Origin of the sequence: Massilia sp. X63 (assembly GCF_041023745.1) — a bacterium.
Classification (GTDB): Bacteria; Pseudomonadota; Gammaproteobacteria; order Burkholderiales; family Burkholderiaceae_D; genus Telluria.
In genome coordinates this window covers 283,207-325,223 of record NZ_JBFTEF010000006.1, presented here as the reverse complement: position 1 = coordinate 325,223, position 42,017 = coordinate 283,207, and the positions used below count along the sequence as shown (strand labels likewise).

The window sequence follows — 42,017 nt, the reverse complement described above, 5'->3', positions numbered from 1 at the left end:
CTTTCGCTGGCGCCACCGCTTTCTGCACCTGGCCAAGGCAGACCGGCCGGCCCAGCTGGCCGGCATCGCCGAGGCCGACGAGATGTTTTTCCTGGAATCGCAGAAGGGTTCGCGCCAGCTGGACCGGACGCCGCGGAAACGCGGTGGCGTCGCCAGGCGGCGCGGCATCAACAGCGAACACGTCTGCGTGCTGGTGGCGCGCGACCGTGCCGGCGGCACCCATGACTTCGTGACCGGCCGCGGCGCGGTCACCGCAGCCCAGTTGCACCAGCACCTGTTTCCCGTGCTCGACCCGGACGTCCTCCTGGTGACCGACGGGCACCCGGCCTACCGTAGCTTTGCACGGTCAGCCGGCATCACGCATGAAGCCGTCAACCTGCGGGCGGGCGAACGCGTCCGCGGCGCGTTGCACGTGCAAAACGTGAATGCCTATCACCGGCGCTTCCGGCAATGGCTGGCGCGCTTCAACGGCGTTGCCTCATGCTACTTGCCCAACTATCTCGGCTGGCAATGGGCAATCGACGGGCAACGCATTGACTCGGCCGAAGGGATGCTGCGGATAGCGCTGCGCGGCACATCCCACAACGAACGGTGACAGCGCCTACTTTTTCTCGTGCCCGGCGATCAGCTCCGTCACCTTCCCCGCCACCTCGTTCGGCACCGCCATCGACAGCTGGTAGTGCACGATCTCGAAGCCCTTGGCCGTCTTGCGGATCACGCCGCTGGCCATGCAGGGGCCCATGTTCGGGGTGTCGAGCAGTTCGTCGAACCAGATCAGCGAGCCGTCGCCGGAAGCGTATACGTTGCGGCGCGTGGCCTTGAAGCTCCAGGCCGACTTGCGATCAAAGTATTTCTTGGACCACGCCTTGAACGCGTCGCGCTGCCACAACTCGCTGCGGTCGGTGCCGATGTAGACGCCGTCCGGCGCGATCTTGTCGAAATAGGCCATGCGCGCATTGGCCGCGTCGTCGTGCCACTCGTCAACGAAGGCATTGACCTGCTTCGTCAGGACCGGGTCGGTGGCGGCCTGGGCGGTGCAGCACAGGCTCAGGAAAAGAACGGCGGCGGCAAACAATCGTTTCATGGTCTCTTTCTGTAGGGTATTTGTTGAATGTCACGGAGCGGTCAGACGCGCCCACGATAATCCAAAGTTGAGCGATTGCCAACGCCGTTCCGGGTCTGCCCCTGTTCCTATAGTGCGCGTTTAACGGATTTTTAACATTTTGCGTGTACTGTCTGGCTGACCCATCCCATTTCTTCCCCGCGGGGTTCGAGCCTGACCATGCCTATGCGTCCTCCTCCCGATGCCGTCTCGATCCAGGAACTGCTGGTGCTGGAAGCCGTCGCGCGCCGCCTGGCCAGGAAGTATCCGCCCGACTGGCTCGAGCGCCAGGGCCGCCCGCTGTATCTTGCCACGCTGGCCGCGTCCTTCCTGGCCGCGGTGCTGGCCGGGCTGGCCTGGGGTCCGTGGTGGGGCTTCCTGATTCCCTTGTGCGTGCCCACCTGCGTGCTGGTCGTCCTGCCGCGCCTGCTGTTCGGGCGCATCGCGGGGCGGCCGCGCTGGGCCCATCCGCTGGCCAGCCTGGACCGGCAGGACATCGACCTGGTCCAGCGATTTATTGCCCCTATGAAATATCGCTCCACCATCAGCGGCGACGACATCTTCCGGATCTGGTGCCGCGCCCGCCACGTCGTGGAATACCGCCATGGCTGACCGCGCCGCCGTCGTGCACTAGAATAGGCGGATGCGCATCCTTATCGTCGAAGACCATCCGGACATCCTCGCCAATCTCTACGGTTTCCTGGAGCCAAAGGGCCACCAGCTCGATTCCGCCCGCAACGGCTATGGCGGCCTGGCGCTGGCCTCCGAGCACGATTACGACGTGATCGTCCTCGACGTCATGCTGCCGGGCCTGAACGGGCTGGAGCTGTGCCAGAAGCTGCGCACCGAACTCGGCAAGTCGACTCCGGTGATGATGCTGACCGCGCGCGACAGCCTGCCCGACAAGGTGGCCGGTTTCGACAGCGGCGCCGACGACTACCTGGTCAAGCCCTTCTCGCTGGTGGAGCTCGAAGTGCGCCTGAAGGCGCTGGTGCGCCGCTCGGCCGCGGCCCATGCGGTGCACGCGACCATGCGCTTCGGCGAACTGAGCTATGACCCGGACATGCAGGAAGCCACGCGCGCCGGCGTACCGGTGCAGCTCACCCGGACCGGCTACACCCTGCTGCGCTGCCTGCTGGCCAGCGCCCCGCGCATCGTCACGCGCGAGACCCTGGAGCAGGCAGTGTGGGGCGACGACCGCCCCGACAGCGACGCCCTGCGCACCCACATCCATGCGCTGCGCCAGGCCATCGACAAGCCCTTCCCGACGCCGATGCTGCACACCGTGGCCGGGGTCGGCTACAAGCTGGTGCAGCCGGATCCATCGCCGAATTCGCCATCGAACCCGCAGCGCGATGCGTCCCGCTGATTCGCTCAAGCGCCGCATCGTCGTCGCCTTCGTCCTGTTCGGCCTGGGCGCCTCGATGTTCTTCGCCTTTATCGCCGCCATCGCGGTGGAAGGCATCGAGGTGCAGTTGGTCGACAAGCGCCTGGAGGCCGCGGTGGCCTGGGCCGCGCCGCGCCAGGCCGCCGGCCTGGACGTCGACATGCCGGCCGGACTGCGCTTCCAGCGCAACGAAGCCATTCCCGCACCGCTGCGGGGGCTGGCGGACGGGGTGCACAAGGTCGACGTCGGCGCCGTCCGCCTGCACGTGCTGGCCGGGCACGACGCGCGCGGCAACTGGGTGCTGGTCGACCACGAAAGCGACTACGACAAGATCGAGCTGGTGGTGTACTCAATGTTCGCGGCGGTCTTCGTCGGCTTCCTGCTGCTGGCCACCCTGCTCGGCGGCTTCCTGGGCACGCGCGTGGTCGCCCCGATCCGCGAACTGGCGCAGGCGGTCCGCGACGACAGCGCGCCGCCCGCCCTCACCGCGCGCAAGGACGAACTGGGCGTGCTGGCGCGCGCGCTCGAAGCGCATACCGCCGAACTGCGCGCCTTCCTCGACCGCGAACGCTACTTCACCGGCGACGTCAGCCACGAGCTGCGCAGCCCGCTCACCGTGATCATGGGCGCCGCCGAGATCCTGATGCAAGAAAGCGCCTCGCCCGCCGTGCGCGGGCCGGCCGAACGGATCTACCGCGCCGCGCGCGAAGCCGCCGAATGCGTCACCGTGCTGCTGCTGCTGGCGCGCGCGCCCGATCTCGGCGCGCTGGCGCCGGTGCAGGTCGGCCAGATCGCGCGGGACGAAGTCGAGAAATACCGCACCCTGGTGGCCGGCAAGCCGGTCACCCTGCGTTTCGTCGACGGTCCGGCGCTGGCGGCGCGGGTACCGCGCGAACTGTGCGCGGCCGCCATCGGCAACCTGGTGCGCAACGCCTGCCAGTACACCGACCGGGGCGAGGTCGTGGTGCGCATGCTGCCGGGCCAGGTGCTCATCGAGGACACCGGCCCGGGCCTGCCGCCCGCGGTGCTGGCCACGCTCGGCAACGGCGGCGGGATCCCGTCGAGCGGCTCGGGCGGCACCGGGCTCGGACTCGCCCTGGCGCGCCGCATCTGCGATTTCGTGGGCGCCGGCTTTGCCTACGACGCGCGTCCCGGCGGCGGCAGCCGCTTCACGCTGAGTTTTCCGGCTGCCTAGACGCGCACCGATATTGCATGGCATTCACGGGGATTTAACGGCCTGCTGACGAGCTGTTGACGCACTTATCCTTATCCTTGGCGGTATCGTAGCCATTCCGGCTGCGCGCCATGAAACGATATAACGTGCACAAGGTCTTCCACCGGCGTATCAACGCCAACCTGCTGGTCTTCTCCGTCGCGCTGCTGCTGGCCACCGTCGCCAACATCAATTTCTGGTCCGCCCTCGTGCATGCCGTCGGGGGCTTCTCCCTGGCGCGGCTGCCGCTGCTGGCGGGCAGCCTGCTGATCGTGGTGCTGCTGTTCCATGCGCTCCTGATCCCGTTCAGCTTCCGCTTCGTCGCCAAGCCCGCGCTGATTGCGTGCCTGGTAGTGGCGTCCGCCTCGACCTGGTTCATCAACGAATACGGCATCGTGATCGACAAGGCCATGATCCAGAACGTGTTCGAGACCGACCTGCGCGAAGCCTCGGAACTGCTGAACTGGCGCCTGGTGCTGTTCGTCGCGTTGACCGCCGGCCTGCCCTCGCTGCTGATCGCGCGGATGCAGATCCGCTTCCCGTCGGGCCTGCGCGGCCTGGGGCAGCGCGCCGGCATCTTCGCCGGCGCACTGGCCCTGGCGGCCCTGCTGCTGGTGCTGCTGTTCAAGACCCTGGCGCCGGCCGTGCGCGAGCACCGCGAACTGCGCTACCTGCTCACGCCCACCAACGTGGTGCAGGCGCTCAACGGCTATTTGCGCAACCGCTGGAGCACGCCCGTGGCGCTGCAGCAGATCGGCCGCGACGCCGTCAAGGGCCCCCGCTGGGCGGGCGCGGCGCGCCGCACGGTGACCGTGATCGTGGTCGGCGAGACCGCCCGCGCGGCCAACTTCTCGCTCGACGGCTATGCACGCCCGACCAATCCGCGGCTGGCGCGCGAGGAAGGCCTGATCAACTTCGCCCGGGTCCAGTCCTGCGGCACCGCCACCGCGGTGTCGGTGCCCTGCGTGTTCTCGGTGCTCCCGCGCGAGCAATACGACGACAGCATGGCCAAGCACCAGGAAGGCCTGCTCGACGTGCTGTCGCACGCCGGTTTCCGCGTGCTCTGGCGCGACAACAATTCCGGCTGCAAGGGGGTGTGCGACCGCGTCGAATTCGTCGACATGGCGGCTCCATCCCCCGGCAAGCCTCACTGCGCCGGCGACGAGTGCTACGACGAGGGCCTGCTGGAGGGCCTGCCCGATCTGATCCGGCAGCCGGGCAAGGACCTGGTCATCGTGCTGCACCAGAAAGGCAGCCACGGGCCGGAATACGCCAAGCGCTATCCGGCCGGTTTCGGCCGCTTCGGCCCGGTATGCCGGAGCAGTGAATTCTCGGCCTGCAGCCGCGAATCGATCGTCGCCGCCTACGACAACACCATTCTCTACACCGACCACTTCCTGGCGCAGACCATCGACCTGCTGCGCCAGGCCGCGCGCGATGCCGACGTGGACACCTCGATGCTGTATTTTTCCGACCACGGCGAATCGCTCGGCGAAGGCAATATGTACCTGCACGGCGCGCCCTGGATGTTCGCGCCGGACGAGCAGACCCACGTGCCGATGATGCTGTGGATGTCGGACGGCTTCAGCCAGCGCTTCCGGATCGACCGCGCCTGCCTGCAGGCGCGCCGCGACCAGCCGCTCTCGCACGACAACGTGTTTCACTCGGTGCTCGGCATGCTGAACGTCGAAACCGCCGTCCTGAACCCCAAACTGGACCTGTTCCATGCCTGCGTTCGCAACTGACCCTGCAATTGAGCCGGCAAGGGACGCCGCAACCGATGCCGCCGGCGGCGCGGAGCATCCGGATAGGCTGCTGGGCAGCCGCGGCGCAATCTTCCTCGGTATCCTGCTTGCCCTGGCGGCGCTGGCAATTTTCGCCCTGGGACGCTACACCGACGCCGACCTGGCGCTGGCGGACGCGCTGTACGACCGCGCGGCCGGCGCCTTTCCGTGGCGCGAGGCCTGGCTGACGGCGGTCTTCAGCCACCGCATCGCCAAGACGATCCTGACGGTGGCCGCTGTCCTCCTGATCGCGGCCGCGGTCGGCGATGCGATCTGGCCGCAACCGGTGTTCGACCGCCGCTTTGCACGGCTGCGGCTGCGCGTGATCGCCTGGTCCGCCTTGCTGGTGCCGGTGGTGACCAGCCTGTTGAAGCAGTCGAGCGACGCCTACTGCCCCTGGGACCTGGCGCGCTACGGCGGCAGCGCACCCTATGTGCGCCTGTTCGAGGCCTTGCCCGCGGGCGTCCTGCCCGGTCACTGCCTGCCGGCGGGGCATGCGTCGAGCGGGCTGTGGCTGGTGGCGCTGGTGTTGTTGTGGCTGCCGGGACCGCCACGCAGGGCATGGCGTGCCCTGGCCCTGGCGCTGACGCCGGGGCTGGCACTGGGATGGATGCAGCAGATGCGCGGTGCGCACTTCCTGACGCACACGCTGTGGTCGGCCTGGATCGCCTGCGCCATCGTGCTGCTGCTGGTCGTGCTGCTGCAGGCCAGGGAGGCACGCGGCGCGCGCAGGCGCATGCTCAACGGTGATACTTGCCGTCGTGCTCAGGCTGGTATTCGATGGCGCGCACGCTGAGCTGGAACAGGGCGCCGTCGGGGCGTTCCCAGCTGATGGTGTCGCCCACCTTCAGGCCCAGCAGCGCGGTGCCGACCGGCGTCAGGATCGACAGCTGGTTCGGGTCGCCGGTCATGTCTTTCGGATAAGTCAGCGTCATGGTCACTTCCTGGTCGGAACCGTCGAGCGTGAAGCGCACGCGCGAATTCATGGTGACGACGTCGGGCGGCATCTCCCACGGTTCGGCCAGCGTGGCCCGGCCCAGTTCATCGAGCAGGGCGTCGCGCGCGCTTGCCTGTGCGGACGGCAAGGCGTCCAGCATGCGGTCGAGACGGTCCATGTCCAGCCATGAGACGAGGATGGTCGGTTTCATTCTTACTCCTGATTGTGTGCCCGCAGCATTGGCGGGCGGGGATCATGGCGGCAGCCGGGGGCGGCCGCGGTGTGGGATCGGGTAGGCTCGGGAGGAGGTAAAAAGGCGTGCAGCGGTCCTCACCGAGCCCGGACGAGCCAGGCGAGGTTGCGGGACGACTGCTGCACCGCTCGGGAGACGGCGGCGCAATCACGCTCGACGGACGCGGCAAAGCCCCTGCCTTGCTGGCAGGCGGCGGTGCGCGGCGATGTGAAGCGTGGTGGGTTCATGGATTCGGCAAGAGGTCAGGGCCCAGTATAGCCCTTGTGGAGAATCCGTCAATGCCGCGTGCGTCGATCCAGGCCAAAGCAGGCCGCGAACGGCACCAGGAAAGGATACAGGCCCCAGACGGCGCGGCCGTCGACGCGTACGCACAGCGCCGCGTACAGCGGTGGCAGGGCCATCAGCGCCAGCAGGCTGGCGAAGGGCCGCAGCGCGCGCGGCGCCGCGCGCCAGCCGAGCACGGCCAGCGGCACGACCAGCACGGCGCTGCCGGCGATCGTGGCCAGCGAGCGCAGGTCCTGCAGCGCGTGCAGCAGTTGCGCCAGGCCGGGCGTCCAGGCGTAGCCCGGCAGGCCGGTGATGAGCCACCAGCGCACCGCCACGATCCACGCGCCGGCCGCGCCCAGCACGGCCAGCCCGGGCACGAAGCCGATGCGCCGCATCGCCACCAGCCACACCAGCAGCAGGATGTTCTCTTCGCGCACGGCAGTGCCGGCCAGTCCGGCCGCCGCGGCCAGCCACGGCTGGCCCGACAGCACGGCCAGCACGAAAGCCGCCCGGGCGCAGACCGAGCCCGGATCGACCAGCAGGTAGGGCGCGTACCAGAACGTGGGCAGCGAGAGGATCATCAACAGGCCTGCCGCGATCGCGCGGCGCCGGCCGAGTCCCGCGCGCAGCACGGCAGCCGACATCAGGCAGGCGGCCAGCGTGACCAGCACCCAGTTGAGCATGGCGAAGCCGTTGCGCAGGTCGCCGGGAATGCTCGACGCCAGCACCGGCACCAGCAGCCGGTACGGAAAAGGCGCGACCAGGCTGCTCGCCGGGATCTCGCCGCGCAGGTAGCGTGCGGTGTCGTAATAGGCCTGCGAATCCGAGACGGTGCCGCCCCAGCGCCACATCATGATCAGGAAGGCCAGCAGCGCGAACGCTGCGGCAAGGCGGGGCCAGTCGATACGCTGCGGGGCGGCGGGAAGGATGGGCGAGGGACTGGCTGGGAGCATGCGCTACGAACAGGTGACGGAACGGCGTGATGATAGCCGCGGCCGGCGCCGGCGTCCATCCAGGGCGAATGAATCGCGGACGGCCGGCGACGCCGGCCGTCCGGCCGCATCATACCGACAGCGGCATCTTCGTGATCAGCTTGTCGAGGGTGATCGGATACTCGCGCACCCGCACGCCGGTCGCGTTGTACACGGCATTCGCGATCGCCGCCGCCACCCCGCAGATGCCCAGCTCGGCGATGCCCTTGGCCTTCATGGGCGAGGACATCGGATCGGTTTCGTCCAGGAAGATGACCTCCTGGTGGGGGATGTCCGCGTGCACCGGCACCTCGTAGCCCGCCAGGTCGTGGTTGACGAAGTAGCCGAGCCGCTTGTCGACGGCCAGTTCTTCCATCAGCGCCGCCCCTGCCCCCATGGTCATCGCGCCGATCACCTGGCTGCGCGCCGTCTTCGGGTTCAGGATGCGCCCGGCCGCGCACACCGCCAGCATGCGCCGGATCCGCACCTCGCAGGTCACCGCGTCGACGCCGACCTCCACGAAGTGCGCCCCGAAGGTCGATTGCTGGAAGCGCTTGTTGATGTCGCCGTACTCGATCAGGTCTTCCGCCACCAGCTCGCGCTCGCCGACCGCCTCGCCAAGGGGCAGGCTGCGCTCGCCCGCGCGCACCAGCCCGTCGGCGAAGATCGCGCGCTCCGGCGCGAAGCCGGCCTGGCGCGCCACCGCCTCGCGCAGCTTCATGCAGGCGGCATACACGCCCGCCGTCGAGTTGTTGCCGCCCCACTGGCCGCCCGAGCCGCACGAGGCCGGAAAACTCGAATCGCCCAGCCGCACACGCACCCGTTCCAGGGGCACGCCCATCATCTCGCTGGCGGTCTGCGCGATGATGGTGTAGCTGCCGGTGCCGATGTCGGTCATGTCGGTTTCCACCGTCAGGATGCCGCGCCGGTCCAGGCGCACGCGCGCCGCCGACTTGGTCAAGAGGTTGTCGCGGAAGGCCGAGGCCATGCCCATGCCGACCAGCCAGCGCCCCTCGCGTACCGATCCGGGCTTGCCCGATCTGCGCTCCCAGCCGAAGCGCTCGGCCCCGGTCTGCAGGCACTGGATGAACTGGCGCCTGGAAAACGGCGGATGCGGGTTGTGCTGGTTCTTTTCTTCCGGTTTCTTCGACTGCGGGTCGGTAGAGCCGGGCTTTTCGGGATTGTCCGGCACCACCTGGGTGTCGTTCAGGATGCGGAAGCGCACCGGGTCCATGCCGAGCTGCTCGGCCATCTCGTCCATCGCGATCTCGAGCGCCGCCATGCCCGGCGCCTCGCCCGGCGCGCGCATCGCGTTCGATTCCGGCAGGTCCATCGCGGCCACCCGGTTGGCGGTCATGCGGTGCTCGCCGGCGTACAGCGAGCGGGTCTGGGTGGCGGCGTTCTCCGGCGAGCCCTCGGGCAGGTTGCCGGACCAGGCTTCGTGGGCGATCGCCGTGATCTTGCCTTCGCGCGTGGCGCCGATCCGGATGCGCTGCAGGGTGGCCGAGCGGTGCGTGGTGTTGTTGGGGATCAGCGCGCGCTGCAGGCTCACCCGCACCGGCCGGCGCGCCGCCCTTGCCCCCAGCGCCGCCAGCACGGCGTCGGCGCGCACGAACAGCTTGGAGCCGAAGCCGCCGCCGATGTAGGGCGACAGCACGCGCACCTTGTCCTTCGGCAGGCCCAGGGTCTTGGCGATGTCGCCGCGGCTCCAGTTGATCATCTGGTTCGAGGTCCACACGGTCAGCTGGTCGCCGTCCCAGGCTGCGATGCTGGCATGCGGCTCCATCATCGAATGCGATTCGTGGGCGGTGGCGTATTCGGCGTCGAGCTTGACCGGACTCGAGGCAAACGCGCCGGTGAAGTTGCCGACCTTCGATTCGGCCGCCTCCTTCTTGGGTGCGACGGCCTTGTTCTGCACCGCGCGCAGGTCGTATTTGCCCTTCTCGCGCTCGTACTTGATGCGTACCAGCGCAGCCGCATCGCGCGCCTGCTCGAAGGTCTCGGCCACCACCAGCGCCACCGCCTGGTGGTAGTGCTCGATGCGCGGGCCGCCCAGCAGCATGGCGGTATTGAAGTTGCCCTTGGCGAGCTTGCCCGCGTTCTGGGCGGTGACGATGGCGATCACGCCCGGCGCGGCCTTGGCGGCCGCCAGGTCCATCGAGACGATGCGCCCGTTGGGAATGGCGGCGCCGATCACGTAGCCGTGCGCCTGGTTCGGCACCACGTCGTGGCGGTCCATCGCGTAAGGCGCCGTCCCGGTGGTCTTGAGCGGACCGTCGATGCGGTCGATCGGCTGGCCCACGACCTTGAGCTGGTCGATCGGATTGGTGCTGGCTGGTTCGTTGAATTTCATGGCATGCCCTTCTGCTTATGCTGTGGCGCCGGACGCTTTGGCGTCGGCGATGGCGGCGGCCAGCGTGCGCTCGACGAGCGGCAGCTTGAATGCATTGTCCTCGGTGCTGCGGGCGCCCTGCAGCAGGGCCCCGGCGACGGCCTGCGCCCCGCGCGGGAACGCGGCTTCCGCCGACTCGACGCGCCATGGCTTGTGGGCCACGCCGCCCAGCGCCACGCGGCCGCTGCCGTCGGGCTGGAGGATGGTGGCCACCGACACGATCGCGAAGGCGTAGGAGGCGCGGTCGCGCACCTTGCGGTAGGCCTGCACCCCGCCGGCGGGCGGCGGCAGCGTCACCGCGGTGATCAGCTCGCCGGCCTTGAGGTTGTGCTCGATGTGCGGGGTATTGCCCGGCAGGCGGTGGAAGTCGGCGATCGGGATCACGCGCGTGGCGCCGCCCGGCGCCACCGTCTCGACCCGGGCGTCGAGCACGCGCATGGCCACCGCCATGTCGCTCGGGTGGGTCGCGATGCAGGCGTCGCTCTGGCCGACGATCGCGTGCAGGCGGGTGAAGCCGCCGATGGCGCTGCAGCCGCTGCCCGGCTTGCGCTTGTTGCAGGGCACGTTGGTATCGTAGAAGTAGGGACAGCGGGTGCGCTGCAGCAGGTTGCCGGCGGTGCTGGCCTGGTTGCGCAGCTGGCCCGAGGCGCCGGCCACCAGCGCGCGCGTCAGCACGCCGTAGTCGCGCCGCACGCGCAGGTCGGCGGCCAGGTCGCTATTCCTCACCAGCGCGCCGATGCGCAGGCCGCCGTCGGCGGTCGGCTCGATGCGGTCGAGCGCCAGGTCGTTGACGTCGATGAGGTGGGACGGCGTTTCGATCTGCAGCTTCATCAGGTCCAGCAGGTTGGTGCCGCCCGCGACGAAGCGCGCGTTCGGGTGGCGCGCCGCGGCGTCGGCGGCTTCCTGCGGGGTCCTGGCCCGTTCGTAGGTAAAGGCTTTCATCGCTTGGCTCCCGCGACGCCGGCGACCGCGGCCACCTCGGCGATCGCCTCCTGGATGTTCGAGTAGGCGCCGCAGCGGCACAGGTTGCCGCTCATGCGCTCGCGGAATTCCATCTCGCTGGCCGGCGCCGGCGCGTTCAGGTCGGCGGTGACGTGGCTCGGGCTGCCGGCGCGCAGCTCTTCCAGCATGCCCACCGCCGAACAGATCTGCCCCGGGGTGCAGAAGCCGCACTGGTAGCCGTCGTGCTTGATGAAGGCGCGCTGCAGCGGGTGCAGGTTGGTCGGCGTGCCGAGGCCTTCGATGGTGGTGATCTCGTGGCCTTCCTGCATCACGGCCAGCGTCAGGCAGGAGGTGCTGCGGCGGCCGTCGACCAGCACCGTGCAGGCGCCGCACTGGCCCTGGTCGCAGCCCTTCTTGCTGCCGGTGAGCTGCAGGCGGTCGCGCAACGCGTCGAGCAGCGTGGTGCGCGGGTCGACCATCAGCTGGTGCTCGACGCCGTTGACCTTCAGGCGGATGCTCATGGTGGTGGGCGTGCCGGCGGCGGACGAAGCCGGCTGGGCGGCCGGGGCGGCGGTGGCGGGCATCGCCACCTGCGAGGCCACGGCGACGCCGCCGACGGCGACGGTGGACGCCTTGAGCAGCTGCCGCCGGTGTGGATCGAAGTCGGGCATCGTGGTTCCTTTCGTGGACATTGGCAATGGTGGGACGGCGGCGCAGGCCTCGGGGGAAGACCGATCTCCGATTTGACGAAAACGCGCATTCCGGACCGCAGCCAAGAACATAGCGCTTTTTACATTTTAGGGGCGTGCAGTTCGCTTGCGCGCCTGGAGTGCGATTGTAGGCGCGAGGACAGGCCGTTTTACCTGCCAAAAATGCAAGGGCTTATGAATGCCGTTCATGAATACTGGCCACTATCCAGTAACAGCGCTACTGAATGGGCGTGCCCGCAGCCATTCGCCCCGCATAATCCGCGCGGGCTTAATGATCCGATAAGTATGCGGGGAATGGTTCAGGTACAGTCGGCCGCTCATTCATTCCGGCGTCGAACGATGAAAAACTGGCTCCTGCGCATTGTCGTCCCCCTGGCGGTCTGCCATCCGTTCGCCGTGCATGCCGATGCGCCGGCGGCGGCCAAGGGGGGCCGGCAAGATCCGTTCGCGCCGCCGCAAGACCAGGCGGCCGCGCCCGCATCGGGTGCACGGCCGAGCGACGAGGCGATCCGGGCAGCGGTCCGGGCCGTCCTGCAAGAGATGCCGGAGAGCCCTCTGCCCGCGACCGGCAGCGCCCTGAGCGGCGGCGCCTACCGCGAGTTCGAGCGCAAGTTCTCGGAGGCGGAGAAGCCGCACTGCATGGGCCCGAACGCTCTCAAGCACCAGCCGCACAGCATCACCACCAAGAACTGGAATGTTGGTGTGAGCGGCCTGTTCGCCCTGCCCTTCTGGGGCGCGGCCATCATGCGCGGCAAGTGCAGCTGGAGCCGCTGAGCCTTCTTACAGGAGCACGATCCCGAAGCGCCTGACCGCCAGCGCGAACAGCCCGAAGCACAGCACGGTGATCAGGACGGACGCGCCCATGGTCCACCAGAAGCCGAGCCGCGGCAGCAGCCACGGGAAGGCCAGGAACATGGGCAGGGTCGGCACCACGTACCAGAAGGTGTACCAGGCGTGATTGGCGATCCTGGCCTGCGGCTGCTGTTCGACGTACAGCCAGACCAGGGTCAGGATCGTGATCATCGGCAGCGCCGCAATGAAACCGCCGAACCGGTCGCTGCGCTTGGCCGCTTCGGAGACCAGCACGACGACCGCCGCGGTCAACAGGTATTTGGTGATGATCCACTTCATCGATGCTCCTTGTGTTGTCTGGCCGGGAAACGCACGCTGTCGCGCTGCGACGCCAGAATACAGGTGGCGGCGCTGCAATGGCGCCGCCACCTGCCGGTCGAATCAATAGCTTTCCTTGCCCTGCTGCGCCAGCAGGCGCTCCAGCGGGCGCCGTCCCACGGTCCAGAAGATCAGGGGTGTCAGCAGCGAATCGAGCAGCGTGGAGCTGATCAGGCCACCGAAGATCACCACCGCGACCGGATGCAGGATTTCCTTGCCCGGCGCATCGGCCGCCAGCAGCAGCGGCGTGAGCGCGAAGGCGGCGACCAGCGCCGTCATCAACACCGGCGTCAGGCGCTCGATCGAGCCGCGCACGATCATCGGCCAGCCGAAGGTCTCGCCCTCGAACTTGCACAGGTTGATGTAGTGGCTGATCTTGAGAATGCCGTTGCGGGTCGCGATGCCGGCCAACGTGATGAAGCCGACCATCGAGGCCACCGACAGCGACACCCCGGCGATCCACATCGCGATGACGCTGCCGACCAGCGCGAACGGGATGTTCCCCATGATGACCAGGGCCAGGGTCGAGGACCGGTAGCGCGAATACAGCACCAGGAAGATCATCGCCAGCGAGGCCAGCGACAGGCCCAGGATCAGCCGCTGCGACTGCTCCTGCGCCTGGAACTGGCCTTCCACGCTGACGAAGTAGCCGCCCGGCAGCGGGGTCGCGGCGACGGTCTTGCGCACGTCGGCAATGATGCGCGACATGTTGGAGCCGTCCGTGTTGGCATACACGACGATGCGGCGGCGCCCGTTCTCGCGGCCCACCTGGTTGGGGCCGTCGCCCTCTTCCACGGTGGCGATGCGCGAGAGCGGAACCGGGCCGGCGGGGCTGGCCAGCATCACCTTGCCCAGGTCCTGCGGCGAACGCTCGGCGTCGGGCAGGCGCAGCACCAGGTCGAAGCGGCGCGCGCCGTCGATCACCTGGGTCACGCGCGTGCCTTCCGACAGGGACTGCAACGCCTGCAGGACGTCGCCCGCGGCCAGGCCGTGCTGTGCCGCCTTGCGGTAGTCGACCCGTACCTTCACCTGCGGGATCAGGACCTGGCGCTCGACCGACAGGTCGACCAGGCCCGGGACCCCGTCCAGGCGCCCGCGCAGGCCCTCGGCCAGGCCGCGCAGCGTGTCGATGTCGTCGCCGTAGATCTTGAGGGCGATCTGGGCGCGCACGCCGGACAGCAGGTGGTCGAGCCGGTGCGAGATCGGCTGGCCGATCGCCACCGAGCCCGGGATGCTCGCCAGCTGCTGGCGGATGCTGGCCATCACCTCCTCGCGGCTGCGTCCGGACGGTTTCAGGTCCACCTCGATCTCGGACGAGTGCACGCCCTCGGCATGCTCGTCCAGCTCGGCGCGGCCGGTGCGGCGCCCGACCTTGGTCACTTCCGGCACCTGCGCGATCAGGGTCTCGGCCAGCGCCCCCATGCGATTGGCCTCGAGCAGCGAGGTGCCCGGCGTGAAGCTCAGGCTCATCACCAGCGAGCCTTCGTTAAAGGCCGGCAGGAAAGCGCGCGGCAGGAAGGGCACCGAGGCCGCCGCCGCCCCCACCACCAGCAACGCACCGGCGAACAGGCGCCGCATGCGCGGGAAGGACCAGGCCAGCGCCCGCGTGTCCCAGGCCTTCAGGCGGCGCACGATCGGGCTGTCGCCGTGCTGCAGGCGCTTCATCCCGGGCAGCAGGTAATAGGCCAGCACCGGGGTCACCGTCATCGACACCAGCATCGAGGCCAGGATCGAGGCGATGTAGGCGATGCCGAGCGGCGCGAACAGGCGCCCCTCGATGCCCGGCAGCGCGAACAGCGGCACGAACACCAGCACCACGATCACGGTGGCGTACACGATCCCGGAGCGCACCTCGACCGAGGCCTGCCAGATGGTTTGCAGCACGGTCTGCCCGGCCTGGTCGCGTTGCTTCAGGCGGCGCAGGATGTTCTCCACGTCCACCACCGCATCGTCGACCAGCTCGCCGATCGCGATCGCCAGGCCGCCGAGCGTCATGACGTTGATCGACTGGCCCAGCAGGTGGAAGGCGAGCGCCGTCACCGCCAGCGACAGCGGGATCGCCACCAGCGAGATCAGGGTGGTGCGGGCGCTGAGCAGGAAGGCGAACAGCACCACCGCCACCAGGATGGCGCCGTCGCGCAGCGCTTCCACCACGTTGCCCACGCCGGCCTCGATGAAGTTCGCCTGGCGGAACAGCACGGTCGGGGCCGAGATCCCGGCCGGCAGGCCCTGCTTCAGTTCCGCCAGCGCGGCCTCGACGTCGCGCGTCAGCCGCACCGTGTCGGCGGACGGCTGCTTCTGCACGCTGACGATCACCGCCGGCTTGCCGTCCAGGCCGGCGTCGCCGCGCTTGAAGGCGGGCGCATAGGCCACGCCCGCCACCTGCTCGAGCAGCACCGGCATGCCGTTGCGGTAGGCCACCGCCAGGCCCTTGACGTCGTCCAGACGCGTCGTTCGGCCCAGGTTGCGGATCAGGTATTCGCGGTTGTTCAGGTCGATGAAGCCGCCGCTGGTGTTGCCTGCAAAGCCGCGCAGCGCACCCGTCAGCTGTTCCAAGGACACGCCGAACTGCGCCATCCGCGCGGTGTCGGGCTGGACCCGCAGCTGGCGCACCTCGCCGCCGATCGGGATCACCTGCGACACGCCGGGAATCGACAGCAGGCGCGGACGCAGCACGAAGTCGGCATACTCGCGCGCCCGCATCGGATCGGTCCGGGCCACGTCGATCGGCAGCGCGATCAGCATGATCTCGCCCATGATCGAGGACACCGGCCCCATCATCGGCGCGATATTCCCGGGCAGCTGTTCCTTGACCAGCGCGATGCGCTCGGCCACCTGCTGGCGGTTGCGGTAGACGTCGGTGCCCCAGTCGAATTCGGCGTACACGATCGACAAGCCCACGCCCGAGACCGAGCGCACCCGGGTCACGCCCGGCATGCCGTTGAGCGCGGTCTCGAGCGGGAAGGACACCAGTTGCTCCACTTCCTCGGGCGCCATGCCGCCGGCTTCGGCCAGCACGGTGACCACCGGCTTGTTCAGGTCGGGGAACACGTCCACCGGGGTGCGCCATGCGGTGACGGCGCCGTAAACCATCAGCAGCAGCGCTGCCGCCAGCACGAACAGGCGGTTGTGCAGGCTGAATCGAACGATGAAATTGAACATGGTCGCCTTACCGGATCTGGTTGATCAGGGAGGTGCCGCTGACCACCACCCGGTTGTCCGGGGCCAGTCCCTTGGTCACGACCACGGTCCGCGCATCGAGCGCGGTCGCCTCGACCGGCAGCGCGATGAAGCGCAGCGCGCCCGACTTGATCCACACCACCGTTTCGTTGGCCTGGTTGCGCGCCAGCGCCGACGCCGGCAGGGCGATGCCCTTGACCCTGGCGTCGAGCTTTGCCAGCACCGTCACCGGCTGCCCCACCGCCAGGTCGAGCGCCTTGCCGCGGGCACGGAAGTTCAGCGGCAGCGCGCCGTCGCGCAGGCTGCGCCCGGCCCCGAGCAGGGTCAGTTCGGCGTCCGGCAGTTCGGCCAGCGAGGCGCTGCCGATCCGGCGCGCCAGCGAGGCGTCGGTGGCCAGCGCTTCGACCAGCATCTGGCCCGGGTCGACGATCTCGAACAGGACTTCGCGCGGCTCCACCATCTGGCCGTTCAGCACCGCCGCACTGGCGACGACGCCGCTGGCCGGCGCCACGATGGCGTCCAGGCCGCCGATCGACTTCGCCACCGCGCGCTCGCGGCCGGCGCTGGCGGCCAGCTCGGCCCGCGCCGCCTCCACTTCCTTGGCCGGCACCACGCCCTCCAGCGATTCGAGGCGCCTGACCCGCTTGGCCAGCAGTTCGCGCTGCGCGCGCAGCCCGGCCAGTTCGGCCGCCTGGTTGCCGCGTTCGACGGCGCTGCCGAGCGGCCGCAGGCGCGCCAGCACCTGCCCCCTCACGACGCGCTGGCCGGCGACCGGCAGGCCGTTCGGGCCGGGCAACACCTGTCCCGCGAACGGCGCCTGCACCCGGCCGCCCGCATTCGGGTCGATCGCGGCGCGACCGTTCAGCGCCACCGTGCGGGCGAATTCGCCCTCCTTCACCATCAGGGTGCGCAGGCCCATGCGGCGCTGGGCCAGCTTCGGTACGTTGACGCTGCCGTCCGGCAGGCGCGCCAGGCCGCTGACCGTGGTCGCGGTCTTCTCGTCCAGGTGTTCGCCGTTGGGGCCGTGGGCGCCCGGTGAAGCGGACAGCGAGGCGCTCAGGAACGCGGCCGCCAGGCCGGCAAGGAGTCGGTAGTTGATCAGCATGTTCAGGTCTCCTTGCGTTGACGCAGGCGCCGTACCAGCAGTGCGGCAGCCACGAGGACGAGCGCCGCGGCGGCGGCCAGCCACCAGCGCCGGCCGGCCGGGTGTTCGTCATCTTGGTGATGGTCTTCTTCAGCGACCTGCAGGCTTCCCTCGAGCCGGCTGCGCTCCTGGCCGGCGGCCAGGGTGAACAGCAAGGCATGCGTGCCCGGCTGCGAAATGGCGGCCAGCAGCGTCGGATCGTCGACAGCGTAGTCGCCCATGTCGGCGTGGAAGGTCGCCTTGGCCTTCAGGTTCTTGTACTGGACTTCGAGCTCGCCGCCCAGCACCGGCTCGTTGGTCTCGTAGCGGTCGATCATGATCGACAGTTCGCCGCCGGACAACTGGCCGACCAGCTCGAAGGCTTCGTTGAAGGTCTCGATGCGCGGCACGCCGGCGGCGGCGCCGTGCGCAGCCGGGGCGTCGAGGTGTTCGCCATTCGGGCCGTGCGCGCCGGGGCCGGCCAGTGCCGGGCCGGCGCTCAGCAGCGCGGCCAGCAGCAGGATCAGGATGTTCATGGAAGGATTCCTAAAGCTTGATTGAGTTGGGCGTGGGCCAGTCCGAGCATGGCGCGCTGGCGCGCCACGGCAACGTCGGCCTCGTGGGTCAGGGCGCGCGAACGCAGCAGCTCGGCCAGGCCGCGCTCGCCCTGGCGGAAGGCCTTGTCGTACAGGGCGGTGTGTTCGTGCAGGGCCGCGGCGCGGCTGGTGGCCGCTTCCAGGGCGCTGCGCGCGTTGGCCAGGCGTTCGTGCGCTAGCGCGAGGTCGGCCCCGGCCTGGGCCCGGGCCTCGGCCGCCTCGGCAGCCGCGCCGGCGATCGCGGTCTGCGCCTGCGCCTCGAGCGCGCGGTTGCGCGCCGCGCCGCCGAAGGGCACCTGCAGCGACAGGCCGATGCTGCGCACCGGCTCGCGCCAGGTGCGTTCCTCTTCGCGCCGCACCGACAAGCCGACGGTGGGCGGCGCCGCACGGCTGGCCTCGGCCAGGCGCAGTGCCGCGCGGGCGCGCTGCTCCGTGGCCTGCGCGGCCAGCAGGCGCGCGTTGGCGGGCGCGGCGCCGTCCTGCAGCGCTTCCGGTTCCAGCGGCGGCAGCGCTTCCAGCCCGGTGAGGACGCGGTAGCGGGCCAGCGCTTCAACGGCGGCGGTGCGCGCTTCCAGCACCTCGATGCGGGCCGCCTGCACTTCCTGCTGCGCCAGCAGGCCGTCGCTGCGCGCCAGGTCGCCGGCCTTGACGCGGCGCTGGACCTCGTCGGCGAAGCCTTCCAGGTGGTGCAGGTGGTCCTGCTTTTCGTCGAGCTTCACCTGGGCGGCGGCGGCTTCCCAGATGCGGCTGCGCACCAGGCCTGCGACCGCCAGCCTGGTCGCACCGAGGTGGGCCGCGGCCTCGTCGCTGCCGGTGGCGGCCAGCGCTTCGCGCGCGGATTTCTGGCCGGGCAGCCAGACCGAGGTCGAGACCGACAGTTCGGATTCGCGCGCCTGGCGTTCCGAAGCGCCCTGGTCAAGGCGGTGCGCGAGGCCGAGCGCCGGGTTGGCGGCCAGCCAGGAGCCGGCCGTGGCGCGCGCGGCGCGGGCCTCGTCCTGGCGCGCTTCGGCCGTGCGGGCGGCAGGCAGGCGCTGCCAGGCGGCGTCGACGGCCTGCTTGAGTGTCGGGGGCGCCGCCAGCGCCCAGCATGGGAGGGCGAGGACGGCGCCGATGGCGTAAAAAGACAAGCGACGGATGCGCATGTGTTCTCCTTCGGGTGATGAATGAAATCACCGAGGGCGTGCACACCCGCGCGAATGGCTCGCGCCGGCCGTCTGGATCAGGCGTGCGGCAGTCCCCCGGCAGCAAGGCCGAGGGCATGGCGCGGAGGTTTGCGTGGTCCGTCGAGGAAGGGGTCGGGCGCCGGCCGGGCCAGCGCGCCGGCGACTTCGCCGGTCGGCTGCTCGGGCGGCGTCACGGGACGCGGGAAACTGCAGGTCGCCACCTGCGCACAGGAGGAATGGTCTTGACTGTGCTCGCGCGACGCTTCGGAGTTGTCGTAGTGGACAGAACCGTCGTCGTCGTGATGGTGCTGGATACGCTCGCCCTGCTCGAGCACGTGCGCGAGCGTCGCCGCGCCGTAGGCGTGCTGGGCGCTTCCCTGCATGGCGAAACCATACAGGGGCAGGCAGAGCAGCAGGAGGATGTGGACGATGCGGCGCAAGAGGACACCTTGGTGAAGTCGGCCGATTATAGCAGCCTGCCGCGGGCTTCTGCTACGCCCGGTCCGCCGGATGGTGCACGCCGTCGTTGGTGGGAACGGCGGGAAGATCGAAGGGATCGACGCGGGTAATGCTCAGCTTCGTGATTCTTTTCCAGGACGGCCGCCACAGGATTGACTGGTGCGAGGCCGGCTACGGATACTGGACGCCGGACCCACCTTTTATCCTCGCCTGCCACCCATGAACATCCTGCTGCGCTGCCTCCTCCACGCCGCCCTTCTCGCCAGCGCGCACGCGGCTGCGCAAACGGGCCCTGGCGACCACACGGCGTCCGATCGCGGCCGGATCGCCGCCAAGCCCCTGTTCCGCGACCCGGTGTTCGACGGCGCCGCCGACCCGGTGATCGTGCGCCATCCCACCCGCGGCAGCTGGTGGATGTTGTATACCAACCGCCGCGCCAAGGCCACGGACCTGCCCGGGGTATCCTGGGTACACGGCACTAGAATCGGCATCGCCGAATCGCGCGACGAGGGCGCCAGCTGGAGCTACGTCGGCACCGCCGACATCGCGTTGCCGGCGGAGATGGGCGGCCAGGATGCCACGCAGTGGGCGCCCGACGTGGTGCGCGCCGACGACGGCACCTATCACATGTTCCTGACCGTGGTGCCGGGCGTGTTCACCGACTGGAACCACCCGCGCCATATCGTCCACCTTACCAGCACCGACCTGCGCACCTGGCGCAACGCGCGCGCGATCAAGCTCGCCTCCGACCGCGTGATCGATGCCGCCGTCACCCGCCTGCCCGGCGGGCTCTGGCGCATGTGGTACAACAACGAGCGCGATCACAAATCGATCCACTACGCCGACAGCCCCGACCTGTCCACCTGGGCCGAGCGCGGCAAGGTCGTCGCCGACCAGGCCGGCGAAGGGCCGAAGGTGTTCCAGTGGCGCGGCGCCTGGTGGATGATCACCGACGTCTGGCGCGGCCTGGCCGTCTACCGCTCGCTTGATGCGGTCAACTGGACCCGCCAGAGCGGCAACCTGCTCCAGCAGCCGGGAACCGGCCTTGACGACGGCGCCATCGGCGGCCATTGCGACGTGGTGGTCAGCGGCGAGCGCGCCTGGCTGTTCTACTTCACCCACCCGGGCCGCGGCGCCGTGCAAGGCGGCGCGGGCACCGGCACCGACGGCGTCGCCCAGCGCCGCAGCGTGATCCAGGTGACGGAGCTGATCCAGTCGGGCGACACGCTGCGGGTGGAGCGCGATGCGCCGACCCGCATTGCGCTGCGCGCCGACTGACGATGCGTGTACCCGCATCTGCTGCGACACGCTCGTGCAAACAAAAAAAGCGGGCCGAAGCCCGCTTTCCAATGCCGCTGCGTTAAAAATCAACGCTTGTCGATCGACGGCACGTCGCGCACCGGCGAGCCGACGAACAGCTGGCGCGGGCGGCCGATCTTCTGTTCCGGATCGGCGATCATTTCGTTCCACTGGGCGATCCAGCCGATGGTACGGGCCATCGCGAAGATACCGGTGAACAGCGAGACCGGGATGCCCAGGGCCGACTGCACGATGCCCGAGTAGAAGTCGACGTTCGGGTACAGCTTGCGCGAGACGAAGTATTCGTCGTTCAGCGCGATGCGTTCCAGTTCCATCGCCAGCTTGAACAGCGGGTCGTCCTGCAGGCCCAGTTCGTTCAGCACTTCGTGGCAGGTTTCGCGCATCAGCTTGGCGCGCGGGTCGAAGTTCTTGTACACGCGGTGACCGAAGCCCATCAGCTTCACGCCCGAGTTCTTGTCCTTGACCTTCTCGATGAAGGCCGGGATGTTCTCGACCGAGCCGATTTCCTTCAGCATGGTCAGTGCGGCTTCGTTGGCGCCGCCGTGTGCCGGGCCCCACAGGCAGGCGATACCGGCAGCGATACAGGCGAACGGGTTGGCGCCCGACGAGCCGGCCAGGCGGACGGTCGAGGTCGATGCGTTCTGCTCGTGGTCGGCGTGCAGGATCAGGATGCGGTCCAGCGCGCGCACCAGCACGTCGTTGACCTTGTACTCTTCGCACGGGTTGGCGAACATCATGTACATGAAGTTGGCGCTGTACGACAGGTCGTTGCGCGGGTACATGAACGGCTGGCCGACCGAGTATTTGTAGGCCATCGCGACCAGGGTCGGCAGCTTGGCGATCAGGCGGATGGCCGAGATCTCGCGCTGCTTCGGATCGTTGATGTCCAGCGAGTCGTGGTAGAACGAAGCCAGCGCGCCGACGGTGCCGACCAGGACCGACATCGGGTGCGCGTCACGGCGGAAGCCGCGGAAGAAGAAGTTCATCTGCTCGTGAATCATCGTGTGACGGGTCACGGTGTTCTCGAACTCGGCCTTCTGGGCGGCGTTCGGCAGTTCGCCGTTCAGCAGCAGGTAGCAGGTTTCCAGGAAGTCGCAGTTGACGGCCAGTTGCTCGATCGGGTAGCCGCGGTACAGCAGCTCGCCCTTGTCACCGTCGATGTAGGTGATGCTCGAGTTGCACGAGGCAGTCGACATGAAGCCAGGGTCGTAGGTGAACTTGCCGGTCTGCCCGTACAGCTTGCGGATGTCGATGACGTCCGGGCCGATGGTGCCCTTGTAGATCGGCATGTCGACCGACGGGCTGCCGTCGGAGAACGACAGGGTGGCTTTGGTATCAGAGATATTCATGGCACTTCCTTCTTGTGGGAGTGGATCTAAAAACAAAAACGAAAACTGGCTGTAGGTCTCGACTACGCCTGCCGCAGGCGCGCCAGCAGGGCGCGCACGTGCGGCTGGTCGACCTCGCCTTCAGGCTCGGTCCGGCCCAGCAGCAGGTCCATCAGCGGGTTGTCCGCCAGGTCGAGCAAGCGGGTCAGCGCATCGACCTCTTCGTCGCTCAATTCTTCTTCATGCGCATCGAGGAAGCGCGTGAGGACCAAATCGTTCTCGAGCAGACCGCGGCGGGCGCGCCAGCGCAGGCGGGCACGGTTGGCGGGATCGGATTGATGCGTTTTCACTGGAGTCCGTTGTTGGGTCAACATCATACTCCGCATGCCGGGATTAGGCAGTACGGTACTTTTACTGTATTTGCGGCATCTTTGTATGCAGATGTCGCAATTTGCTGCAATGCGCTACGCTACGGCCGGTTGAACGCGTGGGCGGGGGACCCGCCCACCCTACGGGTGTCGTTGATCGTAGGATGGGCAGGTTTCCTGCCCACGCGGTCAACGAACGCTTGAACTGCCGCGCCTTAAATCGCGCGGCGCACCAGCAGTTCCTTGATCTTGCCGATCGCCTTGTTCGGATTCAGGCCCTTCGGGCACACGTCCGTGCAGTTCATGATCGAGTGGCAGCGGAACAGGCGGTACGGGTCTTCCAGGTTGTCCAGGCGCTCGTTGGTGGCTTCGTCGCGCGAATCGGCGATGAAGCGGTAGGCCTGCAGCAGGCCGGCCGGGCCGACGAACTTGTCCGGGTTCCACCAGAACGACGGGCACGAGGTCGAGCAGCAGGCGCACAGGATGCACTCGTACAGGCCGTCGAGCTCTTCGCGCTCTTCCGGCGATTGCAGGCGCTCTTTCTCCGGCTTGATCGAGTCGTTGATCAGGTAAGGCTTGATCGAGTGGTACTGCTTGAAGAAGTTGGTCATGTCGACGATCAGGTCGCGCACCACCGGCAGGCCCGGCAGAGGACGCAGCACGATCGGCTGGGTCAGCTCGTTCAGGTTGGTGGTGCAGGCCAGGCCGTTCTTGCCGTTGATGTTCATCGCGTCCGAACCGCACACGCCTTCGCGGCAGGAGCGGCGCAGGGCCAGCGAATCGTCGACGTCCGACTTGATGCGCTGCAGCGCGTCGAGCAGCATCTTGTCGGTGTCTTTCAGCTCGACGGTGACGTCTTGCATGTAAGGCTTCGAATCCTTGTCCGGATCGTAGCGGTAGATCTTCAGTTGGACTGTGCGTGCCATGTTTTTACCTGTTCTATGCAGGCCGGGATTGCGGTCCCGGCCTCAGAAAAATATTAGAAAGTACGGGCCTTCGGCTTGAAGGTGTCGACGGTCAGCGGCTTCTGCACCACCGGCTTGTACTCGAGGCGGTTGCCTTCCGAGAAGAACAGGGTGTGCTTCATCCAGTTTTCGTCGTCGCGGTTCGGGTAGTCGCTGTGGGCGTGGGCGCCGCGCGATTCCGGACGCGCCGCGGCCGACACGATGGTCGCCTTGGCGGTCTCGATCAGGTTGTCGAGTTCCAGCGCTTCCACGCGGGCGGTGTTGAACACCTTCGACTTGTCCTGGAAGGAGACGTGCTTGCGGCGCTCGTCGAGCTTCATGATTTCCTTGACGCCGGTATCCAGCAGTTCCTGGGTACGGAACACGCCGCAGTACTTCTGCATGGTGGCGCGGATGTCGTTGGCGACGTGCTGGACCTTCTCGCCGCCGGTCGAGGTCTCGAGGCGGTTCAGGCGGTCCATGCCGAAGTCGGCGGCATCCTTCGGCAGCGGCTTGTTGACCTTCTGCTTCAGGTTCTGCGCCACCACGTGGTTGCCGGCCGCGCGGCCGAACACCACCAGGTCGAGCAGCGAGTTGGTGCCCAGGCGGTTGGCGCCGTGGACCGAGACGCAGGCGCATTCGCCGATCGCGTACAGGCCGTTGACGATCTTTTGACCGCCAGTGCCGTCCGGCGCAACAACTTGACCGTGGATGTTGGTCGGGATGCCGCCCATCTGGTAGTGGATGGTCGGAACGACCGGGATCGGTTCCTTGGTGGCGTCGACGTTGGCGAACTTGTGGCCGATTTCCAGGATCGACGGCAGGCGCTTCTCGATGGTGTCCTTGCCGATGTGGCGCAGGTCGAGCAGCACGTGGTCCTTGTTCGGACCGCAGCCGCGGCCTTCCTTGATCTCCTGGTCCATCGAACGCGAGACGAAGTCGCGCGGCGCCAGGTCTTTCAGGGTCGGCGCGTAGCGCTCCATGAAGCGTTCGCCGTTCGAGTTGATCAGGATGCCGCCCTCGCCGCGCACGCCCTCGGTGATGAGAACGCCCGCGCCGGCCACGCCGGTCGGGTGGAACTGCCAGAACTCCATGTCCTGCAGCGGCAGGCCGGCGCGTGCCGCCATGCCCATGCCGTCGCCGGTGTTGATGAAGGCGTTGGTCGAGGCGGCGAAGATGCGGCCTGCGCCGCCGGTGGCGAAGATGGTGGTCTTCGCTTCCAGGATCATCACGTCGCCGGTTTCCATTTCCAGGGCCAGCACGCCGACCACGTCGCCGTCGGCGTCGCGGATCAGGTCGAGGGCCATCCACTCGACGAAGAAGTGGGTACGGGCGCGGACATTGCGCTGGTACAGGGTGTGCAGCAGCGCGTGGCCGGTACGGTCGGCCGCGGCGCAGGCGCGCTGGACCGGCTTCTCGCCGAAGTTCGCGGTGTGGCCGCCGAACGGACGCTGGTAGATGGTGCCGTCCGGGTTACGGTCGAAGGGCATGCCGAAGTGTTCGAGTTCGTACACGACCTTCGGTGCCTCGCGGCACATGAATTCGATCGCATCCTGGTCGCCCAGGTAATCGCCACCCTTGACGGTGTCGAACATGTGCCAGTACCAGTCGTCTTCGCTCATGTTGCCCAGCGAAGCACCGATGCCGCCCTGGGCAGCCACGGTGTGCGAACGGGTCGGGAACACTTTCGACAGCACCGCCACGTTCAGGCCGGCTTCGGCCAGCTGCAGCGATGCACGCATGCCGGAACCACCGGCGCCAACGATGACCGCGTCAAAGCGGCGGGTAGGGATTGCAGTTTTGATTGCTGCCACGATTACACACTCCAGAGAATTTGCACGGTCCAGGCGGCGCAGGCCAGCAGCCAGAAGATCGTCGCCAGCATCAGGAACAGGCGCAGGCCTGCCGACTTCACATAGTCCATCCAGATGTCACGGATGCCGACCCAGGCGTGGTAGAACAGGCCGAGGAAGGTCACCAGCGCGAACAGCTTGAACCACTGGCGCGCGAACAGGCCGGCCCAGCCTTCATAGCTGAAGTTCTGGCCGGTCAGGAAGGAAACCAGCAGCACGACGGTGAACGCGGCCATGACGATGGCGGTGACGCGCTGCGCCAGCCAGTCCTTGACGCCGTAGTGGGCGCCGACGACGAGGCGGCGCGGTCCGATGTTATTCTTGTTTGCCATGATTAAAAGACTCCGAACAGTTTCAGTGCAACCAGGGCAGTCAGCACCAGGCTGATGATCAGCACCCAGCGTGCGGTCTTCTGCGCGGCATCCTTGTCCAGGGCAAGGTGGTTGTCCATGAACAGGTGGCGGACACCGGCGGTGAAGTGGTGCAGGTAGGCCCACGACAGGCCCAGCAGGATGATCTTGGCGAACCAGTTGTCGACGATGCCCGCGAAGTGGGCAAACGAGATCTCGGAACGCAGGCTTTCCTGCAGCAGGTACAGCAGGAACGGCAGGAACAGGAACAGGCCGGCGCCGCTCACGCGGTGCAGGATCGACACGACGGCCGATGGCGGCATGCGATATTTACTCGTAATATCCCCAATGCCAACGTTGCGGAACTCCGGCCGCCCTTTTTTTGCAGCTTCTCTCACGGCTTCGGACATGTAACACCTCCCTCTATGACGACAGTTTTTTAATGAACCCTTCATTTTCGCCGATTTTGTGACGGGCTACCAAGCATCCAGTGGAAGATAACCGGGGCATCCCTGCGGCGAACCGGGCACTGTTCGTCGCTTACGCAAAACCAACTTATTTTAATCGCTTGGCGCGATCCCTGCTGTCGGGCGGCCGGCTGGGCCGGCTGCCCTGCGGTCATCTCTTATGACAACTCGTTCTGGTAATGGTGGCGCGCGGTCGAATATATCCCCCGACGCAGCTCAACCGGTTTGTCTCCGTAACTGAACGACACCCGATCCGCGCACAGCAGCGGGGTGCCTTCCGGCACCTTGAGGTGCTCGCTGGCGGCCGCATCCGCTGCCACGGCGCGGATCTTCTCGGTGGCGCGGATCATGCGCGTGCCGAATTCCGACTCGAACAGGCCGTACATTGGCCCCTTGTACTCCACCAGGCGCTCGGCCGTCAGGCCCTTGAACAACTGCCCCGGCAGCCACAGCTCTTCGAGGATGGTCGGCACGCCGTCGAAAGACTGCACGCGCTTGATGTAGACCACGGCGTCGCCCGACTTCAGCTCGAGCAGGCGCGCCACCTCGGCCGTGGCGCGGATGCGCAGCACGGCGATGAAGCGGTTGTCCGGATGGTGGGGAACGCCCTCGTCGGGCATCAAGCGCAGGAAGCGGAAGTGGGCGCGCTCCTCGGCATGGGTGGCCACGAAGGTGCCCTTGCCCTGGCGGCGCACCACCAGGTTCTCGGCCGCGAGTTCGTCGATGGCCTTGCGCACCGTGCCCTGGCTGACCTTGAAACGCGCGGCCAGCTCGACTTCGCTGGGCATCAGTTCGCCTGGTTTCCACTCGCCCGACTGCAGACTCTGGGTGATCAGGGCCTTGATCTGCTGGTACAACGGACGGAACGACGGCGATGCGTCGGCGCCGGCCGCATCGCTGCTGGTGGGCTGAAGGGGATTCATAGACCACGATTTCACCACAAAACAGGCATGTCCGTCCAGTACATGACTGCCAAGACATGTGTCTTATATAAGACATATGATATGAATTGACAGATAGAACAGTGGAGGCATAAACTCGCGGTCGGCTTGGACCTCCGCGCCTATCATTCCATACGCGCGCGATATCCAATTGACACGGTGCTGCTTTTGGTATCATTGCAGCTTTCCGAACAAGTTTTACGGCTCGAACCGACGTTCGAACGATCTTTTCCCACTTTGGAGATTCATCATGGCTAAAACCCCAATGCGCGTCGCCGTTACCGGCGCGGCCGGCCAGATCGGCTATTCCCTGCTGTTCCGCATCGCCAACGGCGACATGCTGGGCAAGGACCAGCCGGTCATCCTGCAGCTGCTCGAGATCGACAACGAGAAGGCACAGAAGGCGCTGAAGGGCGTCATGATGGAAATCGACGACTGCGCATTCCCGCTGCTGGCCGGCATGACCGCCCACGCCGACCCGATGACCGCCTTCAAGGATGCCGACGTGGCCCTGCTGGTCGGCGCCCGTCCGCGCGGCCCTGGCATGGAGCGCAAGGACCTGCTGGAAGCCAACGCCCAGATCTTCACCGTGCAGGGCAAGGCGCTGGACGCCGTCGCTTCGCGTGACGTGAAAGTGCTGGTGGTCGGCAACCCGGCCAACACCAACGCCTACATCGCCATGAAGTCGGCCCCGAACCTGCCGGCCAAGAACTTCACCGCCATGCTGCGCCTGGACCACAACCGCGCCCTGTCGCAGGTTGCCGCCAAGCTGAACAAGCCGGTCGGCGCCATCGAGAAGATGGTCGTGTGGGGCAACCACTCGCCGACCATGTACGCCGACTACCGCTTCGCCACCATCGACGGCGCATCGGTGAAAGAAGCGATCAACGACGACGTCTGGAACCGCGACACCTTCCTGCCGACCGTCGGCAAGCGCGGCGCCGCCATCATCGACGCCCGCGGCGCCTCGTCGGCAGCCTCGGCCGCCAACGCGGCGATCGACCACGTGCGCGACTGGGTGCTGGGCACCAACGGCAAGTGGACCACCATGGGCATCCCGTCGGACGGTTCGTACGGCATCCCGGAAGGCACCATGTTCGGCTTCCCGGTGACCACCGAGAACGGCGAGTACAAGATCGTCCAGGGCCTGGAGATCGACGCCTTCTCGCAGGAGCGCATCAACCTGACGCTGAAAGAGCTCGAAGAAGAGAAGGCCGGCGTCGCTCACCTGCTGGGCTAAGCTGCCGGCGCGTATCAATCTGGCGCGGCCACCCGGCCGCGCTCACCGTGCCATGCCCGCGCAGTTCCAGTGCGCGGGCATGGCCGATCCGTTTCAAGACATACCATGCATCCTTCCGAGGTTTTATTCCAGGGCAAACGCCAGCCGCTGCTGCTCCCCGCCTGCGACCACTACGCCGGCTCGGAGAAGCTGATGCGCAAATCGATGGCCCTGCAACAAGAGCTTGGGCCGGTCTTCGACATCACCTTCGACTGCGAGGACGGTGCGGCCGCCGGCAGCGAGGCCGAACATGCGCTGCTGGTCACGCAGCTGATCAATAGCGAGGACAACCGCTTCGACCGCATCGGCGTGCGCCTGCACGACACCGGCAGCCCGCACTTCGCGGGCGACGTCGCCGCGATCGTCGGCGCTACCGCCGCGCGCCTGGCCTACGTGGTGCTGCCGAAAGTGGAAAGCGTCGACGAGGTCATCCGCGCGATCGACCTGATCAACCAGCACGCCGCCAAAGCCGGCCGCCGGAGCGCGGGAGCGCAGGATCTGCCGGTGCACGTGCTGATCGAGACCCATGGCGCCCTGCACGACGTCTACGCCATCGCCGCCCTGCCCCAGGTCGAGTGCCTGTCCTTCGGCATCATGGACTTCGTCTCCGCCCACTACGGCGCGGTGCCGGCCAGCGCCATGCGCACCCCGGGCCAGTTCACCCACCCGCTGGTGGTGCGCGCCAAGCTCGAGATGGTCGCGGCCTGCCACGCGCATGGCAAGGTGGCTTCGCACAATGTCACCACCGACATCAAGGACAGCGCCGTGGTCGCCAACGACGCCCAGCGCGCCGGCGCCGAATTCGGCTTCACCCGCATGTGGAGCATCCACCCCGACCAGATCAAGCCGATCCTGAAGGCCTTCACGCCACGCCTGTCCGAGGTAAACGAAGCCACCAATATCCTGCAAGAAGCAATGGCCAATGACTGGGGTCCGATCGCCCAGCACGGCCGCTTGCATGACCGCGCGAGCTACCGATATTATTGGACCGTGTTGCAGCGCGCGAAACTGGCTGGCCTGGCGCTGCCGGAAGCCGCTGCGGCAATTGTCAACCTCACGGATCCCAACTGATGGCCACCCTCCTCTCCCGACTCCTTGCCGCCGGCGCCTTTGCGCTCGCGGCCGCCGCCGTCTGCGCCCCTGCAGCCGCCGCCCCCGAAAAACACCCGAAGGCCGAGAAGGTCCTGAAAGCCAAGGCCAAGCAGGCTTCGAAGGCCAAGAAAGCGACGGCGGCGGCAGCCGCGGCTGCCGTCGCGGCCACGGCCTACGGCGCCGACGTCGTCGACGAACCGGACGTCACCGACACGGTCGTCACCGAATACGCTTGCGAGCTTGGCAACAAGATCACGATCTACACGAACGAGCAGGACAACGCGCACATCGCCCTGCGCTGGAAAAAGCGCCTGCACCGCCTGAGCCGGGTCGGCACCACCACCGGCGCCCAGCGCTTCGAGAATCCGCACTGGGGCCTGATCTGGATCGGCATCCCGGCCAAGGGCATGCTGCTGGATTCGAAACTGAACCGCCAGCTGGCCAACGAATGCAGGAACCCCGAGCAGGCGGCGCCGATCGTCGCAGCGATGCCTGCCGAAAAGAATGGCTGATCCGCGGCTGAACCCCGTCGGATCGCCTGTGTATAGCACGCAGTAAACGCTGAAACTGGAATAACAACATATCCCCACTGAAGGAGAGATTATGTCTCGCAACACCCTGAACACGCTCAAGGAATTCCCGGCAGGCGCCGGCCAGACCGGCCAGTACTACTCGCTGCCGGCGCTGGGCGAAGCCCTCGGCGTGAACCTGTCGCGCCTGCCGGTGTCGATCCGTATCGTCCTCGAGTCCGTCCTGCGCAACTGCGACGGCAAGAAGGTCACCGAAGAGCACATCAAGCAGCTGGCCAACTGGGGCGCCACCGCCGAGCGCACCGACGAGATCCCGTTCGTCGTCGCCCGCGTCGTCCTGCAGGACTTCACCGGCGTGCCGCTGCTGGCCGACCTGGCCGCCATGCGTAACGTCGCCGCCAAGACCGGCGCCGATCCGAAGAAGATCGAGCCGCTGGTGCCGGTCGACCTGGTGGTCGACCACTCGGTCACCATCGACCACTTCCGCGAGCCGAACGCGCTGGACCTGAACATGAAACTGGAATTCCAGCGCAACAACGAGCGCTACCAGTTCATGAAGTGGGGCATGCAGGCTTTCGATACCTTCGGCGTCGTGCCGCCGGGCTTCGGCATCGTCCACCAGGTCAACCTGGAATACCTGGCGCGCGGCGTCATGAAGCAAGGCGACGTGTTCTACCCGGACACCCTGGTCGGCACCGACTCGCACACCACCATGATCAACGGCGTCGGCGTGGTCGGCTGGGGCGTGGGCGGCATCGAAGCCGAGGCAGGCATGCTGGGCCAGCCGGTCTACTTCCTGACCCCGGACGTGATCGGCGTCAACCTGAAGGGCAAGCTGCGCGAAGGCTGCACCGCGACCGACCTGGTGCTGACCGTCACCGAGATGCTGCGCCGTGAAAAAGTCGTGGGCAAGTTCGTCGAGTTCTTCGGCGCCGGCACCCGCTCGCTGTCGACCACCGACCGCGCCACCATCGCCAACATGGCCCCGGAATACGGCGCGACCATGGGCTTCTTCCCGGTGGACGAAGCCACCGTCGACTACTTCCGCGGCACCGGCCGTACCGAAGAAGAACTGGCTGCCTTCGAGAACTACTACAAGGCCCAGGGCATGTTCGGCATCCCGCAGGAAGGCGAGATCGACTACACCCGCGTGCTGGAACTGGACCTGTCGACCGTGACCCCGTCGCTGGCCGGCCCGAAGCGCCCGCAGGACCGTATCGAGCTGGGCCACGTGAAGAACACCTTCACCGAGCTGTTCAGCAAGCCGACCACCCAGAACGGCTTCAACAAGTCGCCGGACGACCTGAACAAGGTCTACGAGACCACCAACGGCGTGCGCGTGAAGAACGGCGACGTCCTGATCGCCGCCATCACCTCGTGCACCAACACCTCGAACCCGAGCGTGCTGCTGGCAGCCGGCCTGCTGGCCAAGAAGGCGGTCGAGCGCGGCCTGACCGTGGCACCGCACATCAAGTCCTCGCTGGCCCCCGGCTCGCGCGTGGTCACCGAGTACCTGACCGCCGCCGGCCTGCTGCCTTACCTGGACAAGCTGGGCTTCGGCGTGACCGCCTACGGCTGCACCACCTGCATCGGCAACGCCGGCGACCTGACCCCGGAACTGAACGCCGCGATCGTCGAGAACGACATCGTCGCCTCGGCCGTGCTGTCGGGCAACCGTAACTTCGAAGCGCGTATCCACCCGAACATCCGCTCGAACTTCCTGGCGTCGCCGCCGCTGGTCGTCGCCTACGCGATCGCCGGCAACATGACCAAGGACCTGATGAGCGAGCCGCTGGGCAAGGACCAGAACGGCGTCGACGTCTACCTGGGCGACGTCTGGCCGACTTCGCAGGAAGTGGGCGAACTGATGCGCCTGGCGATGAACTCGGAGGTGTACCGCAAGAACTACGCCGACGTGAAGGGCAACCCGGGCGAACTGTGGCAGCGCGTGTCGTCGACCGAAGGTCAAGTGTACAACTGGCCCGAGTCGACCTACATCGCCGAGCCGCCGTTCTTCGCCGACTTCGAGATGACCCCGAAAGCGGCCGCTACCGGCATCCAGGGCGCACGCGCACTGGGCGTGTTCGGCGACTCGATCACCACCGACCACATCTCGCCGGCCGGTTCGATCAAGGAAGACGGCCCGGCAGGCAAGTGGCTGAAAGACCATGGCGTCCTGAAGGCCGACTTCAACTCCTACGGCTCGCGCCGCGGCAACCACGAGATCATGATGCGCGGCACCTTCGCCAACGTGCGCATCAAGAACAAGATGATCCCGGCCAAGGCCGACGGTTCCGCGGTCGAAGGCGGCATCACCATCCACCAGCCGTCGGGCGAACAGCTGTCGATCTACGACGCGGCCATGAAGTACATCGCCGAAGGCACCCCGACCATGATCTTCGGCGGCGAAGAGTACGGCACCGGCTCGTCGCGCGACTGGGCCGCCAAGGGCACCCAGCTGCTGGGCGTGAAGGCCGTGATCTGCCGTTCGTTCGAGCGTATCCACCGCTCCAACCTGGTGGGCATGGGCGTGCTGCCGCTGCAGTTCATCGGCAACGACAGCGTCGAAACCCTGGGCATCACCGGCAAGGAAACCTACGACCTGAAGGGCCTGGAAGGCGAGATCAAGCCGCAGCAACTGGCGACCCTCGTCATTCACCGTGAAGACGGCCAGACCCAGGAAGTACAAGTTCTGCTGCGTATCGACACCCCGATCGAAGTCGACTACTACAAGCATGGCGGCATCCTGCCGTTCGTGCTGCGCCAGCTGCTGGCTGCGTAATCGGAAGGGCCCGCGCGAGCGGGCTGCTTCAAATGAAAAGGGCTGGAACCTTCGCGGGTTCCAGCCCTTTTTCATTGGCCGACCTTCCAATGGCCCCATGTAGGACTCGGCCGCGAATACCATCGTTCTGTACCGAAACGCACCGAACACGGGGCCGATGCCGGGGATGATGGCTTATCGGGAAAGCAGGCAGCACCCGGCCTGCTCCCTCATCCCAATCGGAGGTCGACATGCTGTATACCATTGCTATCATCCTGCTCGTCCTGTGGCTGCTCGGTATGGTCTTTTCCGTGGCAGGCGGATTGATCCACATCCTTCTCGTCGTGGCTGCGGTGATCATTCTGATTCGCGTCTTCACTGGCAAAAAAGTGCTCTGAAGGGCCCCATCACGCACCCAGCGCCGGAAACCCTGTCGCATGGGTTTCCGCCCGGCCGATCGCTTGCTCGGGCGCTAGCATGTCCCTGAAGCCAAGCATGCGACGGTCGATTCGCAAAACAGATAGTATTTGCACAAAACTAACCCATGCCGAGGACCATCCCATGTCGACTACCGCCACGGTCAATCCGTCCTACCGCAGCCCGCCGGGCACGCTGCATACGATCCTGCTGGCCGGGACCGTTCCCCTGTTCCTGGGTGCACTGCTGAGTGACCTCGCCTACCGCGACAGCTACCAGATCCAGTGGAACAATTTCGCTTCCTGGCTCATCGCCGCAGGCGAGCTGTTCGCCGGGCTGGCGCTGCTGTTTGCCCTGGTCAACCTGTTTCGCCAAGGCCCGAAGACGGGACGTCCGCGCATCTACGTCCTGCTGCTCGCGATCACCTGGGTACTGGGCCTGGTCAACGCCTTCGAGCACGCCAAGGATGCCTGGGCCGTCATGCCGACCGGGCTGGTGTTATCGGTCGTGGTCACCATCCTGGCCTGCATCACCACCTGGGTGGGCCTGAATTCACACCAGGGAGGCACGCGATGAAACGATCGAGCACACTGAGCCTGCTGGGCATGGCGCTGCTGCTGAGCGCCTGCAACAACGAAGGCAATGGCGTCCAGGCGCTCGGCCCCGACCCGAGCATGCCAAAACCCGAGCGCGGTTTGCTGCCGAGCATGAAGATTGCCGAGCCGACGCCCTGGGGCGACCAGCAACCGACCGTGCCGAAGGGCTTCACCGTCACGGCGATCGCGACCGACCTGGCCATCCCGCGCCAGACCCTGGTGCTGCCGAATGGCGACATCCTGGTGGCGGAAGGCCGCGGCGGCCACGCCGCCAAACTGAAACCCAAGGATGTCATTGCCGGATACATCAAGGCAAAAGGCAATACCAAGGTCAAGGGCGGCAACCGCCTGACCCTGCTGCGCGATGCCGACGGCGACGGCAAGTACGAGCTGAAAACCGTGTTCGCGGACAAGCTCGACGCCCCCTACGGCCTGGCGTTCGCCGGCAACAAGCTGTACGTCGCCAACCAGGGCGAGCTGGTCAGCTTCGACTACCAGGAAGGCCAGACCAAGGCCAGCGGTCCGCCGACCAGCATCGCCAAGCTGCCGTCGGAGATCAACCACCACTGGACCAAGTCGCTGACCATCAGCCCCGACGGGCGCTTCCTGTACGTCGGCATCGGTTCGAACAGCAATATCACCGAGCGCGGCATGGAAGCCGAGGTCGACCGGGCCATGGTTTGGCAGATCGACGCCAGCACCGGCGCCCATAAACCCTACGCCACCGGCCTGCGCAATCCCACCGCGCTGGCGATGCACCCCGAGACCGGCCAGCTGTGGGCCGTGGTCAACGAGCGCGACGAACTGGGACCGGACCTGGTGCCGGACTACCTGAGCTCGGTGCGCGAAGGCGGTTTCTACGGCTGGCCCTACAGCTACTGGGGTCAGAACGTCGACACCCGCGTGATGCCGCCCAAGCCCGAGAAGGTGGCCGCCGCCATCAAGCCCGACTACAGCCTGGGCTCGCACGTGGCCGCGCTCGGCCTGTCCTTTTCCCAGCCGGCGATGGGCGAGACCTATGCCAACGGCGCCTTCGTGGGCGAGCATGGCAGCTGGAACCGCCCCAACCCGGTGGGCTACAAGGTGATCTTCGTGCCCTTCAAGAACGGGCGCCCGGCCGGCGAACCGATCGACTTCGTGACGGGCTTCCGCGACGCCAAGGGCAAGACCCGCGGGCGCCCGGTGGGCGTGACCGTCGACCCGCGCGGGGCCCTGATCGTCGCGGACGACCTGGCCAACACGGTGTGGCGGGTGAGCCGCAATCCCTGAGCGCAAGCGCCCTCACATCTCCGCCCACATGCGAAGCAGGTTGTGATAGTGCCCGGTGATCCCCACCGTGACCTCGCTCTCGCCGTGGGCGGCGCGCAGCTTCTGGATGTTGGTGTCGAGCTCGAACAGCATCGCGCGCCGGCCGTCGTCGCGCACCATGCTCTGGGTCCAGAGGAAGGACGCCACCCGCTCGCCGCGCGTCACCGGCAGCACCTGGTGCACGCTGCCCGACGGATACACGATCGCGTCCCCGGCCGGCAGCTTGACCTCGTGGGTGCCGTAGGCGTCGACCACCACCAGTTCGCCGCCCTCGTAATCGTCCGGATCGCTGAGGAATACCGTGGTGGACACGTCCGCCCGCAGCGGCGGCAGGCCGCCGCGCTGCGGCCGCACCGCGCCGTCCACGTGCAGCCCGTAATGCTCTCCCCCGCCGTAGGCGTTGAAGTAAGGCGCCAGGATGCGCAGCGGCAGCACGCTCGAAAAGAACAGCGGGTTGTTCATCAGCGCACTGCTGACCACCTGCCCCAGCTCGACCGCCAGCGGCGAGCCTTCCTTCAGCTGGCGGTTGCGCTTGACCTGGGCGCCCTGCGGGCCGACGCTCTCGCGCCCGTCCACCCATTCGGGCGCACCATTCATGCGGGCGCGGATGGCGGCGACCTGCTCGCGCGTGAGCACGCCTGGGATATGCAGCATCATGCTTCGGTTCCTTCGCATAAAAAAGCCCCCCTGATGGTATCAGGAGGGCGAATCCGGTTGCCCGGCGGGGGTGGTACCCTTAAAACTTGAGGTTGGCCATCAGGCTGGCCGAGCGGCCCGGGCCCACGCCGGCATAATGCGGCGAGGAGACGCGGTCGAAGTACAGCTTGTCCGTCAGGTTCTGGATGTTGAGCTGGAAGGACACGCTCGGGTTCAGCGCATAGGTCGCCATCGCGTCGAAGCGGGTGTACGAAGGCGAGTACTTGGTGTTGTTCACGTTGGCGAACTGGCGATCCACGTAGTTGGCGCCGACGCCGAAGGTGAAGGCCTTGCCGACCGCATAGGTGCTCCACAGCGAGGCGCTGTGCTTCGGCGTGGTCGGGAAGGCGTTGCCGTTGAAGGGCGACGGCGACCAGACCGGCGCCGAACTGGTGCCGGTGTTCACGAAACCGTTGTCGGCGATGACGCCGTCCAGGTAGGTGTAGCCGCCGAACACGGTCCAGGCCTTGGTGATGCGGCCCGACAGGCCCAGCTCGACGCCCTTGAGTTCCTTGCGGCCCACGTTCTGGGTGCTGCCGTCCGGCGCGGTGACGCGGGCATTGTCCATGTCGCTCTTGAAGACGGCCGCGCTGGCCGACAGGCGGCCGCCCGGCAGCACTTCCCACTTGGTGCCCAGCTCGATGCTGCGGCTCTTCTGCGGCTGCAGGTTCTGCACCGCTACGCTGAGCGCGTCGAGGCCGTCGCCGCCGTCGTTGCCCGGCGGAGTGGCCGAAGTCGCCCACGACACGTAGATGCTGCCGTTCGCCTTCGGCTTGTACACGAGGCCCGCCTGGTAGGTGTCGAAGCTCGATGCGACGCGGGCCTGGGTCGCGGTCGCGGGCGTGTTCAGGGTGCTCGAGAAGTCATCCCAGCGCGCGCCGATGTTCAGCAGCCACTGCGGCGTGAACTCGATGGTGTCGAAGCCGTAGACCGCGCGGGTGCGGGTCTCGACGCTGGTCAGGGTCGGCGACTTGCTGCGGGTATAAACCCACGGGTCGTGCGGATTCGGGTTGACCAGGGTGGTGCAGTTGTACAGGGTGGCCGCGCCCGCGGTCGGGCAGGTGAAGCTGCCGGTCAGCGGATTGTTGGTGCCCGGGGTGAACACGAAACTGCCGCGGTCGGTTTCCTCGCGCGAGAACTCGACGCCGACGTTGAAGCTGTGCTTGATGCCGGCGGCGCGCAGCTCGCCGCTCAGGCTGGTCGCGTTGGCCAGGGTCCGGGTATCGACGTCGCGGGTATTGGCGCGGCGCCAGACGGTGCCGTAGCGGACGGTGTTGCCCTTCGAATCGTCCGGCTGGGTGTAGATGTATTCCTGGCCGGTCTTGCCCCAGCGGGTGACGTTGCGCAGCGCCAGACCCGAAGCAAACTCGTGGCGCAGGTCGACCGTGGCGACGTCGGTCCTGGTATCGCGGAAATCGCGGTTCTTGAGGCCGTAGAAGGCTTCGCGGTCCACGGTGAACGGGGTGCCGCCGCCGTTCTTCGCAAGGTCGGGTCCGCTGGTGACCGGGTTGTTGAACGGGATGCCGGTATCCGGGATCTCGCTGCTCTGCATGTGGTAATAGCTCAGGATCGCGCGGCTCGGGCCGTTCAGGCCGAAGGTCACGGTGGGCGCGATGCCCCAGCGTTCGCCGCCGACGACGTCGCGGCCGGCCACGTCGTTGGCGTGCACCATGGTATTGAGGCGGAAGGCGGTGTTCGCGCCCACCACGCGGTTGATGTCGGCGGTGACGCGGGCATATTTGTCGGTGCCCAGGCCGACCGTGGCGTTATTGAAGTTGGTGTCGCGCGCCGTCTTGGTGACGATGTTGATGCCGCCGCCGGCCGAGGAACGGCCGCCCAACGCCGAATTCGGACCCTTGACCACTTCGACCTGCTCGATCGCGAAGATCTCGCGCGACTGCGAACCGGAATCGCGCACGCCGTCGATGTAGGTGTCGGTCTGGGCGTTGTAGCCGCGGATGAACAGGTTGTCGCCCACCGGATTACCCCCTTCCGAGGCGCCGATGGTGATGCCGGGAACGGTGCGCAGCGCATCGGTCAGCGACACGGCGCCGGTCTGGGAGATGGTTTCGGAGGTCACCACGGTGACCGATTTCGGGGTGTCGAGCAAGGGCGCGGTAAACTTGTCCGAGCTGGCGCGCACCGGGCCCTGCACGGCGCGGTCGTTACCACCGGTGACGTGTACCTGCGGCAGCTTGGCATCGGCGGCCAGTTCCGGTGCGGCATCGGCGACGCCGCTCGCATGGACGGCCAGCGGCATGGCCAGCGTGGCCAGCACGGCAGCCGACATGCTGGTCGTGGAGAGACGGGAGTGTTTCTTGCTCTTGATGAAACTGCTGCTTGCCTGCGAGGTAATCGTGGTCATCTTATTCTTTGGTCAAGGATAGGCGCCAGGCCTAAAAGAAAACGTTAATGAGAACGATTCGCATTATGGTTTGTGTTTGGGTTTTTTGCAAGCGCTGTCTTTCAGCGGTGTAACAAGTCCGCGTGCTCGTGGCCTGTGGCCGAATCAACTACAATATGCGGGGTATGGGTTTATCATGACCTTCACCATTATTTGAAAAGAGAGACCCCTAGCGCCATGCGTCGTCCTTCCAAAGATTCAACCCCTAAACTCTCCGCCGAAAGCCAGCGTCTCGTCAGCATTGCGCAAGCCATCATGCAGGCCGCCAGCCGCGTCGAGGAGCGGACCTGGGAGCACCAACTGGACACGCAACTGCAGAAGCTGCTCAAGACCAATCACCAAGACAGCATCGACGCCGCGCTGAACGCCCTGTTCAAGGACGATCTCGCCTCGTACGACGTACTGATGGATGCGGTCGAGGCCGTGAGCGAGTCGGCCACCATGGTCGAGCAGCAGGACGGCGGCGACGTCACCTGGCAGGCCCTGCTGGTGGCCGCGCCGGTGCTCGCCTGGACCCGCTTCAACATCGCTTCGGGCAATATCCCGGCAGAGATGCTGAGCACCCTGCAGGCGCACTTCTCCGCCCACCTGCTGGCCGAGGGCACCCGCATCGCGATGGCGCCCACGCTGTACTCGATCGACCAGCTGCCGCGCAGCCATGCCGAGACCTACGCGCTGACGCACAAGCTGGCCGCGGCCGCGCACAAGGGCGGCACGGTCAAGCCGGCCGCGCGCGCGGAAGAAACCGCGCCCTTCCTGGCCGACACCCGCTACCTGCTGGCGGCAATCGTCGCCCCGCAGGGCGCGCCGATGTTCCGCTGGCAAGAGCCGCAGCACCACATCGGTTTCGCCGAAGAACGCAACCGCGCACTGGAACAGTGGCGCGCCCAGGGCACGGCCAACCTCGCGCGCCTGCTGCCGGGCTGCGGCGTCGAGCTGCTGCTGCCGGAAGCGTATTACGTGGCCTGCCGCGAAGCCGACAAGCTGATCCGTCCGATCTCGATCCGCGCCGCCGTGCACTACCTGACCCACACCCTGGGCGTGGAGCCGTCCGACCTGCGCGCCGTGATCGCCGGCTTCGGCGAGGAATCCACCGACATCCAGATCGACGAATACCGCGTCTCGTTCACGATGCGCCAGGACAGCGACGTCATGTACGGCATCGTCTGGCCGCTGTACGGCCAGGAAGACGAGAACGGTACCCCGATGGAAGGCCCGTTCGCCGCCGGCCCTGCCCCGCTGACCCCGATCAACGAGATCGTCGCCCACCTGAACGAGGCCGGCATCGCCCACATCAAGCGCATCAACGAGCGCTACCCCGCTGAATACTGCGACGACTGCGGTGGCCCGCTGTTCGCCGACCCGACGGGCGAGCTGGTGCATGCCGAGATGCCCGAAGATACCCCGGCGGGCACCGAGCACTTCCACTGATACGCTCAGCGGTATCAGCCGCGCGGGCCGCCCGGCCCGCGCGGCGTTTCATCCCCCGGCGCGTGGCCTGGACGATCAGCGCCGGATGCTGGCGATGACCCTGGTGGCAAACTCGGCAGCATTACCCGCATGCCAGCGCCACACGATCACCAGGTCGTGCTCGGGCGAAACCAGGATGGTGTTGCTGCCCGCGCCGAGGGCGGCGTAGGCGGTGGTGGGCAGGCCCGGCAGGTTCTTGCCCTTGGTATTGAGCCACCAGAGGTAGCCGTAGTCCGGTCCGTGCGCGCTCGGCGTGAGCGCGTCCTTGACGTAGGACGGCGGCAGGATCTGCTTGCCGTCCCAGGCGCCGCCGCGCAGCCACAGGTAGCCGAAGCGCGCCATGTCCCAGGAATTGATCCACATGCCGCCGCCCCAGCGCGTGCCGCCGCTGACCGATGCCACCTGCTTGCCGTTCAGTTCCACATAGCTGTTGTGGTACGGGATCCATTTCCAGGTAGACGACGCACCGATCGGGTCCATCACCTGCTGCTGGAACACGTCCGGCACCGCCTGGTCGAACACGCGCAGCAGGGACAGCGCAAAGCGGTTGATGCGCACGTCGTTGTATTCGTAGAAGCTGCCCGGCGCCTGCAAGGCGCGCGGCTTGCGCTCGCCGGCGCCGAATGCGTCCTTGCCGATGAAGTCGGCATTCTTGCCCCACAGGCTGCCTTCCCACTCGGTCTCCTGCTGCAGGTGCTGCTTCCAGCTCACCTGGGCATTGCGCGCCGAGGCATAGCCGCCGTCGGTCACGCGCTTTGCCACCGGTTCGTCCACGGCGATGCGGCCGTCGCGCACGGCCACGCCCGCCACCGTGGCCAGCATGCTCTTGGCCACCGAATAGGTCGGGTCGACGAACTGCGTGTCGCCGAACTCGGCCACCACGTGGCCCTTGTAGATTACCAGCCCATTGGTACGCGCGCGTTTGGTCGGCATCGATCCCAGGCGGCTGCCGAAGGTGGCTTCCTGGTCCGAGAAATCGAGGGCGCGGGTGGTTTCGTGCGACTGCGCGAACTGCACGGCGGCCGCCAGGGCGGCCGGGTCCATGCCGAGCTCGGCGGGAGACTTGCGCGACCACTCGCCGGCCGGCGGGAAGTAGCTGGAAGTCGACGGGGTCCTTGAAGTTACGGCGCAGCCGGCAAGCGGCGGCAGCAGCGCGGCCAGGCACAAGGCCAGCGCGCTGCGGCGTGAAACATGGGTCATGGATTCGTCCACTGGGAATATGGAAAACGGATCAGGCTGGAGTTGTAGTAGCGCTTGTCGCCGGTGACTTCCTCGCCGATCCAGTCGGGCTTGTCGAACACCGCATCTTCCGAGGGCAGCTCGATCTCGGCCACGACCAGGCCCGCGTTCTCTCCCAGGAATTCATCGACTTCCCAGGTAAAGCCCGCATACGGGATGCGGCGCCGGTATTTTTCGACCAGCGGGCGCTCGCACAGGCGGTCGAGCAGTTCCTGGGCTTCCGGCAGCGGGATCGGATACTCCCACTCGCCGCGGGTCGCGCCGGTATTCTTGCCCTTGATGGTCAGCCGGCCCTCGCCGCCCTCGATGCGCACGCGCACGGTGCGCGCCGGATCGGCGCACAGGTAACCCTGGCGCAGCAGGATCGGTTCGCCCTGCGTGCGCCAGCCGTCGCCGGCCGGCAGGAACTTGCGCTCGATCTCGACGCCCATGGCGGCGCCTCAGTCCAGCGTCTGCAGGATCGGCTGCAGGATGGCCGCGCCCAGCGCCGCGCTGCGGGCGCCGTTCCAGCCGGTGTGCGGGTCGGGCAGGTTGGCGTTGTCCTTGAACGGCATCTCCAGGGTCAGCGACAGGCACTTGAAGGTGTGGCCGATGTACTTCGAGGCCAGGGTCAGGAGCTCTTCGTTGTACTTGCTGGCCGCGTAGCCGTACACGTTCTGGAAGTCCGGGCTGGCCGCCATGTAGCGCTCGATGAAGGCGTTCTGGGTGGCCAGGCGCTCCGGCGTGAAGTCGGCCAGCATCTCGCTGCCGGCCACGAAGTTGTACGGCAGGGCCTCGTCGCCGTGGATGTCGAAGAACATGTCGACGCCGGTCTCGTGGATCTTGTTCTTCACGCACAGCACTTCCGGGCTGCGCTCCAGCGAAGGCGTCATCCACTCGCGGTTGAGGTTGGCGCCGGCCGCGTTGGTGCGCAGGTTGCCGCGCACCGAGCCGTCCGGGTTCATGTTCGGCACGATATAGAACACGGCGCGCGCGAGCAGCTTGCGCGCCACCGGATTGGCGCTG

At 67.1% G+C, this 42,017-nt stretch carries 40 protein-coding genes (1 of these 40 running past the window's edge); 16 read left to right on the top strand and 24 right to left on the bottom strand.

The features are described from left to right. Positions 1–595 (top strand): IS1595 family transposase (locus AB3347_RS14905; protein ID WP_369092588.1); only part of this gene is annotated, 595 nt, incomplete at its 5' end. A 6-nt stretch (positions 596–601) separates the two neighbouring features. Here the strand turns inward: AB3347_RS14905 and AB3347_RS14900 are convergent. After that, positions 602–1,084: a nuclear transport factor 2 family protein gene (locus AB3347_RS14900; RefSeq protein ID WP_369092587.1), complete on the bottom strand. Its 483-nt coding sequence runs from the start codon at positions 1,082–1,084 to the stop codon at positions 602–604. A gap of 198 nt (positions 1,085–1,282) precedes the next feature. Between AB3347_RS14900 and AB3347_RS14895 the strand changes: the two genes are divergently transcribed. The 5 genes from AB3347_RS14895 to AB3347_RS14875 all read left to right on the top strand — a co-directional run bounded on the left by AB3347_RS14895 (position 1,283) and on the right by AB3347_RS14875 (position 6,282). After that, positions 1,283–1,714 carry a hypothetical protein gene (locus AB3347_RS14895; protein WP_369092586.1) on the top strand — a complete coding sequence of 144 codons (432 nt, stop codon included), beginning with the start codon at positions 1,283–1,285 and terminating at the stop codon, positions 1,712–1,714. 31 nt (positions 1,715–1,745) lie between these two features. Beyond that, complete coding sequence (locus AB3347_RS14890; protein WP_369092585.1) at positions 1,746–2,471, top strand: response regulator transcription factor; 726 nt, start codon at positions 1,746–1,748, stop codon at positions 2,469–2,471. After that, entirely contained in the window at positions 2,458–3,684 is a 1,227-nt protein-coding gene (locus AB3347_RS14885; RefSeq protein WP_369092584.1) for an ATP-binding protein, read from the top strand. Before AB3347_RS14890 ends, AB3347_RS14885 begins: the two co-directional genes overlap by 14 nt. A gap of 110 nt (positions 3,685–3,794) precedes the next feature. Next, complete coding sequence (locus AB3347_RS14880) at positions 3,795–5,447, top strand: phosphoethanolamine transferase (protein WP_369092583.1); 1,653 nt, start codon at positions 3,795–3,797, stop codon at positions 5,445–5,447. Beyond that, positions 5,428–6,282: a phosphatase PAP2 family protein gene (locus tag AB3347_RS14875; protein WP_369092582.1), complete on the top strand. Its 855-nt coding sequence runs from the start codon at positions 5,428–5,430 to the stop codon at positions 6,280–6,282. Before AB3347_RS14880 ends, AB3347_RS14875 begins: the two co-directional genes overlap by 20 nt. Here the strand turns inward: AB3347_RS14875 and rnk are convergent. From rnk to paoA, 5 genes are all read right to left on the bottom strand, one after another. Further along, positions 6,227–6,634: a nucleoside diphosphate kinase regulator gene (gene rnk, locus AB3347_RS14870; protein ID WP_369092581.1), complete on the bottom strand. Its 408-nt coding sequence runs from the start codon at positions 6,632–6,634 to the stop codon at positions 6,227–6,229. The two genes, AB3347_RS14875 and rnk, sit on opposite strands and share 56 nt — an antisense overlap. A 317-nt stretch (positions 6,635–6,951) precedes the next feature. Continuing rightward, positions 6,952–7,896 carry a hypothetical protein gene (locus tag AB3347_RS14865; protein ID WP_369092580.1) on the bottom strand — a complete coding sequence of 315 codons (945 nt, stop codon included), beginning with the start codon at positions 7,894–7,896 and terminating at the stop codon, positions 6,952–6,954. Between the two features lie 109 nt (positions 7,897–8,005). After that, positions 8,006–10,267, bottom strand: a complete 2,262-nt coding sequence (locus tag AB3347_RS14860; protein ID WP_369092579.1) for a molybdopterin cofactor-binding domain-containing protein — start codon at positions 10,265–10,267, stop codon at positions 8,006–8,008. Between the two features lie 15 nt (positions 10,268–10,282). Next, positions 10,283–11,248: a xanthine dehydrogenase family protein subunit M gene (locus tag AB3347_RS14855; protein WP_369092578.1), complete on the bottom strand. Its 966-nt coding sequence runs from the start codon at positions 11,246–11,248 to the stop codon at positions 10,283–10,285. Further along, on the bottom strand, positions 11,245–11,940 hold the full coding sequence (gene paoA / locus AB3347_RS14850) for an aldehyde dehydrogenase iron-sulfur subunit PaoA (protein WP_369092577.1): 696 nt from the start codon (positions 11,938–11,940) through the stop codon (positions 11,245–11,247). Before paoA ends, AB3347_RS14855 begins: the two co-directional genes overlap by 4 nt. 357 nt (positions 11,941–12,297) lie before the next feature. Here paoA and AB3347_RS14845 point away from each other — a divergent pair, with 357 nt between their 5' ends. Then, a complete protein-coding gene (locus AB3347_RS14845; protein ID WP_369092576.1) occupies positions 12,298–12,732 on the top strand; it encodes a hypothetical protein in 435 nt (144 codons plus the stop codon). A 6-nt stretch (positions 12,733–12,738) separates the two neighbouring features. Here AB3347_RS14845 and AB3347_RS14840 read toward each other — a convergent pair whose 3' ends face one another. The 6 genes from AB3347_RS14840 to AB3347_RS14815 form a co-directional block, all read right to left on the bottom strand. Then, on the bottom strand, positions 12,739–13,089 hold the full coding sequence (locus AB3347_RS14840; RefSeq protein ID WP_369092575.1) for a DUF3147 family protein: 351 nt from the start codon (positions 13,087–13,089) through the stop codon (positions 12,739–12,741). Between the two features lie 102 nt (positions 13,090–13,191). Next, entirely contained in the window at positions 13,192–16,290 is a 3,099-nt protein-coding gene (locus tag AB3347_RS14835) for an efflux RND transporter permease subunit (RefSeq protein WP_369092574.1), read from the bottom strand. A gap of 7 nt (positions 16,291–16,297) precedes the next feature. After that, positions 16,298–17,413 (bottom strand): efflux RND transporter periplasmic adaptor subunit, encoded by a 1,116-nt coding sequence (locus tag AB3347_RS14830; protein ID WP_369092573.1) that lies wholly within the window; start codon positions 17,411–17,413, stop codon positions 16,298–16,300. 2 nt (positions 17,414–17,415) lie between these two features. Continuing rightward, positions 17,416–17,967 (bottom strand): hypothetical protein, encoded by a 552-nt coding sequence (locus tag AB3347_RS14825; RefSeq protein WP_369092572.1) that lies wholly within the window; start codon positions 17,965–17,967, stop codon positions 17,416–17,418. Continuing rightward, positions 17,964–19,169 carry a TolC family protein gene (locus tag AB3347_RS14820; protein WP_369092571.1) on the bottom strand — a complete coding sequence of 402 codons (1,206 nt, stop codon included), beginning with the start codon at positions 19,167–19,169 and terminating at the stop codon, positions 17,964–17,966. The genes AB3347_RS14825 and AB3347_RS14820 overlap by 4 nt, the downstream gene beginning before the upstream one ends. 77 nt (positions 19,170–19,246) lie before the next feature. Further along, positions 19,247–19,630, bottom strand: coding sequence for a hypothetical protein (locus AB3347_RS14815; protein ID WP_369092570.1), 384 nt, complete (start codon positions 19,628–19,630; stop codon positions 19,247–19,249). Positions 19,631–19,868: 238 nt separating this feature from the next. Here AB3347_RS14815 and AB3347_RS14810 point away from each other — a divergent pair, with 238 nt between their 5' ends. Then, complete coding sequence (locus AB3347_RS14810) at positions 19,869–20,927, top strand: hypothetical protein (protein WP_369092569.1); 1,059 nt, start codon at positions 19,869–19,871, stop codon at positions 20,925–20,927. 89 nt (positions 20,928–21,016) lie between these two features. Here AB3347_RS14810 and gltA read toward each other — a convergent pair whose 3' ends face one another. From gltA to AB3347_RS14775, 7 genes are all read right to left on the bottom strand, one after another. Beyond that, positions 21,017–22,318, bottom strand: coding sequence for a citrate synthase (gltA, locus tag AB3347_RS14805; RefSeq protein WP_369092568.1), 1,302 nt, complete (start codon positions 22,316–22,318; stop codon positions 21,017–21,019). Positions 22,319–22,380: 62 nt separating this feature from the next. After that, positions 22,381–22,671: a succinate dehydrogenase assembly factor 2 gene (locus tag AB3347_RS14800; RefSeq protein WP_369092567.1), complete on the bottom strand. Its 291-nt coding sequence runs from the start codon at positions 22,669–22,671 to the stop codon at positions 22,381–22,383. A gap of 209 nt (positions 22,672–22,880) precedes the next feature. After that, a complete protein-coding gene (locus AB3347_RS14795) occupies positions 22,881–23,591 on the bottom strand; it encodes a succinate dehydrogenase iron-sulfur subunit (protein WP_369092566.1) in 711 nt (236 codons plus the stop codon). Between the two features lie 53 nt (positions 23,592–23,644). Then, positions 23,645–25,423, bottom strand: a complete 1,779-nt coding sequence (sdhA, locus tag AB3347_RS14790; protein ID WP_369092565.1) for a succinate dehydrogenase flavoprotein subunit — start codon at positions 25,421–25,423, stop codon at positions 23,645–23,647. A 2-nt stretch (positions 25,424–25,425) separates the two neighbouring features. After that, positions 25,426–25,794, bottom strand: a complete 369-nt coding sequence (sdhD, locus tag AB3347_RS14785; RefSeq protein WP_369092564.1) for a succinate dehydrogenase, hydrophobic membrane anchor protein — start codon at positions 25,792–25,794, stop codon at positions 25,426–25,428. Positions 25,795–25,796: 2 nt separating this feature from the next. Beyond that, positions 25,797–26,222: a succinate dehydrogenase, cytochrome b556 subunit gene (gene sdhC, locus AB3347_RS14780; protein WP_369092563.1), complete on the bottom strand. Its 426-nt coding sequence runs from the start codon at positions 26,220–26,222 to the stop codon at positions 25,797–25,799. Between the two features lie 215 nt (positions 26,223–26,437). Next, positions 26,438–27,202, bottom strand: coding sequence for a GntR family transcriptional regulator (locus AB3347_RS14775; RefSeq protein ID WP_369092562.1), 765 nt, complete (start codon positions 27,200–27,202; stop codon positions 26,438–26,440). A gap of 268 nt (positions 27,203–27,470) precedes the next feature. Here AB3347_RS14775 and AB3347_RS14770 point away from each other — a divergent pair, with 268 nt between their 5' ends. The 7 genes from AB3347_RS14770 to AB3347_RS14740 all read left to right on the top strand — a co-directional run bounded on the left by AB3347_RS14770 (position 27,471) and on the right by AB3347_RS14740 (position 35,164). Further along, entirely contained in the window at positions 27,471–28,460 is a 990-nt protein-coding gene (locus AB3347_RS14770) for a malate dehydrogenase (protein ID WP_369092561.1), read from the top strand. A 105-nt stretch (positions 28,461–28,565) separates the two neighbouring features. Continuing rightward, the gene (locus tag AB3347_RS14765; RefSeq protein ID WP_369092560.1) at positions 28,566–29,570 is read left to right on the top strand and encodes a CoA ester lyase; all 1,005 of its coding nucleotides are present in this window, start codon (positions 28,566–28,568) and stop codon (positions 29,568–29,570) included. Further along, entirely contained in the window at positions 29,570–30,103 is a 534-nt protein-coding gene (locus AB3347_RS14760; protein WP_369092559.1) for a hypothetical protein, read from the top strand. Before AB3347_RS14765 ends, AB3347_RS14760 begins: the two co-directional genes overlap by 1 nt. A 91-nt stretch (positions 30,104–30,194) precedes the next feature. After that, positions 30,195–32,903, top strand: coding sequence for an aconitate hydratase AcnA (gene acnA / locus AB3347_RS14755; protein ID WP_369092558.1), 2,709 nt, complete (start codon positions 30,195–30,197; stop codon positions 32,901–32,903). A 230-nt stretch (positions 32,904–33,133) separates the two neighbouring features. Further along, a complete protein-coding gene (locus AB3347_RS14750) occupies positions 33,134–33,280 on the top strand; it encodes a lmo0937 family membrane protein (protein ID WP_369092557.1) in 147 nt (48 codons plus the stop codon). 163 nt (positions 33,281–33,443) lie between these two features. Then, entirely contained in the window at positions 33,444–33,875 is a 432-nt protein-coding gene (locus tag AB3347_RS14745; RefSeq protein WP_369092556.1) for a DUF2231 domain-containing protein, read from the top strand. After that, on the top strand, positions 33,872–35,164 hold the full coding sequence (locus AB3347_RS14740; RefSeq protein ID WP_369092555.1) for a sorbosone dehydrogenase family protein: 1,293 nt from the start codon (positions 33,872–33,874) through the stop codon (positions 35,162–35,164). Before AB3347_RS14745 ends, AB3347_RS14740 begins: the two co-directional genes overlap by 4 nt. 12 nt (positions 35,165–35,176) lie before the next feature. Here AB3347_RS14740 and AB3347_RS14735 read toward each other — a convergent pair whose 3' ends face one another. Both AB3347_RS14735 and AB3347_RS14730 read right to left on the bottom strand, forming a co-directional pair. Next, positions 35,177–35,860, bottom strand: a complete 684-nt coding sequence (locus tag AB3347_RS14735) for a Fe2+-dependent dioxygenase (protein ID WP_369092554.1) — start codon at positions 35,858–35,860, stop codon at positions 35,177–35,179. A 79-nt stretch (positions 35,861–35,939) separates the two neighbouring features. After that, entirely contained in the window at positions 35,940–38,264 is a 2,325-nt protein-coding gene (locus AB3347_RS14730; RefSeq protein WP_369092553.1) for a TonB-dependent receptor, read from the bottom strand. A gap of 216 nt (positions 38,265–38,480) precedes the next feature. Between AB3347_RS14730 and AB3347_RS14725 the strand changes: the two genes are divergently transcribed. Then, entirely contained in the window at positions 38,481–39,734 is a 1,254-nt protein-coding gene (locus AB3347_RS14725; protein WP_369092552.1) for a DUF2863 family protein, read from the top strand. 75 nt (positions 39,735–39,809) lie between these two features. On the opposite strand, the gene AB3347_RS14720 is transcribed toward AB3347_RS14725, so the two are convergent. The 3 genes in view from AB3347_RS14720 to AB3347_RS14710 are tightly spaced (at most 9 nt apart) and all read right to left on the bottom strand, a layout consistent with a single transcriptional unit that may run on beyond the window. Next, positions 39,810–40,973 (bottom strand): serine hydrolase domain-containing protein, encoded by a 1,164-nt coding sequence (locus tag AB3347_RS14720; protein WP_369092551.1) that lies wholly within the window; start codon positions 40,971–40,973, stop codon positions 39,810–39,812. After that, positions 40,970–41,443, bottom strand: coding sequence for a CYTH domain-containing protein (locus AB3347_RS14715; RefSeq protein ID WP_369092550.1), 474 nt, complete (start codon positions 41,441–41,443; stop codon positions 40,970–40,972). Before AB3347_RS14715 ends, AB3347_RS14720 begins: the two co-directional genes overlap by 4 nt. A 9-nt stretch (positions 41,444–41,452) precedes the next feature. Then, positions 41,453–42,017, bottom strand: the 3' portion of a protein-coding gene (locus tag AB3347_RS14710; protein ID WP_369092549.1) for a M14-type cytosolic carboxypeptidase. It continues 557 nt past the right edge of the window; 565 of the gene's 1,122 nt are visible here — the last part of the coding sequence; its start codon lies off the right edge, out of view — the gene reads right to left on this strand; its stop codon occupies positions 41,453–41,455.

Bases quoted from the DNA above. Each gene is read 5' to 3' on its own strand.
- AB3347_RS14730 (WP_369092553.1), bottom strand. From the start codon at position 38,264: ATGACCACGATTACCTCGCAGGCAAGCAGCAGTTTCATCAAGAGCAAG.
- gltA (WP_369092568.1), bottom strand. From the start codon at position 22,318: ATGAATATCTCTGATACCAAAGCCACCCTGTCGTTCTCCGACGGCAGC.
- acnA (WP_369092558.1), top strand. From the start codon at position 30,195: ATGTCTCGCAACACCCTGAACACGCTCAAGGAATTCCCGGCAGGCGCC.
- AB3347_RS14800 (WP_369092567.1), bottom strand. From the start codon at position 22,671: ATGTTGACCCAACAACGGACTCCAGTGAAAACGCATCAATCCGATCCC.
- AB3347_RS14890 (WP_369092585.1), top strand. From the start codon at position 1,746: ATGCGCATCCTTATCGTCGAAGACCATCCGGACATCCTCGCCAATCTC.
- AB3347_RS14900 (WP_369092587.1), bottom strand. From the start codon at position 1,084: ATGAAACGATTGTTTGCCGCCGCCGTTCTTTTCCTGAGCCTGTGCTGC.
- paoA (WP_369092577.1), bottom strand. From the start codon at position 11,940: ATGTCCACGAAAGGAACCACGATGCCCGACTTCGATCCACACCGGCGG.
- AB3347_RS14855 (WP_369092578.1), bottom strand. From the start codon at position 11,248: ATGAAAGCCTTTACCTACGAACGGGCCAGGACCCCGCAGGAAGCCGCC.
- sdhD (WP_369092564.1), bottom strand. From the start codon at position 25,794: ATGGCAAACAAGAATAACATCGGACCGCGCCGCCTCGTCGTCGGCGCC.
- AB3347_RS14810 (WP_369092569.1), top strand. From the start codon at position 19,869: ATGAACATCCTGCTGCGCTGCCTCCTCCACGCCGCCCTTCTCGCCAGC.
- AB3347_RS14715 (WP_369092550.1), bottom strand. From the start codon at position 41,443: ATGGGCGTCGAGATCGAGCGCAAGTTCCTGCCGGCCGGCGACGGCTGG.
- sdhC (WP_369092563.1), bottom strand. From the start codon at position 26,222: ATGTCCGAAGCCGTGAGAGAAGCTGCAAAAAAAGGGCGGCCGGAGTTC.
- AB3347_RS14835 (WP_369092574.1), bottom strand. From the start codon at position 16,290: ATGTTCAATTTCATCGTTCGATTCAGCCTGCACAACCGCCTGTTCGTG.
- AB3347_RS14880 (WP_369092583.1), top strand. From the start codon at position 3,795: ATGAAACGATATAACGTGCACAAGGTCTTCCACCGGCGTATCAACGCC.
- AB3347_RS14875 (WP_369092582.1), top strand. From the start codon at position 5,428: ATGCCTGCGTTCGCAACTGACCCTGCAATTGAGCCGGCAAGGGACGCC.
- AB3347_RS14895 (WP_369092586.1), top strand. From the start codon at position 1,283: ATGCCTATGCGTCCTCCTCCCGATGCCGTCTCGATCCAGGAACTGCTG.
- AB3347_RS14865 (WP_369092580.1), bottom strand. From the start codon at position 7,896: ATGCTCCCAGCCAGTCCCTCGCCCATCCTTCCCGCCGCCCCGCAGCGT.
- AB3347_RS14840 (WP_369092575.1), bottom strand. From the start codon at position 13,089: ATGAAGTGGATCATCACCAAATACCTGTTGACCGCGGCGGTCGTCGTG.
- AB3347_RS14885 (WP_369092584.1), top strand. From the start codon at position 2,458: ATGCGTCCCGCTGATTCGCTCAAGCGCCGCATCGTCGTCGCCTTCGTC.
- AB3347_RS14760 (WP_369092559.1), top strand. From the start codon at position 29,570: ATGGCCACCCTCCTCTCCCGACTCCTTGCCGCCGGCGCCTTTGCGCTC.
- AB3347_RS14735 (WP_369092554.1), bottom strand. From the start codon at position 35,860: ATGATGCTGCATATCCCAGGCGTGCTCACGCGCGAGCAGGTCGCCGCC.
- AB3347_RS14845 (WP_369092576.1), top strand. From the start codon at position 12,298: ATGAAAAACTGGCTCCTGCGCATTGTCGTCCCCCTGGCGGTCTGCCAT.
- AB3347_RS14775 (WP_369092562.1), bottom strand. From the start codon at position 27,202: ATGAATCCCCTTCAGCCCACCAGCAGCGATGCGGCCGGCGCCGACGCA.
- AB3347_RS14720 (WP_369092551.1), bottom strand. From the start codon at position 40,973: ATGACCCATGTTTCACGCCGCAGCGCGCTGGCCTTGTGCCTGGCCGCG.
- AB3347_RS14750 (WP_369092557.1), top strand. From the start codon at position 33,134: ATGCTGTATACCATTGCTATCATCCTGCTCGTCCTGTGGCTGCTCGGT.
- AB3347_RS14770 (WP_369092561.1), top strand. From the start codon at position 27,471: ATGGCTAAAACCCCAATGCGCGTCGCCGTTACCGGCGCGGCCGGCCAG.
- AB3347_RS14740 (WP_369092555.1), top strand. From the start codon at position 33,872: ATGAAACGATCGAGCACACTGAGCCTGCTGGGCATGGCGCTGCTGCTG.
- AB3347_RS14830 (WP_369092573.1), bottom strand. From the start codon at position 17,413: ATGCTGATCAACTACCGACTCCTTGCCGGCCTGGCGGCCGCGTTCCTG.
- AB3347_RS14745 (WP_369092556.1), top strand. From the start codon at position 33,444: ATGTCGACTACCGCCACGGTCAATCCGTCCTACCGCAGCCCGCCGGGC.
- AB3347_RS14820 (WP_369092571.1), bottom strand. From the start codon at position 19,169: ATGCGCATCCGTCGCTTGTCTTTTTACGCCATCGGCGCCGTCCTCGCC.
- AB3347_RS14725 (WP_369092552.1), top strand. From the start codon at position 38,481: ATGCGTCGTCCTTCCAAAGATTCAACCCCTAAACTCTCCGCCGAAAGC.
- AB3347_RS14765 (WP_369092560.1), top strand. From the start codon at position 28,566: ATGCATCCTTCCGAGGTTTTATTCCAGGGCAAACGCCAGCCGCTGCTG.
- rnk (WP_369092581.1), bottom strand. From the start codon at position 6,634: ATGAAACCGACCATCCTCGTCTCATGGCTGGACATGGACCGTCTCGAC.
- AB3347_RS14795 (WP_369092566.1), bottom strand. From the start codon at position 23,591: ATGGCACGCACAGTCCAACTGAAGATCTACCGCTACGATCCGGACAAG.
- AB3347_RS14860 (WP_369092579.1), bottom strand. From the start codon at position 10,267: ATGAAATTCAACGAACCAGCCAGCACCAATCCGATCGACCAGCTCAAG.
- AB3347_RS14825 (WP_369092572.1), bottom strand. From the start codon at position 17,967: ATGAACATCCTGATCCTGCTGCTGGCCGCGCTGCTGAGCGCCGGCCCG.